49 protein-coding genes, 1 tRNA gene, 1 other RNA gene and 1 pseudogene are annotated in these 57,671 nt (G+C 39.0%); 14 read left to right on the forward strand and 38 right to left on the reverse strand.

Translation table 11 applies throughout. The annotated features are described in order from the left end of the window. The 5 genes from PTI45_RS24365 to PTI45_RS01565 all read right to left on the reverse strand — a co-directional run. Nucleotides 1–221: hypothetical protein (locus PTI45_RS24365; RefSeq protein ID WP_069325787.1), on the reverse strand; the 221-nt coding region annotated here is incomplete at its 3' end. Between the two features lie 96 nt (nucleotides 222–317). Then, nucleotides 318–749 carry a hypothetical protein gene (locus tag PTI45_RS01550; protein WP_069325788.1) on the reverse strand — a complete coding sequence of 144 codons (432 nt, stop codon included), beginning with the start codon at nucleotides 747–749 and terminating at the stop codon, nucleotides 318–320. A gap of 71 nt (nucleotides 750–820) precedes the next feature. After that, entirely contained in the window at nucleotides 821–1,468 is a 648-nt protein-coding gene (locus PTI45_RS01555) for a hypothetical protein (RefSeq protein ID WP_069325789.1), read from the reverse strand. Nucleotides 1,469–1,564: 96 nt separating this feature from the next. Continuing rightward, nucleotides 1,565–2,074 (reverse strand): hypothetical protein, encoded by a 510-nt coding sequence (locus PTI45_RS01560; RefSeq protein WP_069325790.1) that lies wholly within the window; start codon nucleotides 2,072–2,074, stop codon nucleotides 1,565–1,567. 236 nt (nucleotides 2,075–2,310) lie between these two features. Continuing rightward, nucleotides 2,311–3,537 carry a Zn-dependent hydrolase gene (locus PTI45_RS01565; RefSeq protein WP_069325791.1) on the reverse strand — a complete coding sequence of 409 codons (1,227 nt, stop codon included), beginning with the start codon at nucleotides 3,535–3,537 and terminating at the stop codon, nucleotides 2,311–2,313. A 356-nt stretch (nucleotides 3,538–3,893) separates the two neighbouring features. Here PTI45_RS01565 and udk point away from each other — a divergent pair, with 356 nt between their 5' ends. The 3 genes from udk to PTI45_RS01580 all read left to right on the forward strand — a co-directional run bounded on the left by udk (nucleotide 3,894) and on the right by PTI45_RS01580 (nucleotide 5,236). Next, nucleotides 3,894–4,529: a uridine kinase gene (gene udk / locus PTI45_RS01570; RefSeq protein WP_069325792.1), complete on the forward strand. Its 636-nt coding sequence runs from the start codon at nucleotides 3,894–3,896 to the stop codon at nucleotides 4,527–4,529. Nucleotides 4,530–4,695: 166 nt separating this feature from the next. After that, nucleotides 4,696–4,947, forward strand: a complete 252-nt coding sequence (locus tag PTI45_RS01575; RefSeq protein ID WP_069325793.1) for a hypothetical protein — start codon at nucleotides 4,696–4,698, stop codon at nucleotides 4,945–4,947. Between the two features lie 7 nt (nucleotides 4,948–4,954). Then, a complete protein-coding gene (locus tag PTI45_RS01580) occupies nucleotides 4,955–5,236 on the forward strand; it encodes a hypothetical protein (RefSeq protein WP_069325794.1) in 282 nt (93 codons plus the stop codon). Nucleotides 5,237–5,324: 88 nt separating this feature from the next. Here the strand turns inward: PTI45_RS01580 and PTI45_RS01585 are convergent, their stop codons facing one another. Continuing rightward, nucleotides 5,325–5,894 (reverse strand): helix-turn-helix domain-containing protein, encoded by a 570-nt coding sequence (locus tag PTI45_RS01585; RefSeq protein ID WP_069325795.1) that lies wholly within the window; start codon nucleotides 5,892–5,894, stop codon nucleotides 5,325–5,327. 189 nt (nucleotides 5,895–6,083) lie between these two features. On the opposite strand from PTI45_RS01585, the gene PTI45_RS01590 reads away from it, so the two are divergent. Together PTI45_RS01590 and PTI45_RS01595 are read left to right on the forward strand one after the other, a co-directional pair. Next, the gene (locus PTI45_RS01590) at nucleotides 6,084–6,776 is read left to right on the forward strand and encodes an AzlC family ABC transporter permease (RefSeq protein ID WP_069325796.1); all 693 of its coding nucleotides are present in this window, start codon (nucleotides 6,084–6,086) and stop codon (nucleotides 6,774–6,776) included. Beyond that, nucleotides 6,769–7,089, forward strand: a complete 321-nt coding sequence (locus PTI45_RS01595; protein ID WP_069325797.1) for an AzlD domain-containing protein — start codon at nucleotides 6,769–6,771, stop codon at nucleotides 7,087–7,089. The genes PTI45_RS01590 and PTI45_RS01595 overlap by 8 nt, the downstream gene beginning before the upstream one ends. A 21-nt stretch (nucleotides 7,090–7,110) precedes the next feature. Here the strand turns inward: PTI45_RS01595 and PTI45_RS01600 are convergent, their stop codons facing one another. The 4 genes from PTI45_RS01600 to PTI45_RS01615 form a co-directional block, all read right to left on the reverse strand. After that, complete coding sequence (locus PTI45_RS01600) at nucleotides 7,111–8,655, reverse strand: polysaccharide lyase domain-containing protein (protein WP_083243289.1); 1,545 nt, start codon at nucleotides 8,653–8,655, stop codon at nucleotides 7,111–7,113. A 175-nt stretch (nucleotides 8,656–8,830) separates the two neighbouring features. Further along, on the reverse strand, nucleotides 8,831–10,222 hold the full coding sequence (locus PTI45_RS01605; RefSeq protein ID WP_069325798.1) for an MATE family efflux transporter: 1,392 nt from the start codon (nucleotides 10,220–10,222) through the stop codon (nucleotides 8,831–8,833). A 257-nt stretch (nucleotides 10,223–10,479) separates the two neighbouring features. Continuing rightward, a complete protein-coding gene (locus PTI45_RS01610) occupies nucleotides 10,480–13,011 on the reverse strand; it encodes a LamG-like jellyroll fold domain-containing protein (RefSeq protein ID WP_069325799.1) in 2,532 nt (843 codons plus the stop codon). A gap of 87 nt (nucleotides 13,012–13,098) precedes the next feature. Further along, complete coding sequence (locus PTI45_RS01615) at nucleotides 13,099–16,839, reverse strand: alpha-L-arabinofuranosidase C-terminal domain-containing protein (RefSeq protein ID WP_069325800.1); 3,741 nt, start codon at nucleotides 16,837–16,839, stop codon at nucleotides 13,099–13,101. Nucleotides 16,840–17,065: 226 nt separating this feature from the next. On the opposite strand from PTI45_RS01615, the gene PTI45_RS01620 reads away from it, so the two are divergent. Further along, nucleotides 17,066–17,329: an AbrB/MazE/SpoVT family DNA-binding domain-containing protein gene (locus tag PTI45_RS01620; protein WP_069325801.1), complete on the forward strand. Its 264-nt coding sequence runs from the start codon at nucleotides 17,066–17,068 to the stop codon at nucleotides 17,327–17,329. Then, entirely contained in the window at nucleotides 17,329–17,721 is a 393-nt protein-coding gene (locus tag PTI45_RS01625; RefSeq protein WP_069325802.1) for a type II toxin-antitoxin system death-on-curing family toxin, read from the forward strand. The genes PTI45_RS01620 and PTI45_RS01625 overlap by 1 nt, the downstream gene beginning before the upstream one ends. A gap of 154 nt (nucleotides 17,722–17,875) precedes the next feature. Here the strand turns inward: PTI45_RS01625 and PTI45_RS01630 are convergent, their stop codons facing one another. From PTI45_RS01630 to PTI45_RS01665, 8 genes and pseudogenes are all read right to left on the reverse strand, one after another. Continuing rightward, nucleotides 17,876–18,787 carry an Abi family protein gene (locus tag PTI45_RS01630; protein ID WP_069325803.1) on the reverse strand — a complete coding sequence of 304 codons (912 nt, stop codon included), beginning with the start codon at nucleotides 18,785–18,787 and terminating at the stop codon, nucleotides 17,876–17,878. A 221-nt stretch (nucleotides 18,788–19,008) separates the two neighbouring features. Beyond that, nucleotides 19,009–21,795: a glycoside hydrolase family 3 C-terminal domain-containing protein gene (locus tag PTI45_RS01635; protein WP_069325804.1), complete on the reverse strand. Its 2,787-nt coding sequence runs from the start codon at nucleotides 21,793–21,795 to the stop codon at nucleotides 19,009–19,011. Nucleotides 21,796–21,957: 162 nt separating this feature from the next. Beyond that, nucleotides 21,958–22,749 (reverse strand): carbohydrate-binding protein, encoded by a 792-nt coding sequence (locus PTI45_RS01640; protein WP_069325805.1) that lies wholly within the window; start codon nucleotides 22,747–22,749, stop codon nucleotides 21,958–21,960. Between the two features lie 219 nt (nucleotides 22,750–22,968). Beyond that, nucleotides 22,969–23,223, reverse strand: a complete 255-nt coding sequence (locus PTI45_RS24430) for a type II toxin-antitoxin system death-on-curing family toxin (protein ID WP_342672103.1) — start codon at nucleotides 23,221–23,223, stop codon at nucleotides 22,969–22,971. A 106-nt stretch (nucleotides 23,224–23,329) separates the two neighbouring features. Then, nucleotides 23,330–23,650, reverse strand: coding sequence for an AbrB/MazE/SpoVT family DNA-binding domain-containing protein (locus PTI45_RS01650; RefSeq protein ID WP_069325806.1), 321 nt, complete (start codon nucleotides 23,648–23,650; stop codon nucleotides 23,330–23,332). 141 nt (nucleotides 23,651–23,791) lie between these two features. Further along, nucleotides 23,792–24,952 (reverse strand): annotated as a pseudogene (locus tag PTI45_RS01655) (cobalamin-independent methionine synthase II family protein). A gap of 613 nt (nucleotides 24,953–25,565) precedes the next feature. Continuing rightward, complete coding sequence (locus tag PTI45_RS01660; RefSeq protein WP_069325807.1) at nucleotides 25,566–26,303, reverse strand: hypothetical protein; 738 nt, start codon at nucleotides 26,301–26,303, stop codon at nucleotides 25,566–25,568. Between the two features lie 695 nt (nucleotides 26,304–26,998). Continuing rightward, on the reverse strand, nucleotides 26,999–27,724 hold the full coding sequence (locus PTI45_RS01665) for a hypothetical protein (RefSeq protein WP_069325808.1): 726 nt from the start codon (nucleotides 27,722–27,724) through the stop codon (nucleotides 26,999–27,001). A gap of 500 nt (nucleotides 27,725–28,224) precedes the next feature. Between PTI45_RS01665 and PTI45_RS01670 the strand changes: the two genes are divergently transcribed. Further along, nucleotides 28,225–28,914: a hypothetical protein gene (locus PTI45_RS01670; protein ID WP_069325809.1), complete on the forward strand. Its 690-nt coding sequence runs from the start codon at nucleotides 28,225–28,227 to the stop codon at nucleotides 28,912–28,914. Between the two features lie 324 nt (nucleotides 28,915–29,238). On the opposite strand, the gene ssrA is transcribed toward PTI45_RS01670, so the two are convergent. The 10 genes from ssrA to PTI45_RS01720 form a co-directional block, all read right to left on the reverse strand. After that, nucleotides 29,239–29,603, reverse strand: a transfer-messenger RNA (tmRNA) gene (gene ssrA / locus PTI45_RS01675). A gap of 385 nt (nucleotides 29,604–29,988) precedes the next feature. Continuing rightward, nucleotides 29,989–30,471, reverse strand: a complete 483-nt coding sequence (smpB, locus tag PTI45_RS01680) for an SsrA-binding protein SmpB (RefSeq protein ID WP_069325810.1) — start codon at nucleotides 30,469–30,471, stop codon at nucleotides 29,989–29,991. A 127-nt stretch (nucleotides 30,472–30,598) separates the two neighbouring features. Continuing rightward, complete coding sequence (rnr, locus tag PTI45_RS01685) at nucleotides 30,599–33,367, reverse strand: ribonuclease R (protein WP_069325811.1); 2,769 nt, start codon at nucleotides 33,365–33,367, stop codon at nucleotides 30,599–30,601. A gap of 431 nt (nucleotides 33,368–33,798) precedes the next feature. After that, entirely contained in the window at nucleotides 33,799–34,029 is a 231-nt protein-coding gene (gene secG, locus PTI45_RS01690; RefSeq protein WP_069325812.1) for a preprotein translocase subunit SecG, read from the reverse strand. Nucleotides 34,030–34,335: 306 nt separating this feature from the next. Continuing rightward, nucleotides 34,336–35,640, reverse strand: coding sequence for a phosphopyruvate hydratase (gene eno, locus PTI45_RS01695; protein WP_069325813.1), 1,305 nt, complete (start codon nucleotides 35,638–35,640; stop codon nucleotides 34,336–34,338). Between the two features lie 82 nt (nucleotides 35,641–35,722). Beyond that, nucleotides 35,723–37,267 carry a 2,3-bisphosphoglycerate-independent phosphoglycerate mutase gene (gene gpmI / locus PTI45_RS01700; RefSeq protein ID WP_069325814.1) on the reverse strand — a complete coding sequence of 515 codons (1,545 nt, stop codon included), beginning with the start codon at nucleotides 37,265–37,267 and terminating at the stop codon, nucleotides 35,723–35,725. Further along, nucleotides 37,268–38,020, reverse strand: a complete 753-nt coding sequence (gene tpiA, locus PTI45_RS01705) for a triose-phosphate isomerase (RefSeq protein WP_069325815.1) — start codon at nucleotides 38,018–38,020, stop codon at nucleotides 37,268–37,270. A 104-nt stretch (nucleotides 38,021–38,124) separates the two neighbouring features. After that, nucleotides 38,125–39,306 (reverse strand): phosphoglycerate kinase, encoded by a 1,182-nt coding sequence (locus tag PTI45_RS01710; protein WP_069325816.1) that lies wholly within the window; start codon nucleotides 39,304–39,306, stop codon nucleotides 38,125–38,127. 134 nt (nucleotides 39,307–39,440) lie between these two features. After that, complete coding sequence (gene gap, locus PTI45_RS01715) at nucleotides 39,441–40,445, reverse strand: type I glyceraldehyde-3-phosphate dehydrogenase (protein WP_069325817.1); 1,005 nt, start codon at nucleotides 40,443–40,445, stop codon at nucleotides 39,441–39,443. A gap of 131 nt (nucleotides 40,446–40,576) precedes the next feature. After that, nucleotides 40,577–41,608, reverse strand: coding sequence for a sugar-binding transcriptional regulator (locus PTI45_RS01720; protein WP_069325818.1), 1,032 nt, complete (start codon nucleotides 41,606–41,608; stop codon nucleotides 40,577–40,579). Between the two features lie 252 nt (nucleotides 41,609–41,860). Here PTI45_RS01720 and PTI45_RS01725 point away from each other — a divergent pair. Then, nucleotides 41,861–41,935: transfer RNA gene (locus PTI45_RS01725), tRNA-Arg, on the forward strand. 354 nt (nucleotides 41,936–42,289) lie between these two features. After that, a complete protein-coding gene (gene clpP, locus PTI45_RS01730; RefSeq protein WP_069325819.1) occupies nucleotides 42,290–42,886 on the forward strand; it encodes an ATP-dependent Clp endopeptidase proteolytic subunit ClpP in 597 nt (198 codons plus the stop codon). Between the two features lie 79 nt (nucleotides 42,887–42,965). Here the strand turns inward: clpP and PTI45_RS01735 are convergent, their stop codons facing one another. Both PTI45_RS01735 and PTI45_RS01740 read right to left on the reverse strand, forming a co-directional pair. Then, entirely contained in the window at nucleotides 42,966–44,126 is a 1,161-nt protein-coding gene (locus tag PTI45_RS01735) for a stalk domain-containing protein (RefSeq protein ID WP_069325820.1), read from the reverse strand. 355 nt (nucleotides 44,127–44,481) lie between these two features. Then, nucleotides 44,482–45,246 carry an SIMPL domain-containing protein gene (locus tag PTI45_RS01740; RefSeq protein ID WP_069325821.1) on the reverse strand — a complete coding sequence of 255 codons (765 nt, stop codon included), beginning with the start codon at nucleotides 45,244–45,246 and terminating at the stop codon, nucleotides 44,482–44,484. A gap of 292 nt (nucleotides 45,247–45,538) precedes the next feature. Here PTI45_RS01740 and PTI45_RS01745 point away from each other — a divergent pair, with 292 nt between their 5' ends. Then, on the forward strand, nucleotides 45,539–46,000 hold the full coding sequence (locus PTI45_RS01745; protein ID WP_069325822.1) for a stalk domain-containing protein: 462 nt from the start codon (nucleotides 45,539–45,541) through the stop codon (nucleotides 45,998–46,000). A gap of 70 nt (nucleotides 46,001–46,070) precedes the next feature. On the opposite strand, the gene PTI45_RS01750 is transcribed toward PTI45_RS01745, so the two are convergent. From PTI45_RS01750 to PTI45_RS01785, 8 genes are all read right to left on the reverse strand, one after another. Further along, on the reverse strand, nucleotides 46,071–46,340 hold the full coding sequence (locus tag PTI45_RS01750; protein WP_069325823.1) for an HPr family phosphocarrier protein: 270 nt from the start codon (nucleotides 46,338–46,340) through the stop codon (nucleotides 46,071–46,073). Nucleotides 46,341–46,488: 148 nt separating this feature from the next. Then, a complete protein-coding gene (whiA, locus tag PTI45_RS01755) occupies nucleotides 46,489–47,427 on the reverse strand; it encodes a DNA-binding protein WhiA (RefSeq protein ID WP_069325824.1) in 939 nt (312 codons plus the stop codon). Between the two features lie 5 nt (nucleotides 47,428–47,432). Then, the gene (locus tag PTI45_RS01760; protein ID WP_069325825.1) at nucleotides 47,433–48,425 is read right to left on the reverse strand and encodes a gluconeogenesis factor YvcK family protein; all 993 of its coding nucleotides are present in this window, start codon (nucleotides 48,423–48,425) and stop codon (nucleotides 47,433–47,435) included. A gap of 12 nt (nucleotides 48,426–48,437) precedes the next feature. Further along, nucleotides 48,438–49,331, reverse strand: coding sequence for an RNase adapter RapZ (rapZ, locus tag PTI45_RS01765; RefSeq protein ID WP_069325826.1), 894 nt, complete (start codon nucleotides 49,329–49,331; stop codon nucleotides 48,438–48,440). Between the two features lie 52 nt (nucleotides 49,332–49,383). Then, nucleotides 49,384–50,331 carry an ROK family glucokinase gene (locus PTI45_RS01770; protein WP_069325827.1) on the reverse strand — a complete coding sequence of 316 codons (948 nt, stop codon included), beginning with the start codon at nucleotides 50,329–50,331 and terminating at the stop codon, nucleotides 49,384–49,386. A 302-nt stretch (nucleotides 50,332–50,633) separates the two neighbouring features. After that, nucleotides 50,634–51,587 carry a thioredoxin-disulfide reductase gene (gene trxB / locus PTI45_RS01775; protein WP_069325828.1) on the reverse strand — a complete coding sequence of 318 codons (954 nt, stop codon included), beginning with the start codon at nucleotides 51,585–51,587 and terminating at the stop codon, nucleotides 50,634–50,636. A 49-nt stretch (nucleotides 51,588–51,636) separates the two neighbouring features. After that, nucleotides 51,637–53,016 carry a tetratricopeptide repeat protein gene (locus tag PTI45_RS01780; protein WP_069325829.1) on the reverse strand — a complete coding sequence of 460 codons (1,380 nt, stop codon included), beginning with the start codon at nucleotides 53,014–53,016 and terminating at the stop codon, nucleotides 51,637–51,639. A 168-nt stretch (nucleotides 53,017–53,184) separates the two neighbouring features. Next, nucleotides 53,185–54,132 carry a ribose-phosphate diphosphokinase gene (locus PTI45_RS01785; RefSeq protein WP_069325830.1) on the reverse strand — a complete coding sequence of 316 codons (948 nt, stop codon included), beginning with the start codon at nucleotides 54,130–54,132 and terminating at the stop codon, nucleotides 53,185–53,187. Nucleotides 54,133–54,372: 240 nt separating this feature from the next. Between PTI45_RS01785 and PTI45_RS01790 the strand changes: the two genes are divergently transcribed. The 3 genes from PTI45_RS01790 (at nucleotide 54,373) to PTI45_RS01800 (ending at nucleotide 57,595) form a co-directional block, all read left to right on the forward strand. Further along, entirely contained in the window at nucleotides 54,373–54,894 is a 522-nt protein-coding gene (locus PTI45_RS01790; RefSeq protein ID WP_069325831.1) for a MarR family winged helix-turn-helix transcriptional regulator, read from the forward strand. Nucleotides 54,895–55,032: 138 nt separating this feature from the next. Beyond that, nucleotides 55,033–56,343: an HlyD family secretion protein gene (locus PTI45_RS01795; protein ID WP_241669441.1), complete on the forward strand. Its 1,311-nt coding sequence runs from the start codon at nucleotides 55,033–55,035 to the stop codon at nucleotides 56,341–56,343. Beyond that, entirely contained in the window at nucleotides 56,327–57,595 is a 1,269-nt protein-coding gene (locus tag PTI45_RS01800) for an ABC transporter permease (RefSeq protein WP_069325832.1), read from the forward strand. Before PTI45_RS01795 ends, PTI45_RS01800 begins: the two co-directional genes overlap by 17 nt. Nucleotides 57,596–57,671: the final 76 nt, after the last annotated feature.

A 57,671-nucleotide genomic window follows, 5' to 3' on the forward strand; every position in this document is an offset into this window, starting at 1 on the left:
TACTCTATAAATTGTACTAATAATGTAAATAAAGTTTTTGCCGCGTGTAAGTTAAGATCTTGTAGTTTAATTATGATATTATACTGACCCTCAGCATATTTAATAGAAAAGTCTGTGATATTATCCTGTCTTTCAAGTAAGTCCCTTGTCTCTGACCAAATTCCTATCTCATATTCAGTATCTAGATTTTTGGATAATTCTAATAAGTTATCTTTATTCATTCTATCACCTTTTCAATAACGTAATGGATACCTCAAATGTTTATTTTAAGGAGTGAACTTCAATTTTTCTCTAAGGTTGTAACATCGAAATATCTATTATTTTATTTGCTTTTTCAACTCTTCTATATCATCAGTCATCCATTGTTTAGCATCTACTTCTCCCATCACTTTTTTTGAAGCCTTTGTAATTGATTTTTTTAAAGAAATAATCTCTGTATCTAACGATGCAATCACTTCCAAGCCAATTTGTTTTCTTCTTATAAAATTTAATGTGATATGTGAGCTATCTTTTTTTACTCCATGCACATAGAACGGACCATCCATAAAATCAAAATTTTGTGATGTTCCAACAGACGAAGTTTCAAGTAATTTTATAGATTTATTCCACCATGTCAAAATAACTATAATAAAATCATTCCAATGGCAATCAGGGAAAAATGTATCTCCTATTTGAAAATAAACTCCACCCGTAATTGATTTGTGACTGCTAAGTTCAAGTGTATATTCTTCAATGACTACACCTACCAATTTGCACCCTCCTACTTTATAACAAGATATGATGTTTTAATCGTTTATAATTTTGTTACGTTTTACTATTTTTATTGAGAAAAAATCGAATCAGCACTTCCTTCATATGTATTCATTTTAAATGATTGGATAGGAACACCTAACTCACTAGTGGTTGTTAAAATATACTCATTTATATGATCTGTATTTTTCAGACGTGCCCAAGCCCAATCACCTGTACCTAAAGAATAGCCATAAGAAGGCTCCATTTTAATTGGAATATCAATATACTTTTCTTGTTTTGTAGCTAACTCTTTAACATATAACTGTTGGCGTACATTTTTTTGTCCTCTATTAATAATTTTCAGACGATAATCATATTTCCCATCTGTTGTAGACTTAATAGGATCTTTATTTACAGAGTCACGAAACCATTCTTTATCGACCACACCCTCTTGATTCATGGAGGAGCAACCCAGTAAGAATAACGAGAAAACAAGAGCTACAGCACAACCTGCAATCCCTATATTTTGTTTTTTTGTTTTTATCAAATAAAAGATAGATAGAGAGATCAGAATAATGGAGAAAATGCCGACAGAAAATAATGTGTATCTAGCTACGATATCCATGGAACTTTGAAAATTAGCTGTTGAACCTACTACTAACCATAGAAGCGATAATACATTTATGGTTATAGCTATTATCCAGATTCCTTTAAATACAACTGTAAGTATTCTCAATGTGTGCTCCTATTCTAATTTGTTATTTAATATAGAAAATTTATGTACTCTTTATATACGTTATATATTAAACAAATTCTTTTTTTATTATTTTGATCAGTTAGAAATAATTAAAACCTTTCCAGATACCATTAATTTCAATGTATTATTATCTTTCTTAAATTCTAATTCTTGAGATAGTCGCTTTACTTTTTCGTTTAATATCGTTATATCAGGCATTTCGTATAAAATAAGTTCAAATGTTTGAATATATTCTGTATCTGGATCAAGTGTCATCTGAATTTCTTTAATTTTAGGAACTTCTATTTTATTTTTATAACTAGCTTTTACAAATATATTCTCTTTATAGACTTTTTTTGCCAAGTTCATTTGCAATACGACACTCAATAATCTGTAATCAGGCTCTACGCTCCAAAAAAGTTCTACAAACTCTAGAATAGTATCTTCAATTGAGCCTTCATTGATTCGATTTTCAGCTATGATATAAGGATTATCTCCCATCCATACATCCATATCCTCTACAGTTTCAATAATATTTCCAGGTTGAAAAGGTTTTTTATCTAAAAACCCCCATTTTTTTTGATACATGTTTTTATTTTTTTCCATAATATCCCCCTATTTTCAAAGCTATTCTACTGAACAATATATCCTATAGCTAGATCATATACTATGTATTAAGTGATACAGTTCTCTCCCACTATCTTAATCTTATCCTACATATTTGAATACATTTAACATTTTTCTATATTTATTGTTAGATGATCAGTTGAATATTATAAAAAAACCACCTAACGATATTCATCGAAAGGCGGTACGTATTATTTATAAAGATAGAATCCCACTCAACTTTCCAACATCCCTAATACCGTATCCAACAACACATTAATCCCTTTCTCACAATCTTCATACGAAGTCAGTTCTTCCTCACAGTGACTTTTTCCATTCACACTAGGTACAAATACCATCGCAGATGGTAAAAAATGAGCAACAAATTGGGCATCGTGTCCGGCTCCGCTTGCCATTTTTTTATAAGAATATCCCAATGCCTGTACCGAAGTTTCCAACTTTTCGCAAATGGTGAGATCGAACCAGACGGTATCGCGTCCCCATAATAGTGTGCTCTTTACTTCACAATCTCCTTGCATCGCAGGTAACCTTTGGATGATATGCTCCACTTCACGTACAATCTCTTCATTCTTGTGTCTAGCTTCTAATGTAAAAGTCACTTTATTGGGAATGACCGTATGAATATTTGGAAATACATTCGCTCGTCCCATCGTATACACTAACTCCGAATCCAACGTACTTAATTGCGTGCGCAACATCGTCACTAGATCATTCATAGCAAAAAAAGCATCTTTCCTCATATCCATAGGGGTCGTGCCAGCATGATCCGATTCACCCATGACTTCAATCTCGTAACAGACCATACCGACCACACAATCGACTAATCCAATCTGTAATTCTTCTCGTTCTAATACAGGTCCTTGCTCAATATGTAATTCTAAATAAGCTGTAGCTTCTTGAATTCGGTGACTGACTTCTCCAGCATAACCGCTTTGAGCTAATGCATCGCCAAATGTAATGCCGTCGCTATCTTTTTTGTTTAACATATCGGCTTTGGCAAATTTCCCAGATAATACACCAGAAGCCATCATCGAAGGTTCAAAACGTGCACCTTCTTCGTTCGTAAAATTCACGATAGTAATCGGAATACGCGGCTTAATTCCATGATCGACTAGAGTACGGACAATTTCTAGCCCGGCGATGACACCTAATATACCATCAAAGCGACCTCCTTTTTTTACAGTATCCATATGAGAACCTATGACAATCGGAGGTACATCTTCTACACCTGCTAGTGTTGCATACATACATCCCATATCATCCACAACAACCGTCATTCCTAATGATTCACAACAGGAGCGAAAATATCCACGTACAGCGATATCCTGTTCACTCAATGCCAATCGTGTCACACCATTATTGTCTGTGCGTCCAAAATCGGCAAAGTGTTCGATCGTTTCTGCTAACCTCTGACCATTAATAAATAGTTTTTGTTGTTGCATCTCGATCTCTCCATTCTGTTAGGCGTTATTTGAGTGACACTTATATTTTAAATGCATATTAAAAATTAGTTCATATTTCTCCATACTAAATAAAATAAATAAGATCATCTATCTTACATCTTACCGTAATTTGAAGAAAAGTCATTTGACATTGTGTCATATTTTATCTAATTTCAAAGTTACTTTATGCTACATTTTGGTTTGAATACTTCCTTTTGTCTATTTTCCTTTACACACCGTTAATATCATCATGGATTTGTCACTGTATTTTGATGAAATATAATGAAAAAACGTTGCTGCTATGCTACAATATTAGAATTGTATTGGGAACATTTAGGGAGGGTAAAGTAATCACTATGCTGATTATTGGTATTGCCGGAGGAACCGGATCAGGAAAAACAACTGTTGCTCGTTCAGTGATTGAACGTCTTGGCACAGACAAAGTCACTTTTATATCTCAGGATAATTATTATAAAGAGCACTCCCGACTGACTGCGGAAGAACGCCGATTGATTAATTATGATCATCCGTTTGCCTTTGATAATGAACTAATGATCGAACATCTCAATTTACTCAAACAAGGACAGGCGGCTTTTGCTCCTGTATACGATTTTACAACCGACTCACGATTTGTGGATCAGACGCTCGAATTGCATCCCAATCATATTGCGATTGTGGAAGGGTTACATGTATTATCTGATGAGAAATTGCGTGCAGAACTCGATATCAAAGTATTTGTCGATACCGACCCAGATGTGCGGATTTTACGTCGTGTATTGCGAGATATCGAAGAGCGTGGACGTAGTATTCAATCGATTCACCAGCAGTATTTAACAACAGTCAAACCGATGCATGAAGCTTTTATTGAACCTTCCAAAAAATATGCAGACCTGATTATTCCTGAAGGCGGACAAAATGAAGTGGGCATTCAACTGCTTTCCATTTTGACGGAAAAGTATTTAACCGGTGATCGTGCATGGGGCGAAGCGTAAATTTAACCCCCTATATATGTAGATAAAAAGAACAGGATACGAACCCTTTTATGGTGTTATTCTGCGACTGTGTTACTATAAAAGCTGTTGGATAATTAATCCAACAGCTTTATTTTTTGTATACACTTATTTTATTGATGCTATAGATAAGGAGGTAAAGACAGTAATGAACTATTCTCGGTTAATCATTGGATCTGTTTTCTTGATTGCAGGTACTCTTTTGTTTGGATTTGTACATGTAGCCGTAGCCAATATGTTTACCCATACTAGAGGACCTATTGATATGCCTGAACAATTCAATAATTTTTTAGACGTTCTTAGATTAAAAACACCTTATATTATTAGTATTATCTTCATGTGTATAGGTCTAATCTTATTGATTACTACTTTAATTCAAAGTCATTTTAGAAAGGAATAGTATAATTATGAGCAAATTAATTGTCTTTATAGGAGCTATCATGTTCATTTCAGGGACTCTATTGCTAGGCATGACACAAATCGCGGTTGCTAATTTTGTCCCTAATGTACCCGGTTGGTCTACACCACCAGGAAGATTTTTTACTGCAATGGAAGAACTTTCATTACAGACTCCTTATAGAATCAGTATATTATTTATGATTGTTGGCTTGTTATTCTTTGCAGTGGTTTTAATAAAAATCTTTAGAGAAAAGTATAATAACAAATTAAAAAGTCAGGAAGAACAATAATTCTCATATTACATATTAATAGGGTGGATTCACATAACCGATGAATCCATTTTTCTTTACTATTAGCTTTAAAATAGAACTCGCAATCTTAATGATAGGTAATCACAAAATGTAAAATAGCCATAGATTCAGATGAATTACTATACGTATGCTGACGATCAGCTTTGAAACGAATACACTCTTCTTCCACCAGATCATACTGTTCTTGATTCACTTCTACTGTAAGTTGACCTGACATTACGGTTACAAATTCAGTCACTCCAGCTTGATGCGCTTCAGATGTGTATGAACGATTGGGCTGTAAATATCCTCGATATAACTCAAATCCATTCGAGCGAAATAAAGGTTCGACTACAAAAGCATCGTCTGAACTTTTTAACTGCATCCCTGCTTGTTTGCGAATAATAGACACATCTGACTCTCCAGATAACAATGCTGCAATCGGAATATGTAAACCATCTGCAATTTTCCACATCACAGATAACGTAGGGTTCGCTTCTCCCTGTTCAATCTTAATCAATGTTAATTTACTCACTCCTATTTGCTTAGCAAAGGCTTCGATTGTGATCCCTTTAGCTGTTCGAAATTGTCGTAAGTTAATTCCGATCTGCTTACCCACTTCTTCTTCTTTTCCTTGAAATTCAGTAGTTGTATCCATAATATGCTCCTTCTATATTCAGTTCTTTCTTATTTATTCTACACGAAAGTATATTTTATTTTATAAAAAGTTAATTTTATTTTACTTTTAATTATAATCTATACTATAATCATACAAAAGTTAATTATAATATACTAATTAGTTATTACTTTATACTTTCACAAAATAGAATACAAGGAGAATTGGTATATGCTCACTAACCAGCAAACTGTTAGAACCGCTTTGCTTGAAGCTTTACCTTTAGCATTAGCGATAGCCGCTTATGGATTATCTTATGGAGTACTGGCTACACAAGCACATTGGAGTCTGTGGAGTACGATACTTATGTCTTTGCTCGTCTTTTCCGGTTCTGTGCAATTGGTGATCGTGGCTATGTTTATATCAGGGGCTGCTTTGCCAAGTATGCTGATCACTGCGGTATTGCTTAATTTGCGTAACTTGTTATATGGAGCTGCACTGGCAGATAATCTAGCACCTGCTTCTCGAAAATATCGCTGGTTATTAGCATTTGGTGTATCGGATGAATCATTTGTTCTGGGAAATATACGTTATCAGAAGTATGGAGCAGATCCTTTGTATTTTGGAGTGGTGGCAGGAACATTTTATAGTGCATGGGTTGTTGCTTCTTATATCGGTGCCTACCTTGGTGATCTTATTGATCCTGTGCGTTGGGGATTGGACTTGGCTTTTCCAATTACATTTGTAGCCTTACTTATTCCTGCTCTGACTCAAAAACCGATTATTGCTACTGCTATCACAGCGCTAGGTATGGCTAGTCTATTACATCATATGATGCCAAATAGTGAATTTAATCTTATTTTAACAGGTATTATCGCTCCATTGGTTGGACTCTATATTGCAAGGAGGTCACATCATGGCTGAACCGTGGGTTTTGATTATTGTTCTATGTATCGTGACTTTTCTGTCACGTCTGATCGGCGTCGAAATGATGGCAGGGCGAGTATTGAATCCCACCCTGCGCTTGTATTTCAACTTTGTTCCGATTGCGATCATGGTGGCGCTTATTGTAGATCAAATATTTATAACTGACAATGGATCATCTTCTATCTCATTGCCTATTCTCGGTGGCTCTATAGTAGCTGCATTAATGATTAAAGTCACCCGTTCATTTCTGCTTACTGTTGTGATCGGCATACTGGTTGGACTTGGAATACGGTACTGGCTCCATATTTAAAATGTAACTGCATTATGATTGTTATTGATCAGCACCTATAGTAATCGGCGAATGGCTTTTGCGAAGTTGTCCATCGATATCCAGTGTACCTACTATAGATGGATCAGCAATCCCTTGATGAATGGCTGGTGAGCTTTGTTGTACATGGAAATTTTGCTTCGCAGGATCTATTAATTTGGGATTAGCAAATAGTGAATGGGCATCGTTACCACTACGTTTACGATAATCTGGAAAGCCTGCATACTCTTTATTTTTCCAAATCCATGTGGCTTCTGCGCTACCATCCGGTGCATCGTACAGATTGTAATCAATAATATTGCCACTATTTTTGGTGTATTCATTGTAGATAAGCACATTGGATGCACCAGCGACCATAATATTATTTTTGATCACATTGTTGCGTGTATCGTATTGCACATACAACTGTCCGTTACCACGATTGAGGGTATCGTTCTTATACAGCGTATTGTTCATAATATGACTATTGATCGTTGAACCCCGCTCGGTATCATATCCGCCCATCGCTATGCCTGTAAGTCGATTGCTGAAAATAATATTGCTACGCACTGTAATATTGTCGGTTGATTTGCCGGCATGTTCTGAAGCGATCTCAATCCCAATATCGTTGTTATACACTTTATTTTGTTCGATCACGGTATCTTTGCCACCATCCACATAGATAGCCCCTGCCGAGTTGCTGTTATTGGGTATCTTTTTCCCGTAAAAAGGATTGCGATTAGATGAGATATTGTAGATGGTATTGCCTTTGATCACGCCTTGACGAGCAACATCGTACTTCACATTAGGCGCTATTCCTTCATATCCGATCACATCAATCCCTATATTATCGTTATCATGTAAACGATTATGACTGATCGTAAATTTCTCTACATTCCCATTGACGACTAGCGATTCGCTTGAACCCAATACGAGATTGTACAGTTCATTATGATCGATCGTAATATCATGTAGCGACTCTGGTGCTTTGTTGCCATACACTGCTATACCATGTGCATCTCGACCTGTTGCATGATTACCTGATAATGAGACCGTACTTTTAATATCATGAATTTTATTTCCTGTAATTTGAATATGACTACCTGCTCCTTGTATACTGATGCCTGTCGGTACTTCATCCGCATGAGTAGTCGTATAATTACGAATTTCTAATCCTTTGATCGTAATATAACTAGCATTTTGAATATCGATCATTCCTTGCAGTCCATCAACGGCTTGACCTGTTCCATCTAAGACTGCTTTTTCCGAAGAATAAGGAGTAAAAGTAATATTGCCTTTGCTTGCTGATCCTGAGCGAGTAATCGCTAGCTGTTGCTTATAGACACCTTCTCGCAGATAGACCGTACTGCCTGCGGGCACTGTATCTGCCGCATGTTGGAGCGTTTTCCAGGGAGAAGTGATTGTTCCTTTCTGACTATCTTTACCTGTAGGCGAGACATAATATGTGTTCGTTGCTGCTTCTGCTGAAGGTTGGCTACAAGAAATCAATAATCCGATACATAATACACAACCCAGACGAAGCAGACGATATATTTGAGACTTTTGCAATTCATACTCATCCTTTCTTGATTAAAGATCTGAACATGTCCCATTATAAACGTAATCTGATGACTGTCTAGCATTCTATTCGTAATGCCCCTATTTCACTACACTTTAAAATAACGCAAAAAAAGCCCTGACTACAGACATCTTGCATCTGCAATCAAGGCTTATTGATATTTGTCTAAATGACTCGATGTTGAAGCCATTTATTTCCTCGGAATCGTTTCATAAAGATCAATCCTCTGACGGCCCATTCACAATCCATCGCGATCCAGATCCCGAGAATACCCCAACCTAGCGTAATTCCAAGGATATAACCCAGTACAACTCGGAATAACCACATGGATAACATTGACACCAGTGAAGTAAACTTGGAATCTCCTGCTGCACGTAACGAAGAAGGAGTAATAAACGCAATCGCCCACAAAGGAACTTGAGCAATCGTATTAATTAAAAGAACTAAGAAAATATCGTCTACAATCTCTGCTGGCGGATTAAAGATCGAGATTAATGGATAGAAGAACGGGAAGATCAATAATCCCATCACGACAAATGAGAGCGACGATAAAATGAGAAATGACTTGGTAAATTTGCGAGCATCTTGGATATGTCCGCTACCAATACACTGACCAACTACTGTAATAATCGTAAGCGCTAGTGCATTGGCTGGAATCTGCATCACACCTGCTAATGAAGAACAGATCGCATTCGTAGCGATGGCATACGTTCCCATACCTACAATAAAGATCTGGGTTAAAATTTTACCCCCATTGAAAAACATTTGTTCAGCGGCAAAAGGAAGACCGATAAAGAGTACTCTTTTCAACATCGAGAACTTGATAATCAGAATCTCACGCAATTGAACTTTCAGGTTAACATCCATTTTGAACAGATAATAGATTGCACAAGCAGCGCCCAAATATCTTGCAATATTCACCGACAATGTCATTCCGAATACGCCCATATGTAACCCGTTAATAAAGACAAAATTCAACAACACATAAATTAAATTCATAATCAGCGATAACATCAATGAAGCTCGTGTACTACCTACCCCACGTAATGCTCCACATACGGCTTCCACGATCGCTATGCCCAGAAAAGAAGTACAACTTCCGATTAAATACGTTCGTGCTAGATTCATCACATCCGCTTCAGCCGATCCAAAAAGGATATTCAAAATCGGTGCATGAAAAATAATCCCGAATAAAGCTACGGCTATCGCCAGTAAAGAGACCGAAGAAACGGCTCCTGCACTCGCTTCAGAGACTCCACGCTCATCTTCGCGTCCTTTGTACTGAGCAACAACTACGGTTCCGCCTGTCGCAACAGCAATAAATACACTCAGTAGAAAAATATTGATCGAATCGATCATATTGACAGCACTGACTGCGGCTACACCTGCTGAACTGATCATTGCGGTATTGATTAAGTTCAATCCCATAATAAAAATCTGATCGATCAAAATCGGTACAAACAGCGCAATCATCTGACGATAATGAATCGTTGATCCTGAAAAGTACTTATCCAGTAGTCGATGACTTCGCTTAAACTTAAGTTCAAATGGTTGCATCATAGTTCACTTCTTTTACATTAGAATGGGCATACCTGAGGAATAGACCGACATTAGTGTATCAAACGGGCTTTATTACAAGATAATTAGAAAAAAATAGTATAAAAAAAGCTCTTCAGGTCAAAAGCAACTGAAGAGCATGATTGATAGTGTCAATATAATAAGCTTGTTGTCCAAGCTCATGTTCGTCGATTGCGTACATGAATATATCATTCTTTACATGAAAGAACAATACTTTGGCGCAATCTTGGATGTTTTTATGATTTCGCTAATTGAGAAAGCTGAGCAGGCGTTAGACTGCCTTTGTAAATACGTAACTCATCCATCTGCCCTTTAAAAGGAGTATCCCAGTAGTTCACACCTAGACCGAAGCTAGCGTTACCACCTGTAAAAATATCCGGGAAGTTCGTCCCGCTAAACTGCTGGACGCCATTCACATAGATCGTTAAGCTACCTTCATCGACAGAGAAAGCCAGATGCGTCCATTGATTCGCTGGAATCGTCACGCCTGTCACTCCGTCATACCACGCTGTGCCCGACCAGACCATCGCCTTGTCTGCGGTCGCACCACGCGGAATTAAGCTTACCCAGTGATCGGTATCTTTCGCTCCGAAAAAGGCAGGTGAATAGGTTGTCAATTGATCTGGCTTCACCCATACCGCAACCGAATACGAATTGTTAGAGATCAATCCTTGTGGCAAACGAATACCAGATGTCCCGTTGAAAACAGCCGATTGTCCACTGACTCCAGTACCATACGTAATCGTTCCTACTGTAGAGTCTAAGCGATCTCCAGTCACTGTTCCTTGTCCAAATGTTGCTGTTGTATCTTTTAAATTATGTTCAAAACTATATTGCGCTGTTAATGTAGCTTCTACAAAAGGTTGTACGGTTACCTGAAATACTTTGGTTTGTTTGATGTTACCTTTGCTAATAGAAGCAGTCAGTGTAACATTTGCTGGTGCTTGTCCTGCTTGCGGACGAGTAACTACACCTGTATTACTAACAACTGCTGGATTGGAACTTGTCCAGACTACCGATGTGCCACGACTTGCTACAGTCGGCAATTGTACATTGCTGATTACATTGGATACATCACCTAGACTTAGATCACTATACACATCTGCGACCACTTGCTTATCCGATTCCTCAACGAGACGACTACCCCAACCCATTGTTCCATTGGTCGATAAGGCTGTGAATGTCATATTATACTGCTTGGTCACTGGATTCCAATCTTTCACAAATACACCTGTATACTTCACACCATCAATCGTGAGTATAGCATCTGCTGTACCTTTTTTCTGCCATGTTCCTTGCAGTTCGCCCGAGATCGTACGATCTTTGTTGAGACGAATATATTGTGTATTTTTGATCGCCGCAGAAGAATCATTCCCATGATCGATAAATTGATAATCGCCTACAACCATCTCTTCACTTACTTTAGCTAACGTCTCACCTGCATACCGATAAGGAGATACAACAGGCCACCCTTCTTTATTGATATACATCTGGTGAATACGAAGTTCATGCTCTTCACCTCTCGCTGGGAAGCGAGTATGGAAGACAAGGAATGTCTGCCCTGTTTTATCATCGGTGTAGACCGAGTTGTGACCTGGAGAAACATAGCCGAAGTTTTCTCCATACCCGGGATCGCCTACTTTGCTATCCCATAAATAATTACCGATTAGCTTATTACCATAGGTCACATTAGACGTTTGCGCAGGCCATGTGGCTTGTTGCCCTTTCGCATCTTGATAGGGACCATCTGGCTTGGTCGCGCGGAAGACACGCATATTATATCCACCATTTGCAGCCAATCCGCCATACGTCATATACAGATAGTAGTATCCACTTTCTTTGTTGTATTGAATATAAGGCCCTTCACCAGACTGACCGTAACCGCCAGCAACTTTGGTGCCGAAATAACGATCAATCAAGCGTCCATCTTTGGTTTGACCATCTTTGCCCGGATAGATGGGTTTGCCTGTTTTGGCATCGATTTCTAAAACAAAAATACCGCCAGACCATGAACCATAAGTCATCCATAGCTTACCTTTCGTATCCGAAAATATCGTTGGATCTATCGCATTAGGATAATTCTGATTCGCATAAGTTCCGTCTGCATTGAACCATGCTGAACTTTCACCACTTAATTTTTTCTGATTGATCAACGTCTGTATATTGGTGTTCGTCCATTTTTTATCAACTGTACTGTTGTTGTCGAATGCTTTATCTTTGGTAAATCCAGAATAGATCATTGTATCGACATACGTATAAGGTCCTTCTATTTTTTGAGATACCGCCATACCGATGGCAGAGCGAATATAGGTAGAAGATGTGCAGTAATAGATAGTATATGCACCTTTGGTGCCATCCGCATTCACATATTTAGGATTCCAGATCACATCTGGCGCCCAGACCGAGAATCCGCCTTTGCTATCTGCATCATTTTCACCTGCCCATTTGAATGAACCGGCTAGATTTTTGGAAAGATCGCCATAGATCGTATTTCCCGGAGTAGTGTAACCGTTTGCAAATGAAGTCCAATTCATTAGGTCTTGTGATTTAGCAGCCGAAATATGGGAACCGAATACATAGAACGTTCCACCTGCTTTGATAATCGAAGGATCATGTACCGATACATTGGAAAATGTAGGGCTGGTGACGGCTTGCTTCAACTCATATTCTTCTGCATGAGATGTAGCTCCTCCAAAACCAATCGCAGGAATCGTTAATGAGATCATCAATGTCAGTGCAGTTGCTTTTTGAATCCAACTTTTATTCATTACTTGTGCCCCTTCCACATAATAAAGATGAGAGCGGACTATAGTCATCCGCTCTTTGTGACTAAAATAAAAAGAGAAATTGAATAATTACGACTGTATATCCAACACCAGCACATTCACAGAATTTGCAGACAATGGAACGACTAACGATTGATCCTCGATCTGTAGCTGTTGTTCTTGAGGTACCACTTTTTCGTCGTTCTTTTTGTTTACATTGGGAACATGTACAAGTTCAGCATCACCAGTTAATGTGATGAATTGGGCTGTTGGTGAGACGTTTAATGCTTGCAGGTTGATGCGTGTAGCTTTGTCAGCATCATCGGCATTTACTAATTTGATATAGATATGCTTCTCGTCTTTGGTAACGGAGTGGAATACTTCACGGTTGTAGGCTTCTAGCTTGTAATCGTGTACTTTACTTGTTGTCTGACCGTCTGTATAGAAGCAAATTAAGCGATTGCCTGTATCCCCACCATAATTAACTGTAATCGTATACGGTGTATGGTTAGTGATCGGTTCATAGCTAGCTGCTCTTAGATTACCTGCTGCTGTACTGGTCGAATAATCACCTAATGTATAGCTTTCTACGCCTTGCTTATGCACTTTAACACCTGTGGCTTGACCGCCATAACCAATCGCATACTCGATCACATCTTTGTTCTCCGCAGAGATATCAGTCAGACCTGCACCAATGTAAAATCCATCTGTACCGGATACTCTAGAAGCCACCACCTCCACTGTGTAATCTGTCCACTCTTCATTGATAATATAAAGACCATTAAGCCCACTTGCTTGTGCTTTCAAAATTAATCCTTGTGCTGGATCGATCGTGTAGCCTACAGAACCCGGAATGTCTTGCCAGATCGGTTGTAACTCTTGTGTGAAATCTTGTTCCAGCAGTACAGAATGATCTTTATTCGATATCACTTTGACACGGCTAACGATCATCTCAGCATTTCCAGTCGCAATCTCGATCCCACCACGCGGAATCCATTCGATCGCTTTTCCATTTTTATAAGTTGAAAAGGAAGTTCCCAGTACTTTCGTTCCCAGATATTTCGCATACAAATGCTGTACATAATAGTTCGGAGTGAACCAGACACTTTCATCATCGAACCAGATACAATCCGGTGTCCAGCGGTATGTTCCATCGGTTAATACTTTGTTAAATAGTGGTGCATAAGCGGCTAGACGAACCACATCTGCATTATTTTCAAAACCAGTGATCACGGCGGCTTCGGCTACAGCGCCTGCAAGTGTGTTTTTATCGGTAGATGCATATTCACCGACAAATACTTTGGACGATTGTTGCCAGTCGATACTGCCATCTGGATGATATGCTCGATAATAATAGTTGTACCGATCTGCATTACTCAGTAAATATTCATTGGAACGGTAATAATGCTCATCGGCAATCGTATCCATATAATTGGATTGATCTTTATACCATGTGACGGTTTCTTCGGTTACTTTCTCCCCATCGGCAAAAGCCACTTCTGCTGACCCTTCCATATTGCCACTCAAAAATTTCCAGCCTTGTTGGTAGGCATCATCATCTGCTTGCGCTCCAACGGTTGAGATAATATGCAGTTCATGATTCGGATAATGCTTATCCATGTACTGATCAATCGCGACCTTAAACACTTCAAAGTTAACAAAAAACTCTACACCCCAGTTTTCATTACCAACGCCTAGATAACGAAGATCGAATGGTGCTTCATGTCCCATATGGCGACGCATGGCTGCCCATTCATTATTTTCAAAATCCATACTAATCGCAAAGTCGATCAGATCGGTAAAGTTCTTAATAAAGTAATCCCGTAATTCCCCACCTGCTGGATGCGCATAATCGGAGCGTGCCTGACACAATACACCACATGCCATTACTGGAAGAGGAACTGCATTCAAGTCTTCAGCTAATTGGAAATATTCCATATAACCCAGACCCATCGTCATCATATAGCCCCAGACGTTAAAATTTTCTTTGCGTAATTCGATATCGCCGATCGAGTCTTTCCAGTCGTATACATTTTCCCAGATAAACGAACCTTCTGAGATACAACCACCCGGAAAACGTAAAAACTTGGGATGCATTTCAACCAGTGCATTGACTAGGTCTTTACGCAAACGATAATTCGCATTGCCTGTATAGTTAGCATGAGCAGAAGACGATGAGACTTCTTCTGTCGCTCCCCATACATCACGCGGCATTAACGACACCATATCAATAGAGATGTCTCCGTCAAATGTAAGTGCTAACTGTCCAAGTGTAGTCGCTGTCCCTGTTAATACGATCGGAGCATGCACTCCATATTTGCTCCATGTATTGTTGCCTTCGATCGGTATCGTGATCGGTTCACTAATACTGTCATGTTCAGCAGATTGTAGTTGGATCGTGATACTGCCTGCTGATTGGGCTTTCGCCCAGATTGTAAAATCATACTGCGCTCCTGTACGAATATACATTGCACAGTTATGGTTGGTGTCGCCAAACCCGCGATTATAAATCGTTGCTTCATCAGCCACAGTCACATAATAAGAGTTCACTTCTGGATCTTGTACACCAAAGTGTTCATTTAACCCCCCGCTGGATTGTGGAGTCATCTGTTCCGTATCTCCAAACCATGCAAATAACGGTTCACGGTTACGTCCAGTCGAACATCCACATTCACCAGAAGCATGAGAATAAGTATCAAAAGCGAACGATTCAAAAGAACGGTTTTGCACCAATTCCGCATAGATTCCGCCATCAGCGGCGTTATTAATATCTTCATAAAATAAGCCGTACATCACCTCGCTCACATCCACCACTTCCTGATCGCCATGAATCGTCAGCGTATAAGGTGGTAGATGCGCAGGCAGAACAGAAACGTTATAACTTTTGGCTAAAGTCGTTTCTCCTCTCGTTAATACTGCCGTCAATGTTACTGCTTGCGGCTCTGTCACTTCTCCTATTTGCCCATTATTAGATAACCATTTCGGTTGATCCGAATGCCAAGACACATTCACACGTCCACCCATAAGTTCCTGTGGTAGTGAGATATCTTTGGTAATAATCGTTGTGGGAAAAGACAAATATTTATCTCGTGCTAGTCCAATAATTTCTTCATCGGTTAACGAATCGCACATCACTTCTATAATCTCATCGGCAGATAATCCTGCTGCATAGACACGGAAATCAGATAACGAACCGACAAAATCATCATCCGCAACAAACTGAGAACGTCCGATATAATTCGCATGTTTGGTGGTCTGTTCTGCGAATACTTGGAAAAAGTGACGTAGGCGTGCATAGTTACCGCTAGACGTCTGGCTAATTGATCCATCGGCAAGTACTTCACCGTTTACATAGACAACAGGTCCAGCGCTACTGAGCGTTCCGCCTTCTGTTCCTTTGACAGATAAAGCCACATGCATCCATTCGTCTCGTACAAATCCTTTACCAGGATCTATCGCTAGATCGCCATCCGCTGTCAGTGTTCCACGCATCTGACGCGTCATAAATAAAGACGGACTACCTTCTCCATTACCAAAATCAAAAAGGCGCTCCCATATACTTACACCCATGCCCAAATTCACCCATGTTGTAACTGTTATTCCATTGTTATCGCTTACATTTTGAAGTGCATCAACAGGAAGCTGGATAAATGAACTACCATTTCGTCCACCTGCAAACGTAACTGCATGTCTACCAAAAACTTCAGAGATTACAGGTTTGGTCGTGCCTGCAACGATCCCATCATTTCCTTTGCCAGAAGAATCTTGCTCAATATGTTCGGTGTTATCAAACTTATAATGTACAATCAGCTGATCTTGTAGTTGAGTCATGATTATTCTCCTATCGTCAATCTATAGTTAATATAAATATTAATAAATTAATATAATTGCATATTATATAGCCATATTACTCTACTATGGCTATACTTTTCAATGCCTAATTTTGAAATTGGTGGAAAATAGGTAGAAAAAGATAGGATTTATCAGTTAACAAACACTTTCCTATAATGTATAATTGTTATAACAGTATAATTATTTTACGGAAGGAATTGAGGATATGAGTAAAGCATTACACTTAGAACGCAAAGTTTCTAAGTTCGGCAACAGCTTAGGACTAACTATGACAGAAGCTTTTAAGCAAATTGGATTAGAAGCAGGAGATAAAGTAGAAGTGAGTATTAAAGAGAATAGCGAGGAAATTGTGATCAAAAAAGTTAAAAAAGTAGATTTACCCGCTGGAATAAGCCCTGATTTTTTAGATACCCTTTCCCAAGTCATGGGCCAATACGATACCACTCTCAAAGAATTGAAAGATAGGTAATGGATGCTATTCGTTATCTTTCTGTAGCAGAAGTTGTCGCGATCCATATCGCAGTTATCCAAAAGTATAGTCCAGAGGAACAAATTGGTATTAAAAGTAATCTTCTTTTAGAATCTGCTCTTCTTGCTCAATCTTCAGCCTTCAAAGAAAAATCATATCCTTCTATTTTTGAAAAAGCTGCTGCTCTATTTCAATCTCTTGGAGAAAATCATGCTTTTCAACACGCGAATAAAAGAACAGCTTTTACAGCGCTCGTTATTTTTCTACGTTATAATGGCTACTATTTTAAAATGGAACCCAAACAAGCTACAGATTTTGCGGTAGATATGGTTAATCGTATGTATACTTTTGAAAAAATTGTTGAGACGATTGCAGATCATTCGTTTTCTTAAATCTCTATATGCCTATACTTTATAGTATTTAATTTCTGAATTTGTAGAAAAACAAAATACGAGCCAACCGCTTCATTCTTATTGCGGTTGGCTCGTATTTGTTTATATCAGTATATAAAGATTATTTTAATTTATAAAAAGAAATAGATACAATTTAAATAATATCTGTTGGAGTCGATAATAAATGTTGCTTCCAATTCAGAGGGAACCCTATAATTTTTAAATCAATATCCTGAGCGTATTTATTGATTAAAAGTTCTAAATCGGTTACCCATGCATCCCAAAACTGCTGATCTTTAACCAAATATTTTGTAGAAAAGATGATGGCAAATAACTTTTTAGGATGTATATTCAGCTGTTGAGCATTAATTGAAAGATCTACAGCTTTAAGAAAGGTATAATAAAGTCTACTAAAATGAGCGCATTTATTTCGTAATACAGATAATACATGAAGCCAATTTTCTAATAAATCTGGTGTTTTTAAGTTGAACTCTCTAGCAATAATACGTTTATCATTAGGAAATAAATTAGAATACAAAATAGATATAGAAGAGAATGTCAATACTTCAACAGCTACCCATACTGGAAATTGACTACTATAATTTTTACGATGATGTTTAATGAATATCTCATTGCTTCTTTTTAAATTCTTGTCCCAATCGTTTTTAAAATCTTCAAATTTAATTCGCCCATCTTTTTTATCAAATGCAAAATTATCCTCCTTTTGATAACAAAGAGAATCAGTTGGATATTTCATAGCTAGAAAATAAGACAAACTAGCTCGCATTTGGATTTCTATGTGTTCGCATAATTTCAATAAATGCACTCGTAGTTCAGAATCAAAGTTATATAGATTCACAATCGTTTCAAAACGTGTACCGATATGATATGTAAATTGTCTTGTTCTAAATGGTAATAAATAACCTGTAAAACGGTAGTAACTAATTCGTTTTAATACTTCTTTAGCATAGACACGATCATCCACAATAAGATCACGAGATTCTAATAATTGGATCTGCTTATCAATAGATATCGCAGGTTTTAGAGGCGGAACATTAGAATTCATCATAAAGCCCCCATATAATAAAATGGCCCACCCTTTTTTGCATCAAACTAAAATAAACTAGTTTGCTAGGCCGGGTGGGAACTGTTAGCTTTATCTTATCATTCTTATTATATTTTTTCAATCATGTGGGTATAGTCATCAAAAAATAGTATGACATAACAAAAAGCCACTAGTCTACATACAACTAGTGGCTTTCTTCCTTTTGAAATTAAAAGAAATCATTACACTTTTCTTAATTCTAAATGCTTCACTTCAATCCCTGGCTTCACAAATTCAAACTTCAATTCATATACTCCAGCTTCTAATTCCACCTTAACTAGCTTCTGTGTGACCCATTTACCTTCTGTACCATTGGTCTGGATCGTGGTGACCAGCTGATCATTAAACGTTAAGTTACAAGCACTTTGCGCCAGATCATTATCAGGTGACATGACATAAGCGAACAATCGGTACATTCCGCTTTCTTTGACTTCGATAAATGTAGATTCATCGGTATCCAGTGGAATCGGTTGGTTAGGTGTTACTTTTTGTGCCTGTTCTGCGGATAAGCCTGCATTGCCTTTAAATAGATCAATACTTTCAACAAAGGCTTCTTTACGGGCAAACACAGGCGCTTGCATAATAAATTCACAAATATTAATCGCACAACGTTGTAACTCGCCTACGGTTAAAGATCCATTCGCTAATGATTCGATCGTGTTATCGCCCCAAGCGTTCGTCTCTGCTCCATAGTTAGGCACAACCATATACAGATCATTTTGCGCACGTACCATAGCGTTCATGTTTTTGCGATCAGCAGGACCGGCTTCTGCCGTATCATTCATAATCGCCCACCAGTCGGTCATCACGATACCGTTAAAGCCCCATTCACCACGTAGAATCGTTGTATTTAGATCATAATTGGAAGCCGCCCAATGGCTGTTAATCGGATTGTATGAAGTCATGACCGAGTTCGCTCCACCTTGCTTCACAGCAATCTCGAATCCTTTTAAATAAATCTGGCGCAGCGCACGTTCAGAGACGACAGCATCGACTTTACTACGATGTTTCTCCTGATTATTACAAGCAAAATGCTTCAGTGTCGCATTCGAACCGCCTTTCATAATTCCACGGGTACAAGCCGCTGCAAATACACCTGAGATCAACGGATCTTCTGAAAAATACTCAAAGTTACGTCCATTTAATGGACTACGACGAATATTAAGTCCCGGTCCAAGTAAAGCATCAATATGGTTAATCAGCATTTCCTGACCTTCCATCATATACAATTCTTCAACCAGTTCACTATTCCATGTTGCCGCAAGCAGTGTTCCAATCGACACCTGTGTAGATTGCTCTCCGCTATCCATACGAATCCCAGACGGGCCATCTGCTGTACATGCGACTGGAATACCATAGCCAAATAGATTGTCACTCACGCCGCCAAAAGCAGATGCTGTCCCTGATGTTACCAGAGGACTACTCATCCCTTCTCCGCGGACTAGAGCAGCCAAGTCTTCATTATTCAATTGAGCAACAAATTCTTCGATACTGACTTTGCCATCGGCTACATCTTTCAGCTTATGTCCTTTATCTCCTGTCTGCGCTAGGGTTTCAGGAAGGTTTTGCTGAATGCGTTCTTTGAGCGAAATCTGGCGTGTTGGAGCTTCGACAGAACTCAGTTCATACGTGCCATCCTCTTTGCGAGTGCCCGGTTTGACCCGATTAAAGCTTTCAACAGGAGCCATCGCTTCTGCACATTGCTCCACCACATGCAACTGTTCCAGTACATAACCACTTTGTCCATTTACCTGTACAGGTTGTACCTTTTTCACACTGGTTCCTACATGGAAAATATACGTACCACTTTCTAGAACATAAGCAGAACGATGCCCTGTTACTCCGCTATCATCGTAGGAAGCCAAAGAAGACATAGAGAACGTAATCGTTAATGTTTCTGCTTCTTCCGGTTGTAACAGCTTCGTTTTGCCGAACCCTGCTAACACTTTGACAGGTTGACCCAGTTCTCCTTGAGGTGCTTCTACATAGACTTGTACCACTTCTTTACCTGCAAATGTAGAACCGCTATTCTGCACATTGACCGTGAACTCAATATGTTCTTCTCCGTCTTTGGAGATCACTTTAGCTTCTTGAGCGTCGATCGTAAAGTCTGTATAAGATATGCCGTATCCAAATTCAAACTGTACTTTCTCCGGGCAAAACGTTTCAAAATAGCGATAACCTACATAAATATCTTCTTCATATACACTTTTAAATTCATTACCATAATTACGTGTAGATGGGTAATCTGCAATCGAATAAGCAATGGTATCGGTTAGCTTACCACTAGGTGTCACTTCACCGACAAGCACATCTGCAATCGCGTTACCGCCTTCCATTCCGCCATGCCATGCGTAGATGACACTGCTAATCGGGTGTATGTATCCTGTATCATTAATCCAGCTCATATCTACAATATTGGATACATTCAAGATCACAACCGTCTGGTCAAAATGAGCAGTTACATGTTGCAACATGGATTGTTCCTCAATCGTTAACTTATAACTTCCTGGCTCATCTGCATTATCCTGATCTTCACCAGCAGTACGCCCGATGATCATAATCGCTTTGTCCGAATGTTTGCGTGCTTCGGCGACCAATTCATCGGTTAACGGCATTTCTTTCTGGAACCAAGGCTCTGCTGCCCAGCCACCACCACCATTATCAAACGGATTTTCTTCGATCCACTTTTCATAGACAGATGCTAATTGTTCGTTGACTGTAATATCTGCTTTACTGCGTAATCCATCTAATAGATTAGTCGTATACGCTACATGTACACTACCACCAGAACCTGTACCACTGCGATAATAATTGACCTGCGTCCGACCAAATATTGAAACGCTTTCTTTTTTCTGAATTGGAAGAACCTGACCGTCATTTTTCAATAATACTGCACCTTCAGCAGCTACTTTACGACTAAATTCTGCAAATCCTTTCAATGGAACGCCTATCGTTGATGTACTCAAATGTATCGCCTCCTGATTAGTTGATCTATCTATATTATGTACTTCATCTTGTGCAAAAGCAAAACGTAGAGCAAGTGTACATAATGAAAAAAAACTAACTTTGCTGACTAAAATTAGTTCTTTACGATAAGTGGAACATGATATCAAAAAATCACATCGATCTCAAGCTTCCCGACCATATATTTCAAACTGTGTCAAAGCTGGAAAAGGAGAAGGATCATCAGATTGGATTAACTCGCTCAATGTAACCCATTCTACTGCTTTTTCTTGGATCGAAATGATTTGCGGTTGATGCGTCTTCACCAGAATCACTTGCTCTGAACTTCCATCCGAATACGTCAACGTCACTCGCTCCCAATAATTATCATGCGGAAAGTCTGCCCGTAACGTCAACACTACCTGATCAATCCATACGTTACGCCCAAAATGAATCGTAATCGCCGCATCGGGACGCTGATTAATTCCCCAAGATTCGTAAGGCCATTCTCCATGCGAATGATTGGCACGATTACCATTGATTGCATTCCGCGCTGCAAAAACAGCTTCCCCACGCGTCTCTACATTTGCTGAAGCATGTGGGTAGCAGACGTTATTAGTATGTTGATCGTACGGGTTGTAAGCTACGTTGCGATGAGCCTGAATCTCTTCCTTCGTTGCTAGACGTACAGTCAACAGATGCATCTCGCCTGTAAAAGACTTCGGTGAGTAGGAAGATCTTTTTTCAGCAAAAGGTATTGAGTATGGGTATTCTTCACCTGTCATATAGATAAAAGCTTCACCCATCGAGTCTTCCAGTTGGATCATGAGATATGTATTGGGTTTGGAGCATTTGAGGACAATGATATCTTCGGGTTGGTACGCTTGGGTGTACACGAGATGTACTTGGTTGGTGTCGGTATGAGAAGCTAAGACTTTGCCAGTGGCGCTTTGGATTTCAAGCGATAGGTTGGTCATGGGCTTTGGCTCCGTTCTATTGGTTTATTTATAGTACTTTAAAAGGTTATCGAAAGCATTTTCAACGACAGAGCTGATGTACTAATAATTAGAGAAAACGCTATCATAATTAAACCGAAATATCTATACTAGGTCGAGATACATTTGTTTTATATTTATTTTCACATTTTCAATAGAATACTATTTGGATGCAGAGTACTTACGAAGTATCTCTACAATTTATTCAAAAGAAGTATTCCCTGTAGCAATATCCACAATAAATTCAACAGCAAATACACGTTCCATTCTCAAATGGTAACCATTAATCATCAAAAAAGACTTCACCACTAAATAAGCTGTACGTTTATTTCCGTTATGAAAACAATAGTTTTTAACAAGAGATTCTAACAACGCCGCCGCTTTATCAAACAAGCTAGGATACGCATCTTCACCAAATAAGCTCTGCATCGGTCTATGTATAGCAGACAGAATCAAGCAAGGTATGATCCTTGATTCCTGCCTAATCTACACATCATTCATTTGTCGCATCATATAATAATGAGCAGCAATCACTTCTTCTTTGGTTAAAAATAGCGTCATATTATCTGTCCTTCAAATCATCAAATATCGCACGATCTTCCTCAAATACATCATAAAATGCTTCTAACACTTCAAGTCGAATATTTTTAGGAAGCTCTATCTGACGAGCCTTTCTTAATATAATCTCACCATCATTTTCAACAAATTCAATCTCATCACCTTGAGAAATATCCAACTTCTCAGCCAGTAACTTTGGAAAGCTAACTCCAAGACTATTACCCATCCGACCAATTTTACGAGAATATACGTTATGATCCGACTTTTTTTGATTTAGCTTTATCGTTTTGTTCACTCTAATCACCTCTATTATTTGTTTAATCATGTAAGTTATAAATGTTATAACTTTGAGTAGAAAATATCATAGTTAATAGTAAAAAGCCACCTATCAGTATCTAATAGATGGCTTCTTTATACTTTCATTCAAGAATCTAATCACATGTATATTCTTTCATCAATTGGAAAATCACTTCGCCCAATACTGCTCCGCAATCTTCTGCCCTTGATTGATTTTTTTCCATTGCTCTGCTTCGGTCAACTCATTACCACCATCGCAAGAAGCAAATCCGCATTGATGGGAAAGCAACAAACGATCTTTATCAATAATCGTAGATGCTTCATCCAACAAGCGAAGAACACGTTCTTCATCGTCTAACGTACTTGTTTTGGAGGATAGTAAGCCCAAAACAACCTCAGTGTTTGGTTTGTCTTTGAACACAGCAAGCGCTTCAAGCGAACCTGCACGCTCATCATCCCATTCCAAGAAGAAGCGATCATACTTGAGTTGCTTCAAGAACAAGTTCGCAATCTTCACATACGATCCGCCACCCATATTGCGAGAATCGTAGTTACCACGGCAGTTATGTGTCCACATTTTTAGACCCAGACTGTGACCATAGTCGATAACAGTATTGCTAATATCGATAAATTCAGTCGCCAGCGCCTGTACTTCTTCTTGGTTAATATGCTCGCCAGTATACGGAGAGTTCGGGTTATCATCTGCAAATAGTTCCCACAAGCAATCGTCGAATTGCAGGATTTTACCGCCCGCTTCTGCAAATTCTTTCACAAATTCAGTATAGGCTTTGACCAGACCTGCTTTGAGTTCTTTCGCATTTTGGTAGACCGCATCAGTACCACCGATATTATCCGACCATGATAATTCACCGAAAATATGGGATGGAGACGGTACACAAAGCTTCGTCTCACGATCGCCTGCATGATCTTTTAGCTTTTTGAATACTTCGATAAAATGATGATTTTTCCCGCCGAGTTCGCCTGTGATCCGTAGTCCGATATCTTTGCGTGTCTCGTATTTGGAATTTCCATCTGTATCGCGGAAAAAGTATCCATGATCTGCAATATAACGTTCAATTCCTTGGAAGCCCCAAACAAAGTCTAGGTGCCACATGGATTTGGAATATTCACCATCTGTAATGATCGACAGATCATTTTCGATTTCTTTTTCCACAACAGACTGGATCGCTTTCGCTTCTGTCTGCTCATATCCATCGAACTACTGATAAAACGGATAATTAATATCATCACGATGCTCGATTTGTGTTTTATATTCTAACAACTCAGCCGGTCGCAACAAGCTACCTACGATTTGAAATTTATCACTCATGTTAAAATCCCCCTTGGTGTTGTTCACGATTAATAATTATTTGTTTATTTTAACACGGGGAGACTTTCTTTACGTAAGCTGAAAAGGTATATCTGGCTATAGTTATTAGCTATAGGTGGAATTGAAAGACTCATTTGATCATCTTATTTTTCATTTGGTCTGTACCATGATAATGAATATCTATAATAAGTTTTAATGACGAGCATTATTTTCTATCTCAGAGTACAGTCTACTGATAATATATGAGGTGAAATATACTTAAAATCGTATCTTTTCTAGCTTGGTTATAGATAGATCAATCTTTTTCTTAGAAAAATTTCTATGGTCTTTGATTAAGAATAGAGGTTTATTTTTACAATAAAATAGCCAACATTCTCAGAATCATATATGAATGGGATAACCCCCTATGTAACTCATACGTAAAATCAATTTGCGAGATTTTCTTCATCCGCATTAGTAATGTAAATTTCTTTCTGAACGGATATTTTCTCTATTCCCCTAACGATTGCAAAAAGTATACTCTTCGCTACTTTATCAACTAAAGAAATTTGTAAGCTTCGTACCTTTTAACTTGTAGCTCATTTTATTCATATTCTTAAAAATAAAAGCTGCTCTATGATTGAGCAGCTTCCAAGCTTTTACTATAAAATTTAAAAAGTTCTAGCATCTTTTTCTTATGATCCTTTTCTTTATTTATTTCTCGTTGAAGTATTTCTATTTCATTTTTAAATTCTTCAGACTTCATGTATTCTTCCAGCCTAGTTGCTTCTTTTAACATTTCTTTTTCGTAAAAGTATCTTATAAGTTCATTACAATCATCTTTTTTCTTAATTACTGTCTCATGAAGCCAAGTATCTTTATAAATAAAACCGTTCTCTCTAATATCTCTAATCATTTCGCTATACTGATATCGGATCTTCCAGTTTATGGTTTCTAATCTTCCATACTTTTGGTGAAATAAATGAGTAGGGACATTAATATAATTCTTGAATTGATTTTCCATATATTCTACAGAAGTACCTCTTATAGCAGCTGCCTCTGATTTGGTCATTGCTTGGTTTGAATCATATTCAAAAGGCCCAACCACATGACCAATTTCATAACGAGATAAAAGAAAAGGCTCATGCCCTATTACGCGTACAACAATGAATTCATTTGCTATCAAGCTATCTTTTATTGAACTCTTATCATCTGCAAAAGTAAAAATTCCATTTTTATAAAGATAAATATTACAAGGATAAATATAATTATTAATAGTTGTAAATTTAGAATAATCAATCATTAAATTCCATTTTTTTCTTATTTTTAATTCAAAGGTTACTTTATTGTCGAACACATCTAATTTTACCATTCAATCCTCCTAAATTATTTACTGATTTGAATATATTAGAATCATGAAAGAAAAAATAGCATTTATTTGGGATAATTCAGTACAGATTGCATATTTACAATCTATTTATTACTTCCTGAAGGAATTGAACTGTCCTAATAGCTAATGCCGCCTCAGCCATCTTGATCAAAGAACAGGAAAAATACTGTTGAACGGACTCAACATTTATATGGATAATTAGAAAGAGACTATGTTCTTTAAATTTTTCTTCTACTTATTTCACATGAGCCGGAATATTCAGATTGAGCTTACCTCTTCAGTTATACAATAATCCAATGTTTATGTTCCTGACCTGCTAGAATCACTATTATAGCCTTATTATAGATACTATCCTATACCTAAAGCAGTTTGAACTGCTTTGTTCTAATTGCTGATAACGTATAATACATAATTTTTATGCAGAAATACAAATCCACCAATAATTACTATATTTTCTTCCGTTCCGATTACTTTACTACCTTTCTATTTATATATTTAGAAAAATCAGATTGTTGTCTCACCAAAATATAGAAGGCTTGCATTAGATGCTGACCAAAGCGCCAAGGTATTCATACCTTAATGTTTCTATTAGATTTTTAACGATATAAATTTATCATAGCAAAAGTTCAATAGAGTATCATAAAGTAGGAATTTTCTAAGTAAAAAATGTTCTCTTTTTAAGAATAGAATTCAATAGCTTTTTTTAATAGATCTGCTAATTTTGATACATTATTTCTCATTTCTCTTTTTGTATCTTCAAAATCTACTGTATCATCAGTATGTCCAATTTTATTTCTTAAGTAAGTGAATATGCATTCATTTCGCTTCTTTACAGTATTACGGTAACTTCTAGGATAAGAATTTTGCTGAGCAAATTTACAGATTCTAGATTGACCTGTACCAGATATTACAAAATCTAATACGCTATATAACATCATGAATCGTGCTACATCATCATTATTATTTAATGCAGATTTATACATTTCGAGAAAAATCACATTCAATGGTTTCTCAGCGATATTTTTTAAAGTTTCATCTATAGTATCTTGGTTCAAAGGACATGCGATCTTAAGTTTTACTATCATACTATTGTTTATAGACAAATTCTCTTCAAAATTATTGTAAGTAGATATTGATTTAGAGAAGCCAATTTTCATTGTATAACTTAAATAATTCAAAAATTCATCTACTACTCGGTCCCCAATATCTACTACATCATTATAATTCACATTATTTTTAAAATATACAAAAATAGAGACCTTACCGTATTCTGGATTTGTGATTGGTTCATTAATCACTTTAATATACAATTTTTCAATTTTATCGTTGGTGTACTCCACAAAAAACTCATTTATTTCTAATAAGTTCTCTGAAGTTGCATTATATAGAATATATTTTTCCATCTGCATCATACTCCTTTTTTCTAATATCAGATATACTACAGATATAAATTTGTTTAGCGAATAATGTCATATAGCCCCATTCCACTATAGCTGATATAATCGAACCCACCTTCATCATGCACGTATCTTCGATGAATAATCTCTTTTTATTAGCTATTCAAGCAATTCATAGCTTCGGTATCGACATTCTAAATAGCAACTCTTTCTATCTGTTTATTAATTTATTGATCAGTGCTCTCTCTGACTGTATACCTATATAATGATTGCTGTATGTTGGATCTCTTAAAGATCCTCTTCTATTTTGGCGAGTTTCACCTCATCCAGTGCTAGCATAAACATCTAAACTATATTTTTATACCTTTTTTCCATATTACGATCCCATACTCATGTCTTAATATCTAGTAAAGATCATGCAAATCAACTAATAATTGTGAGGAATTTTGAAACCATCATAAAAGTTATTCGTAAATAATATATGATTACTTATGTGGAGGTTATTGATGAACGATGCTGTATGGGAATTAAATCAACGTAGGCAAAAGCTTTTACACTTTTTATTTAAAGAAAGATCATTTTCAAAAATTGTTTCGAGTGTTGCAATTAATAGAACCTTTATTTTAGGTTTAATATTTATGGCTGTAGGCTATGGCTCAATAATATTCAATCTTGCAAACGATAATTCGCCTAATTCATATGCTTTGATAATTCCTATTCCTAGTTTGATTATTTCATTATTTTTGTTTCTGGTCTTATCAATTATATCGCGAAATAATATAAGAAAAAAATATAATCGAAATGAAGTTACTTTTGACTGGACAGGTAATTATTCTAGTTTTATTCATTCTTATAGAGCAGATGAATTAAAGAGTTCTTTATCTAATTTTAAAATTGATCTTTCTAATATTGATGATGAAATATTATATTACGAATCTCTTCATCAAAGTGGCGTATATAAAGTTTGGCGTAACATTGGTATTGCAGTAGTAATTATATCCCCTTTATGGAATGAACTTGTTGGGAAAGTGATTGACTTAGATCTAATTACACTTTTACTACTAGCTATCTCAGCAATATTATTATCAATCTTGGCAATGTCCGTAACTTACTTCATAGATAATATATTTTTAGCTAAAGTGGTAAAATATAAAAAAACTGCTGCTATCTTAAGAGACCTTAAACAAATTTTATAGTTATTTATGAATAGCTTAATATCCAACCTGCTGTCTGATTATTATTTAAGTTTCGCTATTGTTATCAAATATTTGACAAGTAACATTCTTCTTGTAAGTGACGTATATCTTACTGAAACGATACTTCCCTAAAATTTTGTTTAAACAAACTTAATCAAATGCTTTATAATCAACTACTTATCATAAATGAAAAGTTAGAAAAATGTCCTGATCCAAGACAAAGAAAAATAAATGGACGTTCAAAAAATTGCTCATAATTTAACAAAAAAGACACTAGCCTGATTTGGCTAGTGTCTTTTTTGTTTTGTAGCTTTGTGTAATACATAATGGAGGCGAGGGGAGTCGAACCCCTGTCCGAAGGCAACGTTACATAAGCTTCTACGGGTGTAGTGACAGATTTGATGTCACCCTAGGAACTCCCTGTCACCGGATTCCCTTTGGGTCAGCCTGGTTATCTTATTCAGCACACCTCAGGCGGAGATGTGACAGCGTAGCCCACTATTAGTTGGGCCCTCGTCCTGGCACATGGGCGATGCGAGGGGAGAGCACGCTCACAGGTTATTAAGCTGCGAAAGCGTAGTTAGTTTGTTGTTTGCCGTTTAATAGGCTTTAGCGTTGATAAAGCGGACGCGTCCCCACTACCCGCTACTCATGCTCGAACTACCCCCGTCGAATCCATAAACGCCCCCTTAATAAAAAGGGTGCTGGATTAGAACGGATCACATGAGTCTCGTTATCCGAATATACAGCAACAGTCTTTCCCTCCATAAGAAAGAACTGTAAAGTGTCGCCTGTATCAGCAATATGCTGTTTCTACTGAAAGAATATACAACGACCACAGACTATGAGTATACCACATTTTAGGCTCTGTGAACAGTTGTCCAAATACGCCAACGTTGTTCTGAGATCCATACAATGTTGTTCCTCTAGCCATTATCTGCTCTGTAAGCCAGAACGTACTAACCTATTCGCTGATTCACACCAGCTTCACTATCCATTTACCCATCTGCCTGTTAATTGTAACTAACTCACTACAAAATGATGATGACACTTCGCTTTTCAACGTTTACGAACTTAACGAGAAACCTTCTGATTATCCCGTAGTGCGCGTTGAATATCGCGATCTGCATCTTTTTTGGCAGCTGTCGCACGTTTATCATGCTGTTTCTTACCTTTACCCAGACCGATTAATAGCTTCGCATATCCATTACGGATATAGATTTTAAGCGGAACAATCGTATAACCATCTCGCTTAGAAGCACCGATCAACTTGCTGATCTGACCTTTATGCAATAGCAGTTTACGAGTACGTGTCGGATCAGTTGGATTGGCACGGTTACCTTCTTCAAATGGGCTAATATGCATATTGTGTAAAAACACTTCGCCATTACGAATCGTTGAAAACGCATCGCCGATATTGGCTCTTGCCCGGCGCAATGATTTGATCTCTGTTCCGGTTAAGACCATCCCTGCTTCATACGTATCTTCGATAAAATAATCATGTGATGCTTTTTTATTCTGCGCTAGAACTTTACTTTCACCCTTTTTAGGCGCCATAAGGGTTCACTCCTTTATTACCGAATTAGTGATCATACTCTACTTACAAATAAAGATCGGCGTTACTCCATCCTCTATCCTCATTCTAAGGTGTACAGAGAAAGAAGAAAGCCGATCGATATCTTATTTATTCAGGTTTTTGCTCTGTTGGTTTTGGTTTGCGTTTACGTGGACGACTCTTTTTCACTTCGCCACCTGTTTTGCTAGGATCTGCTTTGGCAGAAGACGTTTGGATATTGCCTGCTTCTGGATCGAATACAGGGCCTTCTATCTTTTTACGTCTTGGTGCTGGGCTGCCTTTACGCTTTTTGCTACTTTCGACAGGGCTATTATAGCCACCTTTACCTGAACCGAAGTTGAAGTTGCGAGAGTTGTCTTTACTCGAACTTTTCGGAGCATGAGTCGAAATGCCTTTCGCTTTTTTAGGCGCACCTTCACTATTACTGGTACTCGCAGATACCGTATTTTCTGTAGCACGCGGCTGTTGTGTATTCGGTACACTTACAGCACTCGTTTGACCAGAGACTGTAGATGGTTTACGTTTGCGTCTCGCCGGCTTTTTGCTACCACTATCTGCGGTTGGAGCTACAGATGCTGTAGGCGCTTTGCTCGCTTTTGCAGCCTTCGCTGCTTTACCGAACTTCGCCGCTTTACCAGCTGCTTTGTTTTTACCACGATCTCCGCCACGTCCGCCTTTACGATCGCTATCTCCACGTGGAGGACGAGCGCCACGATCTGTGCGTTCAGGACGGTTGCTTTTCGGCATATCTTTCAGCTCAAAGTCGATCGTATGATCTTCCATATTCACACGAGCTACACGTACGGTAATCGCATCACCGATACGATAGATTTTGGAAGTACGTTCACCAAGTAAGATCATTTGTTTATCGTCAAAATGATAATAATCGTCAGTCAGCATACCTAAACGGATCAGACCTTCTACTGTATTATCCAGTTCGATAAACATACCGAAGCTAGTAACACTGCTGATCATACCTTCGAATTCTTCGCCCACTTTATCCAGCATATATTCTGCTTTTTTCAGTTGATCGGTATCACGCTCTGCATCTACAGCAACACGTTCACGTTCTGACGATTGCTGTGCAATATCTGCCATACGTGAATTCAGATAATCTTGACGCTTCGGCTTAAGCTTACCACCATTTTCGATCACTTCACGAATCACGCGGTGAATAACCAGATCGGGATAACGACGAATCGGTGATGTAAAGTGACTATAGTAATCGGCGGCTAGTCCAAAGTGACCTGAACTGTCTGCGGAATATTTCGCTTGTTTCATCGAACGAAGCATCATTGTGCTGATTACTGTCTCTTCTTTTTCACCTTTGATATCTTGCAACAATTGTTGCAATGCACGCGGATGAATATGATCACCTGTTCCTTTGATCACATGACCAAAGTTCGAAGCGAATGCTAAGAAGTTCTGTAATTTTTCTTGATCTGGATTCTCATGAATACGATATAAGAAAGGCACTTGAAGTGTGCTGAAATGCTCGGCTACGGTCTCGTTCGCAGCTAGCATGAACTCTTCGATAATCTGTTCTGCAACAGAACGCTCACGCTTCACGATATCGATCGGTCTGCCTTTTTCATCTAAAATGATTTTCGCTTCGTCAAAATCAAAATCAACTGCGCCACGACGAGCACGCATCTCACGTAACTGCATCGCAAGTTCACGCATTAATTTGAAATCTTCGACAAGCGGAGCATAACGCTCTAACAATTCTGGATCTTCATCTTCCAAAATTTTGCGTACATTGGTATACGTCATACGCTCTTTGGTTTTGATTACACTGGTAAATACTTCGTGCTTCACGACTTTCATATGCTCATCGAATTCCATTTCGCATGAAAGAGTTAGACGATCTACCTGTGGATGAAGACTACAGATCCCGTTCGATAGACGATGTGGCAACATTGGAATCACGCGATCCACTAGATACACACTACATCCACGGTTGTAAGCTTCGATATCGAGCTTAGAGCCTTCTTTGACATAGTAACCTACGTCTGCAATATGCACGCCTAGACGGTAATGTCCGTTGTCTAGACGCTCTACATTAACAGCATCATCCAAGTCTTTGGCATCTTCGCCATCAATCGTGACGATATTTTTGTCACGTAGATCGCGTCTGCCTTGTTCGACGATCTCTGCATCTGTAATGGAATCAGGAGCCGCTTGCGCTTCATCCATAATTTCATCAGGGAAAGACTCTGGCAGTTGATGCTTACGAATAACAGACAAGATGTCTACGCCCGGATCATCTTTGTGACCCAACACTTCAACAATTCGTCCTTCTGCTGCTGCTCTGCCTTCTGGGTAGCTGACGATTTCAGCAACCACTTTTTCGCCTTCGACTGCACCACCGAATGCTTCTTTGGGCACAAAAATATCGCGGTTAATCCGCTTATCATCTGGAATAATAAATCCGTACGTATCCAACCCTTGGAATACACCAACCACACGTGTATTTTTGCGAGTGATGACACGAACGACTTCACCTTCCATACGACCACCTGTCGTACTGCGAGACGTCACTTTAACAAACACGATATCCCCGTTCATTGCGGTTCCCATATCATTGGCATTGATATAAACATCACCATGCTCTTTTTCCTCAGGAATTAGAAAAGCAAATCCTTTGGCATGAGCTTGAATACGTCCACGAACCAAATCCATATGTTCCGGTAGACCATAATGATGAGACTTGTTCTGTACGATGATTCCTGTACGCTCAAGTTCATTTAATATTTTGACCAATTCTTTAAAGTCTGAAGCCGCTTGAATCTCTAGCTGCTGCTCCAATTCTTGATAAGTCATTGGTTTATAGTCGATACTTTTTATTACATCTAATACTTGTTGTTCAGTAATCATATCATTTCACCTCGGACGACCTTCAGGGTAAGCTTATCTTCCCTTCTTGATCCGTATGTATAACTGCATGCATTGTAGCGTTTAGTATACTCATACCCTAGTATACACTAATTTAATCTCACCTATTCAATTCGACCGAAATATTCAGTTTCCTGTATCCTTCTGCATAAAAAAAGAGGGCAGTTCTATTATCCCCTCCTTGGTTGGGAATAACAAAACTGCCTTAAAGGTATTGCACATCATGCACTTCGGCCTTACTTGACTTACATGGGAATAATGGACAAGCTCGGGAACAATTCCAAGTATAGTTCCCTTATATGAATTCTCTATGAACAATCACTTACCAAAGAGCGTCTATTTACAATTGCTTACCATATAAAAATCGCCTGATGCAGTAAAGTTATCCTTTACCACTTCAGGCGATTCATGATTTAACTAAATACCGCTACAAGAATAGCTAGAACAAAAAATCCAATAGCCAGTCCTACTGTTGTACGTTCCAACACCAGTTCCATTCCGCGCGCTTTGGTTTTACCAAAAAGATGTTCCGCACCGCCGGAGATGGCACCAGAAAGTCCAGCACTTTTACCTTTTTGAAGTAGAACAATAACGATCAACCCAACGGAAAAAATCATGAGCAGTACTTTCAAAGTCAATAACATGAATTCCACCTCCTCAAACGAATACGCCGAACATCTATCGTTATCATATAAGAACAACAGTGATTGACCACCACTATCGTATGTAATAATCGTATAGAAAACAGCATTCTTATTTTAGCATATTTTTCAAGTGAAAAGCAATCTTTTTATTCCGATATGTATCGTGAAGTAAGGTTTTGACTCCAGCTCTTCTTTTAAGGTGTCAACATATACATAATCTTAAAAAGCACCTATAGATATAAAACACATATAAAAAAACAACCACCCGGCATGATACCAGATGGTTGTCTATCACTTAAAAGTGAATTATTTAGTTAAGCCTCTGTGTGCAGTCAAGTTGTAGAAAGATTTAAGACCATCGTATTTAGCAAGGTCACCCAATTGATCTTCGATGCGAAGCAATTGGTTGTATTTTGCAATACGGTCTGTACGTGAAGGAGCACCTGTTTTGATTTGTCCAGCATTTGTCGCTACAGCGATGTCAGCGATTGTGCTATCTTCGGATTCACCAGAGCGGTGAGAGATAACAGCTGTGTAACCAGCGCGTTTAGCCATTTCGATCGCATCAAATGTTTCAGAAAGCGTACCGATTTGGTTAACTTTAACAAGGATAGAGTTACCAATACCTTCTTCAATACCACGACCAAGACGCTCAGTGTTTGTTACGAACAAGTCGTCACCAACCAATTGAACTTTGTCTCCCAATTTCTCAGTTAACAATTTCCAACCTTCCCAGTCATCTTCAGAACAACCATCTTCGATTGTAATGATTGGGTATTTATCAACCCATGAAGCCATCAAGTCTACGAACTCAGCAGAAGTGTATGATTTACCTTCGCCAGCAAGTTCATATTTACCGTTTTTGTAGAATTCAGTAGAAGCAACGTCCATACCCAAGAATACGTCAACACCTGGTTTGTAACCCGCTTTTTCGATTGCTTCAACAATAGAAGTCAATGCTTCTTCGTTAGATGTAAAGTTAGGAGCGAATCCACCTTCATCACCTACAGAAGTGCTTAATCCTTTAGCTTTCAATACAGATTTAAGGCTGTGGAAAATCTCAGCACCTGTACGAAGAGCTTCTTTGAAGCTAGGAGCTCCAACTGGCAATACCATGAATTCTTGAACGTCAACGTTGTTATCAGCGTGCTCACCACCGTTGATGATGTTCATCATTGGTACTGGCAATTGTTTAGCGTTGAATCCGCCCAAGTATACATACAATGGAAGATCAAGAGCATCAGCAGCTGCGCGAGCAGTAGCCATAGATACTGCAAGAATAGCGTTAGCACCTAATTTAGCTTTGTTAGGAGTACCGTCCAATTTGATCATTGCTTTATCGATACCCAATTGATCAAGAGCATCCATACCAATGATTTCTGGAGCGATGATTTCGTTAACGTTCTCTACTGCTTTAAGAACGCCTTTACCCAAGTAACGAGATTTATCTTCGTCACGAAGTTCTACAGCTTCATGAGCACCAGTAGATGCGCCAGAAGGAACGATTGCGCGACCCAAAGCGCCTGATTCCAAGTATACTTCAACTTCAACTGTAGGGTTACCACGGGAGTCAAGAACTTCGCGTGCATAAACATCAGAAATAATAGTCATGGTTAAATGTTCTCCTTTTAAATCGTTATTTTAGATCATAAATGATCATTACATTTTAATGCATATCTTTTATAGCGAGCAATTACTTACGGCTGTTGACAATAGATGTACCTGTCATTTCTTCCGGTTTAGGTAATTGTGCAAAATCAAGAATGGTTGGTGCGATATCACCCAGAATACCACCTTCACGCAAAGTAACATTTTTATCTGTGACGATAAATGGTACAGGGTTCGTTGTATGTGCCGTCTGCGGACGACCCAATTCGTCGATCTCTGTCTCAGCGTTACCATGGTCAGCAGTAATTAGAGCTACGCCACCTTTAGCTAGAATCGCATCTACGACTCTACCTACACACTCATCGGTTGTTTCTACCGCTCTGATTGTAGGCTCTAGCTTACCAGAGTGACCTACCATATCAGGATTAGCAAAGTTCAAAATGATAACATCTTGACGCTCTGCTTCAATCTCAGCGATACAAGCATCTGCTACTTCACGCGCACTCATTTCCGGTTGTAGATCATACGTAGCAACTTTAGGAGAGTTAATCAAGATACGAGTCTCGCCTTCTAGTTCTACATCACGACCGCCACTGAAAAAGAAAGTAACGTGAGGATATTTTTCAGTCTCAGCAATACGCAATTGTTTTTTGCCATGCTGTACTAAAACTTCACCAAGCGTATTATTCAGATTCTTCGGTCCATAAGCTACCGTTCCACTTACTGTATTGCTGTATGTGGTTAAGCATACATAGTACAGGTTTTTAGGTTGTGCATGTCCACGATCGAATCCTTCAAATGCTTCTTGAGTAAAGGCTTGAGACAACTGAATTGCACGGTCAGGACGGAAGTTCAAGAAGATCACCGAATCGCCATCACTTACTGTGCCCACTGGTTTTTCTTCACTATCAACAATAACAGATGGTTCAACGAATTCGTCAAACACTGAATTTTGATAAGAAGAAGAAATAACGTTTTCTGGATCTTTGAATGCCGGACCTTCGCCGAAAGCGATAGCACGGTAAGCTTTTTCCACACGTTCCCAGCGTTTGTCACGATCCATTGCGTAATAGCGACCTTGAACCGTAGCAATTTTACCTACGCCAACTTCTGCTATTTGAGCAACCAATCGTTCCATATAACGTTTACCGCTATCTGGTGATACGTCGCGTCCATCCAAGAATACATGAATCAGTACATCATGGAAATCTTCGCGTTTAGCCATATCCAGTGTAGCGAATAAATGATCGATATGACTATGTACACCGCCATCGGATAACAGGGTGAACACATGCAATTTTTTACCGTTTGTTTTTGCATTTGTAAATGCGCCAACCAACGCTTCATTTTGGAAAAAGTCTCCGTCACGAATCGACTTGGAAATACGAGTCAAATCTTGATATACAATGCGACCTGCACCAATATTCAAGTGACCAACTTCCGAGTTACCCATTTGTCCTTCAGGCAGACCTACAGCTTCGCCGCAAGCCGTCAAAGTTGTATGTGGGTATTCGCTTAGATATCTATCATAATTCGGTTTTTTCGCTTGAGCAACACCGTTGCCTTCTACTTCTGCGCGTAGACCGAATCCATCCATAATGATTAATGCTACTGGTTTGGGTGCTGACATTTACTTCGCCCCCTCAACGAGCTGAATGTAAGAATCAGGTTGCAAGCTTGCGCCGCCGACAAGTGCGCCATCGATATCGCTTTGTCCCATATACTCCTTAACATTCTCAGGTTTCACGCTACCGCCGTATTGAATACGAACTGCGTTAGCCACTTCTTCGTTGTATAGACCTTTAACCAATTCACGAATATAAGCAATAACCTCATTCGCATCTTGGGATGTAGAAGATTTGCCTGTTCCGATTGCCCAGATTGGCTCATAAGCGATAACGGTTTCTTTCGCTTGTTCTGCGCTCAATCCTACAAAAGCACCTTCTGTTTGTACTTTGCATACTTCTTTAGTTTGATTAGCTTCACGTTCTTCAAGCTTTTCACCTACACATACGATAGGAGTCAAACCATGACGGAAAGCAGCATGTACTTTTTTATTAACGATTTCGTCTGTTTCAGCAAAATATTGACGACGCTCAGAGTGACCGATGATTACATAGTCCACACCAAGATCTTTCAACATTACGCCACTGATTTCGCCAGTGTAAGCGCCATTGTCTTCAAAATGAAGATTTTGTGCACCGATTTTGATCGAAGTTCCTTTTACTGCTTCAACTAAAGCAGGAAGATTAGTGAAAGGAGCGCAAATTACGCTTTCTACGCCATCTACTTCTGCTTTGCCTTTGATATCTTCAATAAACGCTTTTGCTTCAGGAACGGTTTTGAACATCTTCCAGTTCCCTGCAATAATTGGTGTTCTCACTGCGATATCACTCCTTCTGTTTGCATAACTACAGTATGCTAACCTAAGCCATACTGAAGTGCTTTGTATGACCCAAAGCACCCAAAGCTATATCTATTTTAAACTTATTTATCGTTCAATGCCACAACGCCTGGAAGAGCTTTACCTTCCATAAACTCTAGGGAAGCACCGCCACCTGTAGAGATATGGTCCATTTTATCAGCTAAGCCGAATTTCTCTGCTGCTGCTGCGGAATCACCGCCACCAATGATTGTGTAAGCTTCAGTTGTTGCACAAGCTTCTGCGACTGCTTTTGTACCACCAGAGAAAGGTGCGATTTCAAATACGCCCATTGGTCCGTTCCACACAACCAATTTAGAGTTTTTGATAACATCAGCATAAATTTCACGAGTTTTAGGACCGATGTCTACGCCTTCCCAAGCTGCTGGGATTTTGTCGATTGTTACGATATCTGTGTTTGCATCTGCACTGAAATCGTCAGAAACAACGATATCTACTGGAAGGTACAATTTTTTACCTAATTTTTTTGCTTTTTCTACGAATCCAAGTACAACATCCAATTTGCTTTCGTCTAGAAGAGATTGTCCTACTTCATGACCTTGAGCTTTGAAGAATGTGTAAGTCAATCCACCACCAATAATGATGTTGTCTGCAAGATTGATTAGGTTATCGATTACATCGATTTTATCTTTTACTTTAGATCCACCTACGATTGCTGTGAAAGGACGCTCAGGGCTAGTCAAAGCTTTACCCAATACATCTAATTCTTTCTCCATCAAAAGACCAGATACTGCTGGCAAGTGGTGTGCAATACCTTCTGTTGAAGCATGCGCACGGTGAGCTGCACCAAATGCGTCATTGACGAATAGATCAGCCAATTCTGCAAAAGATTTAGCTAAGTCTGCATCATTTTTCTCTTCGCCAGGGTAGAAACGTACGTTTTCAAGAACCAAAACGTCACCGTTTTTCAATTCAGCGATTTGTGATTTTACAGCATCGCCAATCGCTTCGTCAGCTTTGGCAACCGGTTGACCTAGCAATTCAGATAGACGCGTTGCTTGTGGAGTTAAGCGTAATGATTCAACCACTTCACCGTTAGGGCGACCCATATGACTTGCAAGTACAACTTTTGCACCTTTTTCAACAAGGTATTGAATAGTAGGTAATGTTTCACGGATCCGTTTGTCATCTGTGATTTTACCGTCTTCCATAGGTACGTTGAAATCTACACGTACAAATACCACTTTACCTGTTACTTCTATATCGCGAACACTTTTCTTATTCATTATATTGTTCCTCCATGCCCTGAATTTTGATTAACGAGCAATTTAAAACAGATATTCATTTAGAAAAAGCGGAAACACAAGAAACCTGTTTCCGCTTTATGGAATTAATATTTATTTCAGTTCACGAATGATTCTTACGCTTTGTTAGCGAAGTACTCAAGAGTACGAACCAATTGTGCTGTGTAGGACATTTCGTTATCGTACCAAGCTACAGTTTTAACCAATTGGTGGTCACCAACAGTTAGAACGCGAGTTTGAGTAGCATCGAATAGGGAACCGAAAGTCATACCTTTGATATCAGAAGAAACGATTTCGTCTTCAGTGTAACCATAAGTTTCAGCATCAGAAGCAGCTTTCATAGCAGCGTTAACTTCATCAACAGTAACTTTTTTCTCCAAAATAGTTACCAATTCAGTAAGGGAACCAGTTGCTACAGGAACACGTTGTGCTGCACCATCCAATTTACCTTTCAATTCAGGGATAACTAGACCGATTGCTTTAGCAGCACCAGTTGTGTTAGGAATGATGTTTTCAGCAGCTGCACGAGCACGACGGAAGTCACCTTTAGCATGTGGAGCATCCAAAGTGTTTTGGTCGCCAGTGTAAGCATGAATTGTAGTCATCAAGCCTTCTACTACTCCGAATTGATCTTGCAATGTTTTAGCCATTGGAGCAAGACAGTTCGTTGTGCAAGAAGCACCAGAAATTACAGTTTCAGTACCATCAAGAATTTCATGGTTTACGTTATAAACGATTGTTTTCATTTCGCCAGTAGCTGGAGCAGAGATAACAACTTTTTTAGCACCAGCTGTTAAATGTTTCTCAGCTGATTCTTTAGTTGTGAAGAATCCAGTACATTCAAGAACGATATCCACACCAAGATCTCCCCAAGGAAGTTCTTCTGGGTTACGGTTAGCTAGAACTTTTACTTCTTTTCCGTTTACTTTGAAGAATCCGTCATGAACTTCAACTTCGCCGTCAAATTTACCTTGAGTTGTATCATATTTCAACAAGTGAGCCAACATTTTAGCGTCAGTCAAATCGTTAATTGCTACCACTTCAATACCTGCTACATTTTGAATACGACGGAAAGCCAAGCGTCCGATACGTCCGAAACCATTAATACCAACTTTAACCATGAGTTAATTCCTCCTAGAGATAGTGTATTTAATTTATTTCAAGACACACCCGTTAAAGGCATGTCAAGACAACATTATAGAGTAAAACTTTTGTGCCGTACCGCTAGACGTGCGAAAATGAAGCAAAAGGACTAGTCTAGTTCTTTCACAATTTCTCTAGCGGCGGCTTCGTCAATGACCAGAATATCTTCCTGACCGAATTTGAGTACAGCATGAATCGATTTGGCCTTGCTACGGCCTCCAGCAATCCCGATAACCACTTCCGCTTTGGAAATATCATCGAGCTGAAGTCCCATCGTCAACATCTGGTGCACCGTCTCACCCTGTTCATTAAAATAATGACCGAATGATTCAGCAACAGCTCCAGCGGCATGAATTTCTTCCGCTGCCTCGGGTTCAAGTCTACGGCGACGCACCATCTCCATCGCATCTCCGATTCCGTGCATAATGATACGTGCTTTACGAATCAGACCCACAATTTCACGGATATTCTGATCCTGATAAAGCAATTCGTAAGCATCTTCACGTAACAAATCGGGAATATGCAATAACCGATACTGTGCGCCTACACGCTTTGCCATAGTGGAAGCAATCGAATTCGCCTGAAATTCCATACTCTCTCCAAGTCCGCCTCTTGCCGGTACAAACCAGGCATTCTTGAGAGGTGCCGGTATGGATGGACTGAGTTGCTCGGCGACTTCAGCTAATGTAAAGCCTCCTGTTACAGCAACGACATCGTCCTCACGGATTACACTGAGCAGCGCTTTGGCTCCTGCTCGTCCAAGCTCTTGCTTAGCCATAATAGATATGTCACTATCACCAGGAACGACAATGACTTGTCTCAGCTTATAGAAAGTGCGAATACGTTCTTCCAGATTGGATAATCCAAGCAGTTCCTGAATAATAGGCTCAAGTTCATCAAGCAATTGCTTGCCTGCTTCACTAACCTTCATTCCCGTACTTTCAATCTCAAGCAATCCTTGCGATTTGAGAAGATCGGTCTCTGCACGTAAGACGCGTTCAGTCATATTAAGCGATGTGGCAAGTGATCTTCTTCCAACCAGCCCTACCATCATAACCTGATGCAGAATCGTATATCTTTTTTTGAGTACTTCGGTGAGATCGGGCAGAAGCTGCTTTTGTATTTCTAATATTTTTCGCATGCATTCCACTCCTGCAACTTATCTCGCTCAGTGTCCATTATATCCGTTATTCAATAAATTGGACTTAAAACGTCCCGGCGTAACTTTTTAAGTCCCACGTCTATCTTAACCAATTTTCCATGCAGAAGCAAGTTTTTCATACAACTATTCTGTGAGAGGTTGATGTTATCGTTTTTCTTGATTATGGTATGAATCGTCAACTTGCTTTTTATAGGTAGATATCCTATAATCAATCGTACTGCTGTTTTACATGCGCCCGTGGTCCAATGGATATGACGTAGGCCTCCGAAGCCTGAGATCCAAGTTCGATTCTTGGCGGGCGCGCCATTTAATTAAGTTATAATGCAGTGTTGTTTTTATGATCAATACGATTATGTACGTACTTATATGTTCTATCATATCTTAGAAGTATTTGCGCAACATTAAGTGAATTACCTATAAACGCAGAATACCCTTCAACCAGCCGATGCTGGTTATTTTTATACCCAAAATTAGGTTGCTCTCTTCTTCATTAACCTATTTTGCAGGAGTTCCTTCACTTTTGGTCAGGATAGTTTGACTTTCTTTGACTTTTGGTTTGAATTATCCTATAATGTGGTAAGAACAATGAGTATCTTCTAATACAATATTTGATCTATAATTATTCTATTGATGATGTACAACTTTGAAGGAGGGTTTCTAGTGAGTTATATTCCAATGGTCGTTGAACAAAGCAGTCGTGGGGAACGTGCCTATGACATTTACTCTCGTCTGTTAAAAGACCGCATTATTTTTCTCGGTTCTGAAGTCAATGATGTTGTAGCCAATGCGATTATCGCACAATTGCTGTTTCTGGAAGCCGAAGACCCGGAGAAAGACATCCACCTATATGTTAACAGTCCAGGCGGTTCGATCACTGCGGGAATGGCTATTTACGATACAATGCAATTTATCAAAGCTGATGTATCTACCATCTGTGTAGGTATGGCGGCAAGTATGGGCGCATTTTTACTTAACGCTGGTGCTAAAGGTAAACGTTTTGCATTGCCTAACAGCGAGATTATGATTCACCAACCACTTGGTGGAGCACAAGGACAAGCGACAGATATCGAAATCCGTGCTCGTCGTATTCTTAAAATGCGTGATAAATTGAATAAAATTCTAGCAGAACGTACAGGTCAACCGTTGGAACGTATCGAAAAAGATACAGACCGCGATTACTTTATGACTGCTGCTGAAGCAAAAGATTACGGTATCGTTGATAAAGTGATTGAAAATACACCTCCACAAGGGGTATAATTTTACTCCAGCATGCTGGAACAACACGCGAAAAAGCCTCCGGGGTATAAACCGGAGGCTTTTTTGTATACTTTTTTATTTAAGCTTTGTATGCATCAAGTGGATTCACGCCTGATGGCAACACTTGTTTGAAAGTAATCGGGAATTCTGGCATACCTGCTGCATAAGGTGCGATATCATATTGTTGGAAAAACAGAGTGATTCCGCTATCTGTTAAATAGTATCCTTGATTAGCAGCAATTCCTTTAAAACTATCTTTAAAGTAAAGATCTCCATTTTTTTTCATTTGAGCATTGATAATTTTGTCGATATCTTTACGATAATTGCTATTGGATTTGAGTAAGTCGCCTAATTGAATTTGCTTGCCATCTTTTAATGAGAACGTCATGCCTGTTTGTATAGAACTACCATGCGCACCACCAAGATATTCATAATCAGTCACTAGGATACTTAATACACCATTACGATTGTAAGTTATTTTATAACCGCTATCGATTTCATAAGTGATGACTGAATCTTTAGGAGGTGCACCAAATTCTTTAGCTTGTTTTTGTACTTTTTCTAAATACGTTTGAGCATGTGCTGCAAAAGCTTTATTAATCGCTGCTTCAGCTTCTGCATTGTCTAGACCGGATACCACTGGATATTTAATATTGGTCTCTGTATAACTGTTCGTTTTGGTTGGTTTTAGAGTGGTTGTTGTTACTTCAATATTGTTTAAGCCCTCTTTGGTTATATTTACAGTACGTGTAGCACCATTCCATACTGCACGATATCCCAATTGATCTGTCACGGCTTTGATTGCTACATAAGAATTACCGTTGACTATTTTGGCATCATAACTATCCCCAATGGTACTACCATCCAATGTCACAAATACACCGTCATCTGAACCTGATCCTAGAGCAAAAGATGCTTTGTGTTTATCTTTTGTCACTGTTACTGTTTTCTCTTTCGCATTGAAAGTGACTGTAGCACCGATTGCTTTGGCTGTATCTTTCAAAGGAAGCAATGAGCTACCATTCGCACTTACAGTCCCTGTAGTTGCAATTGCTTTGCCTTCCACTTGTACATGAATAGCTGACTTCGCAGTAGAAGCTTTGGTTGTTGCAGCTTGCACCGTAGAAGAAGTACCTGGCAGAACCGCTACTGTTCCCACCGTTGCCAATGTGGTTGCTAACAAAAATGCAGATATTTTTTTCAAATGTGTTTTAGATGTATTATTTTGAGTTGTTTTCATAAATCATCTCTCCCTTATCATATGTATCATGTTATATTTGGTTTAACCTTTATCATTATACTTTGAACAACCATAGATAGATTTACAAATAACTAAATATCAATTTACAACATAGTCACGATTGCGATAGTAAAAGTAATGAAACTGTAAGACATTTTGCACCCAATTGGTTAAATATAGAAAAAACGCTTACCCTGATCGCATACACATTGAACAGGATAAACGTTTCTAATTTGAGGATAGTTCTACTTTAGTAAACTTCTACTATACTGAAACGATACGTGGATTTGCACGTATAATTAGTTACAAATCTGATTATTTTGTAAAAATTAGATTCAATTGCGTCCCCATACTATTAATTCATAGAGTACTGCACATTAAGTGTAGCATTTAATTCAATTGTACCTGGTTCGATAGCTGTACTCGCAGCAGCAGAATCTTCTGTTGCTTTAGCACTTTGTCTCTCCATATAGACTACAGGTGGTGCACTCACTCCTGGATCACTGACGGATAACAAGCTGCCTAGTGAAAGGTTAGCTGCTTTGGCAATCGATTGTGCTCTTGCTTTGGCATTAGCCATCGCTTTAGCAATAACTTGCTCTTGGTAGGTATCTTCATTTTCGATACCAAAACTCACAGATCCAACATTATTCGCTCCTGATTTAGCAGCAGCATCCAACAACGAACCTAGTTTGTCCAGATCACGGTAAGTCACTTGTACACTATGATATGCCGTATACCCTGTAACTTTTTGCTGGTCTTTACCGTTATAGTCATAGTTGGGTTGTACATAGAATTGAACACTCTCAATATCCGCAGCTGGAATCTTCCAGTCTCCTTTGAGTAAAGTATTCAACTTCGCCATTTTCTCAGCATTAGCCGATTGCGCTTTGGCTGCTGTTGTAGACGTTGTTTGTACTCCGATCGCTAGGTATGAAATATCGGGTTTGACGGTTAATTTACCTGTACCGCTTACGTTAATCACGCCTGTTGCTGTTGCAGGAGCAACTGTCTCAGCAGCATACATCGTCTGACTAGGCAGTGCTATAAGTGTTCCCATTCCTGTTAATAGTGTACCTGCGATCATCAATGAAGCTAAGGATTTACTTGTTTTCTTCATGCTACTCACTCCTTAAAGGTTATACCTACTAAACGATAAGGCGTGAATAAAAGTTGCATCGTTCATGATTTAACGCTCTGTTTGAAGAAGAATGATCGTTTATTTTGCTGAAGAATAACAAGAATAGAGAGAAGATATTGTCTATTTCACACAACAAGTTACACATTGTTCAAGTTCATCGTGACAAGTTAGATTATTTTTTTTATAATCTCATATAATCCCACCATTATGGACTTTAGAGCTATAATGAGTACACGAGATCGGGAACAATAAGAATGAGGGGAGAGTCACCATGTTAAAAAATAAATGTCTATGGGGTTCCATTCTGCTTATGATGGGTATTCTAATCTTTAATACAACAGCTGTTCAAGCTGCCACTCCAGCCAAGCCGCGTGAAGTGAAGTTAGAATGGAATGGAACCCGCCTTCCACAAAATGGACTTTTAATCGGCGGAAATACCATGATTCCAGTAGTCATGTTGCGTGACTCTATTGGAATGACGTTGCGATACGAATCCGGTGTCAAAACATATACATTATTGCAAAATGATGATCAGCTCGATATGATCATGAGCGGTTCTGGCGTTACTATGCGTCTGAACAATCATCAGTGGAACGGACCTGATGCGGAGGTTGTCAACGGACGTATGTATATTCCATTTGCTGTATTGCGAGATGGCTTTGGTTACCAGAGCTCCTGGAATGCTTTTCAGTTGAAATTGAATTTTGCCAAAAAAGGGATCTTCCTGAGTTAAACGAATATCTCTATACAAAAAACCGCCACAGAAATCTGTGACGGCATGCCCTCCATATCGTATGGGGGGCTTATTGGTTTTCTAATTCTTCTTTGCTTACTAGACTGACTAAAGCGTTTACAGCAGATTCTGAATCTGCGCCTTCTGCACTAATGTATACTTCAGTGCCCGAACTGATCGCAAGGCTCATAATGCCCATGATACTTTTAGCATTCACTTTTTTATCATCTTTTTCAACAAAAATCTCTGAAGAATATTTATTCGCTTCCTGTACAAACAATGCTGCAGGTCTTGCGTGTAATCCCGTTTTCAATCGAACAACAACCGGGTGTTTTGTCATGAGATCGTTACCCCCTATAATACATATTCATTACATCTATTGAGCATACCTAAGTAGCTCACAGTGTTTAATACCATGTTCATAACACTATACCATTATAGCACGCACCGTACTAGAAAAAAATAAAGCTTACGTGAGATTATTTTATTCAAGCATAGTGCTCATTACGCATTTTTTCAGCCATCTCGTCTAATTTACGTAGCCGATGATTGACTCCTGACTTGCTGACTCCACCTTTGAGCATTTCACCGACTTCTTTGAGGTTAATATCAGGATTTGCTAAACGGACTTCTGCCACTTCACGTAATTTATCAGGCAATTGTTCCAGTCCAATACGGCGTTGGATAAATTTGATGTTATCAATCTGACGAACCGCTGCACCGATCGTTTTGTTCAAGTTAGCAGTCTCGCAATTGACGATACGATTCACAGAATTACGCATATCTCGCATAATACGGACATCTTCGAATTTGAATAGCGCTTGATGCGCTCCGATAATACTCAAAAATTCAATAATTTTTTCGCCTTCTTTGATATATAAAATAAATCCTTTTTTACGCTCAATACAACGAGCATTCAATTCGAATTCATTCGCCAGATCGACGAGCGCCTGACACTGTTCTTCATACATCGAAGCAATCTCCAAGTGATACGATGATCCCTCAGGATTATTGACCGATCCGCCTGCCATAAAAGCACCCCGTAAATAAGCACGTTTACAGCAGTTTTTGCGTACCATTTCGGTATTGATTCCCGGTGTGAACATAAATCCTTCAGAAACAATTTTGAGCGTCGTCAAAATGCTCTGTACACCCATAGGAATACGAACAATATAGACATTATTTTTTTTGAGACGCATTTTTTTGCGCACTAATAATTCGGTATGCACAGCAAAATGCTTTTTGATCAGGGAATAGATCCGTCTTGCGATAGCGGCATTTTCAGTGGAGATATCCAGAATGACTTTTTTGTTGGAAATCTGCACTGAACCATTCATCCGTATAAGCGCAGACAGTTCTGCATGTTCACAACAGTCATCAGCCTCTACCATCGTTAATTCTTTTTTCGTCTGCGCCGCAAATGACAATGGACTCACCCTTTCGATAACATAGATTTTTTAACTTGCTCATAAATATGATGACTTAACTTATCCGCATCATGACGAAGATACGTACCATAAAGTACCAACTTATCCGCGATCACTTTATAACCCAGCGATTCCACTGTTTCTAGATCCAGAATCACTGGCTTGGCTCCTTGTTCGGCATAGCGCTTTTGCATTTTTAAAGGAATCGGATCGTTGTTCACAATCACATAATCAAATAATCGATGACCGACATGCTCATAGATCGCATTCAAATGATCACTCACCGTGTAGTGGTCTGTTTCTCCTGGCTGTGTCATCACATTGCAAATGAATAGCTTGAGGGCTTTGGAATTTAACATCGCTTCTGCAAGCTTATGCACGAGCAAATTGGGCAACAGACTGGTATACAGACTACCAGGTCCGATCAGAATCGCATCTGCCTGTTCGATCGCAAGTACCGCATCAGGCAAAGGTTCTACATGATCAGGTTCCAGAAAAATACGTTTGATTTTTTTACCGGCTTCGGGAATCTTAGACTCCCCAGTGACGATAGAGCCATCCTCCATCTCGGCGTGTAAAATAACAGCCTGTTCTGCTGCTGGAAGCACTTGTCCTCGCACAGCAAATACACGACTCAATTCTCGAACAGCAGTCACGAAATCACCCGATATGTCTGTCATTGCTGCCAGAATCAGGTTACCTAAGCTATGACCTGCAAGTCCTTCGCCTTTTTGAAAACGATATTTGAGCATGTCTGATAAAAGAGGTTCTACATCTGCTAAAGCGGTAAGTACATTACGAATATCACCGGGTGGCGGCATTTTTAGCTCATCTCGCAGAATCCCTGAACTTCCGCCATCGTCTGCAACAGTGACGATAGCGGTAATATCAAGCGGCTTTTCTTTGAGACCTCTAAGCATAACCGATAACCCTGTGCCACCACCCATAACCACGATTCGAGGACGAACCACAGGTAAAGTGGGTTGTGAAATAGACATATCTTTCACTCCTTAATGCCGATCACGATCAGCATCCCTATGACTAACACGTACTGTTTCTGTTTCACTTGCACCAAGCATACGGCCTAAGTACTCAGAAATCGCAACAGAACGATGTTTACCGCCTGTACAGCCAATTCCTATAATAACCTGGCTTTTACCTTCATTCCGGTAATGAGGAATTAAAAAGTGTAGCATATCTAATAATTTGGTCAGAAAAGCTTGTGTTTCCGGCCATTTCATTACATATTCGTAGACATCGCTATCTTGCCCAGTATGAGGTCTTAAGTTATCGATGTAATGAGGATTCGGCAAAAAGCGAACATCAAAAATTAGATCTGCATCGATTGGAATACCGTATTTGAACCCGAATGATGTGACGTTGATCGACAAGCGATTCGATTCCAAGTGAGAAAAGCTAGAAATGATTTTCTCTTTTAATTGAGCAGGTTTGATAATACTTGTATCTATAATTTGAGTCGCTGATGTTTTGAGATCATCTAACATCTGACGTTCTAAACGAATACCATCGAGCGGCATACCTTCAGGCGCTAACGGATGGCGACGTCTGCTTTCTTTATACCTTTGAACCAATACAGAGTCACTAGAATCCAGAAATAGGATTTCAGAATGAATCGTATAATGGTTTTTGATATAATTCAGGGATTCAGACAGAGCAGCAAAAAATTCACGTCCGCGTAAATCGATAACCAATGCAACTTTACCGATTTTACCATTGGATTGCTCTATTAATTCAGCGAACTTTGGAATCAGTACAGGGGGCAGATTATCTACGCAGAAAAACCCAAGATCTTCAAGGCTCTGTACAGCAATCGTTTTGCCCGCTCCAGACATTCCGGTAATAATAATCATTGTGGCTATCGATGAATTTTCGCTTTTGCTCATGCTCAAGTACCCTCCCTTTAACGAATCTAGACTTTGATATGATCTCTATACCTTAACGTAACAATAAACCAGCTGCTCCAACAATACCTGCATCATTACCAAGCTTCGCAGGAATAATTTCTACTCCACGTTGCAACGGTTCAGGAGTGAGTTCAGCAAATACTCTACGGATTTCATTGAACAAAATATCGCCTGCTTTGGATACACCGCCACCGATAATAAAGCGTTCTGGATTCAATGTTGCTGCAACAGCAGCCATCGATTTACCAAGATAAAAAGCAGCACGATTAATAATACGGATACTCACTTCATCGCCTGCTTTAGCTGCATCAAAAATATCTTTTGCAGATACTTTTTCGATGGCAGATAATGATGTATGATCGCCACGTTCTACAGCTTCAACGGCCATACGAACAATACCCGTTGCAGAAGATACTGTTTCTAGACAACCCATTTTGCCACAACCACATTTAATCGCTTCCAAATCAGGCACAACTGAAATATGACCAATTTCACCAGCTAAACCTGAGAATCCTTGATAAATATGACCATTGACAATAATACCGCCGCCTACACCTGTACCTAACGTATAACAGACACAATCCGTAATCCCTTTGCCTGCTCCACTCCAAGCTTCACCTAGAGCCGCTACGTTAGCATCATTATCGACACGAATTGTTTTGCCTAGACGTTCTTCCAAAATAGCACGGATCGGCACATTCTGAAAATTGATGTTAGGAGCCATCAAAATAACACCAGCACGAACATCAGTGAAGCCAGCGACACCAGCTCCAACACCTACCACTTGATCCCACTCATAAGGTGATTGCTCTACGATATGACGTACATATTTTTCAATATTACCGATAACCGCATCTGAGCTTTTTTCTTTTTCAGTCGGACCTTCGTACGTATGAAGCAATTCTCCTTCTTGATTACAGATACCTACTTTGATAGCTGTACCGCCAAGATCAACACCAATATAAATATTTTCAGACATATGACCGATCCACCTTTTCCATTCAAAGTTTAATAGTTCATGATTTATAAGATCTCTAACCACTACTATGATTATATGTCATTGTATCATCCTTCTAGACATAGAAAAGTATACAAAATGATGAATAAATATCATATATAGGATTAGGCTTGAAAATATATAAGATAGAACACGATTCAGTTGAATGTACGTATCCCACTATAAGCGAACCTTAGATTCTGGTCAAGCGAACCCACGGCTCTGTTGTCTTGTCTAATCTCACCAAAAAGGGAGCCATAATGGCTCCCTCTCCATCTATGTTCTTACTCGTTGAGTGATTCGCTCCAGTCGTGTACCATACTGCCTTCAAGATACTTCTCACAATCCATTGCAGCCATACAACCACTACCTGCTGCTGTAATCGCTTGACGGTAACGTGTATCTTGCACATCACCACAAGCGAATACGCCTGGGATATTGGTTTCTGTTGTGCCTGGAGTAACTGTGACATAACCGTGTCCATCCGTATGGATCTGTTCGCCCAAGAAACCAGTGTTCGGTGTATGACCGATCGCTACAAAGACACCGTCTGCTTCAATGACTTCTTCTTGTCCTGTTTCATTGTTCAGCACTTTTAGACCTTTAACACCCATACCGTCTGATACTACTTCAAGCGGCTTACGGTTTAACTGCCATTTGATCTTAGGATTGCCTTGTGCACGATCTTGCATGATTTTGGAAGCACGAAGCTCATCACGACGATTCACGACTGTTACTTCAGTTGCAAAACGAGTCAAGAAGCTTGCTTCTTCCATTGCTGAATCGCCGCCACCGACAACAATTAGCTTTTTACCACGGAAAAAGAATCCATCACAAGTCGCACATGTACTTACACCGCGACCGATATTGTCTTGCTCTCCAGGAATGCCTAGATATCTTGCAGAAGCACCTGTTGAAATAATCACGGATTCGGCTTCTAACTCGCCCATTCCTTCTACTTTTACTTTAAAAGGACGTTGAGATAGATCAACTTGTTCTACCCATCCTGATTTGAATTCTGCACCAAAACGTTCTGCTTGTTTGCGCATATTGTCCATTAATTCAGGTCCCATAATACCTTCTGTAAATCCCGGGAAATTTTCTACTTCTGTGGTTGTAGTCAATTGTCCACCTGGTTGTAGGCCTTCAATAATTAACGGTTTTAGATTTGCACGAGCCAAATAAATAGCTGCTGTTAATCCAGCAGGTCCTGTACCAATAACGATTGTTTTATACATAAATAGAAAACCTCCTTGATGTAGTTAAAAGATATATGTGACAAGCTTTCTAATCTACAATAGGTAGACTAGACTTTGCAAGTTCTGTATCCACTCTAAAATAGTCAGTCGGCAATGTCTGTGCTGTTGTCCATTGTCGTAATACCCGCTTGACTTCAGTACGTAATGTCTCTGAAATCTGTGGCTGGATCAACAATTGGCGTAAAGCTTGATACACTTCATCATTATCATCAAATACGTAAGATTGAAGCGCACGTAGCTGTTGTTGTTCATTTCCATGAGCTAACATATGGAGCAATTGAATATATGTAGGTTCTGCATACATATAATGTTCAATACTCACGCTGGGATACGCTGTACTTGTTGACGGAGATAACAACTGATACTGATAAGAAGGCATCAATTCACCAAGCTTAATCTGTTCCAAATGTTCCATATAAAATGCAGGCACTTCCGCTTCTGGCTCAAAGCGCAAAATCATCTGCCATAACTTCTGAGCTTCATCTACCTTTTGCAAATGACAGGCTGCTGTTGCCGTATAATGATAAATCGCCCATTGATGAACCGACTCTTGCTGTTTGATCAGCTTGCGAAAATACGTGTACGCTAATTGATGTTCACCCAGCATACCAAGTGTAGTCGCTAACTTTAACAAATGTTCTTGTTGAAAAGGAATCATTCGTTTCAGAATATTCATACGTTGCTTCACTTGTTCTGTCTGTCCGAGATGTTGCATCAAAATCACTTGATTACATAACCCATGCAAATGATAAGGATCTTGTAAAAGAACCTCTTCAATCTGTATAGCCGCTTCTGTAATCTTACCTTGATAGTACAGCGCAATCGCTAACTGATTACGTGCTTCATGCAGATCAGGTTGCACCGCTATGATCTGCTTTAGGCTTTCAGATGCTTCTGCAAAATGCCCTTGCTGCAATAAACGCTGAGCTGCATCATAATCACTCACAGGTAACTGCGTATGTGAATCGGTACTTGATGAACGCTTCAATTCTTTATTCAATAGCTCCATCATTTCGCCAGCCTCGTCTAGAAATTGACCTTCTTTATCTAAATCAAGGTAGGTTAACAATGAAGTCTCTGCTTGTTCAAATTGACTCATATTGGCATAATTATTCGCCATATAAAAATGACATTCAACCATTGCAGGGTCTACGCCGTCCAGAATATCAGCAAGTACTTGGTTCGATCCTTCATAATTACCCATCTCAGATAATATACCCGCTAGATTGCAATGATTCACAGGATTATTAGGTTCATATTCAACAGCTTTTTGAAAATATTTCAATGCCTTGTCATAATGATGACGGTCTAATGAACGGACAGCTCTTTCGAAAAAGAAGTTAGCATCCCAATGAAGAGAGATGACTTTACGCCCATCTTCTTCTACTTTTCGCTTATAATCATTCACCGGATCAAGGCACCTCCTTTGTTTCTATACCACATTTATCAATAGTTATATCATTTATTTAGAATTAGACGACTATGATTGTCATTTAAAAATCATTATCAAGTAAGTATATCATATCCCTCTGACACACTAAAGCTACGGTTCTATCACCCTACTACCAAAGTATAATTAGATCCCTGCATCACTGAATAAAGTAGCGATAGAGCCACCTTCCATAATGATGCGTACGGCATGAGCAAGCATCGGCGAAACCGATAATACAGTTAAGCGATCCAGATGTCCTGGAGGCAGGCTGATCGAATCCGTCACAACCAGTTCACGAATATACGGATGATCCAAACGTTGCAAAGCTGCTCCTGAGAATAGACCATGGGTAGCACAGACGATCACTTCTTTGGCTCCACGCTCTTTCAAACTTTCGACTACATTAATAATCGTTGTTCCTGTATCAATCAAGTCTTCTATAATAATAGGTGTTTTGCCTTCTACATTACCGATCACATGCGTAATAACCGATTCATTATGTGCCGGACGTTTTTTGATCATCATGGCAAAAGGAGAATCCAGACGATTAGCTAACTTCTCTGCCATAGAAGCTCGGCCAGCGTCAGGAGATACCACGACAGCGTCTTCTATTTTTTTCGTTTTAAGATAACCACTGATCAGATCCAGAGCTGTTAGGTGATCGACAGGAATATTGAAAAATCCTTGAATAGCCGATGCGTGCAGATCAATTGTAATCACACGATGAGCACCTACTGTTGTCAGTACATCAGCTACCATTTTGGCAGAAATCGGTTCACGTGGAGCGGACTTGCGTTCTTGTCTTGCATATCCATAATAAGGAACGATGATATTGATCGTACGCGCAGAAGCACGCTTCGCCGCATCAATCATCACTAATAATTGGACAAACATTTCATTGATCGGATGCGACAACGATTGCACCAAAAATACATCCATATTACGAATACTTTCTTCATAATGAACATAGGTTTCGCCACTTTTGAATTGAGATAATTTAATTTTGCCTAGCTGTACACCGAGTCGCTCGGCAATCTGAGCTGCTAACTCCGGGCAAGATGATCCTGAGAAAATACGTAATTTATCTTTCATAAGCGCCTCCTATTTCATATCCAGACTCCGTCAACCTAACATTATATTATCGGTAGTTACAGATAGATTAATTATTTCTATCATACCGGAAACCATTATAAAGCGTTAAAGAAAACCATATTCAGAAACTTTCATAAAATTTTCTTGACTAAATGTAGTACGGAACCGTACAATATGTTAATCAAGTCATAAGCCGTTATTATTGAAATGTTAGTTTTGCCCTAAAGAAAGGTGAAGAAAATGTCGATAATAGAATCATCTGATGAGCACACTCCATCGGAAGAGATGGACAAATTAAGCGAATTAAGTAAATTATACCCTGATTTCAATATCGATTGTATGCGTACTTCGATTTTATTAATTCGTACTTCGCATGAAATATTTAATGAAACATCCACTTTGCTTGCTAGACATGGACTATCACCAAGTAAAATGCGTATTTTGGTGCCATTATTGTTACGCAAAAAACCGCTACAACCTTCCGATCTTGCTGAATATTCAGGTGTAACTCGTTCAACAATGACTGGACTCATTAATGGTCTGGAAAAAGACGGATTAATTCGACGTGGTGCACATGAGGATCGCCGAATGACCTCTATTCATTTAACCGATGAAGGTAAGCAATTGATTCATGACACCCTTCCTATCTATATGGAACAGATTGATAGAATGATGTCTCAGCTAACCGATGATGAACAAAAAGTGCTACATCGTTTATTGTACAAGATTCAAGCAGGACTAGAAACATCTAAACAAGGTTAACTTTTTTTTTGGCAAAGTAATACGGAACCTTACTATCAGCCCCCGTACCATATCTTTTTAAGATAACGTCGAGGAGATAGTTTGAATTTTATATTAAAAAAATGATATTTAATTGATGAAGAACAGGAGCACAAACAAGTGAAAATCGTAAAACTAATCCCTATTGTTGTATTAATAGCTGCCCTAGGTATAGGTGGATACTTACTAACTATGCATGGTAAAGATGCTGTCTCTATGGCTGCTCTCAAAAAAGAAGGTGTCCTCACTATTGATACTGTGAACAGTTCATTTGAAGGACAAGCTGGTAAATTAAGCTCTGTTAAAGTTATCGAAGAGCAACGTGTGAAAAAAGGACAAGTTCTGATGACGTTAGATACCAATGATATTGATTTGCAAATCAAAGGAATCAAAGAACAAATGTCTCAAGTCGATGTCCAAATCAGTCAAGCTAGAAGCTCTTTAACCAGTCAAGCTAATAAATTAGCAGAACAAGAAGCCAATGCTAAATTAAATATTCAAGCGGCTCAACTAGCAGAGACTCAAGTCAATCAAGGCGCTCGTGCCGAAGATATTACCAGCCAAGAAATCGCTGTCGATTCGGCTAAAAAATCAGTCGAAATTGCGAATAATTCAGTGACTTCTGCACAAACGGCTGTATCAGCTGCTCAACAAGCTGCTGATTTCGCTCAAACTAGCTTTGATCGTAACAAATCTCTTTTTGATAATGGATTAGCTACACAAGCGAGTGTAGATAGTGCTCAAAATGCTGTAGATACCGCAAATAAACAATTACAAAGCGCACAAGATCAATTAGCGACTGCGCAAAAACAAGTAGAACTCACAGGTAATCAAGTAAAAGCACAAGAAACTGCACTTGAAAAAATGAAAAATGGAGCAACTGCTGAAGATCGTGAGCAAGCTAGTCTCAAAGTAGCACAAGCTCAACAAGCTTTAAAACAAATTCAACAAGGGCAAGAAGATATCGGTAACGGTAAATACAATATCGAATTATTACAAAAACAAAAAGATTCATTGCAAATCAACCTAGATACATTAAACGTTCAAAAAAATCGTCGTGTGCTAAAAGCAGCGGTAGACGGTAAAGTAACTCGTGTCGTACCCAAAGTAGGCGAAAACGTTTCTGCGGGTACACCGGTAGTCGTGATCGAAACAGGTAAATTGTATTATGACCTTTATGTTGGCGAAGAAAATATCAAAACGTTCAAAGCTGGCGCTAAAGTGAAAACAGATGTGATTTCACTTAATAAAGATGTACAAGGTACTGTTCGTTATATTACATCTGCACCACAGTATGCTGCTTTGCGGATGAGTCGTGAAAAAGGTCAAGCCGACACAACTTCTTTCATTGTGCGTGTCGATGTGAAACGCACATCTGAATTGCTGCCGGGAATGACGGTGGAGGTTCTAACCAATGAAAGCAATAATTGATGAATTCAAGCTCATTCTGAATGGTAAATTTATTTTTATTATCATTATTGCTCCATTGATTATTTCAGCCGCTTTTGGCTATGTTTTTAAAAACAATCAATTAAATGAAGCACCTGTTGCTGTGGTCGATATGGATCACAGCACATACAGTCAACATCTGATTGAACAGCTCGATGCGGATCAGTATATTGATATTAATTACATTACGTACAACTACACAGATCCAAATGATTTTTTATACAATGAAAAATATTTAGGTGTTATTTATTTGCCAGCCGGCTTAGAGAAAGCGCGTGCTCAAGGGAACCAAAGCAATATTGGATTCTACGTGGATACAGCTTTGTCGACAGCGACTGCTAGCTTGCGTACAGGGGCTACTGAAGTCATCACAGCAGAGAACTCTACTGCTTCTTCAGGAAAGCTTGTAGCGATGGGACTGAACGCTACACAGGCTACTAATTTATCTACAGGACTCAATTTGCAGACTCGATTATTGTATAACCCTACGAATAACATGTTAATGAGTTCAGTTATCGGATTTGTAAATACGGTGTTTCTATCGATTCTAGGTGGAGCCACACTGGGGATCGTACCGCGTCTACGTGAACAAGGTTTACTTGCAGGTATGGTGCAGAAACCACTTAGCATCGTTTTCCGGGTTATCCCTTACTCTTTAATTGCGACAGCTTCGATGTACTTGGTTATGGGTTGTCTCAAACAAGTAGGCGGATTACGATTTGAAGCGAATGTATTTCAGTTATTTATTCCATTCATTATGTATACTATCGCTTTATCGTTGCTATGTATGATGGTCGGTTGGAGTGCTTCCTCTCCTGCCAAAGCAGCAGGTCGAATTACGATGATCCTGTTACCATCCTTTATTTTAAGTGGTGCTCAGATTCCTGTAGCGTTGTTACCACCTATTTTGCAACAGGTCAGTCATGCATTACCTCTATCCTGGCATTTCAAATTTTTACGCGGACTTGGTTTCCGTGGTGGAGATCTAAAATACTTTTCACAAGAGCTAGGTGGATTCTTGATTCTTATCACTTGTATTCTGTTTGTGATCTTCTTACTGATCTTGAACGAGCGTCGTAAAGCACGCAAAGCTGAACGGGATGGTGTGAATACTCTACCTGAAGGACCTACAGATAGTGGTACAACTGTCGTTACATCTGATACTGGTGTGAATACAACATCTACTGATTCATCTGCTACTTTACCTTCTGGTGGTAAACCACAAAAAGTATAATCGTACTCGTAAGTACATTTCAAACAAGACCAATAATATAGCCTGATATACCATATAAATAACCCTTTAACTGAAT

It is taken from the genome of Paenibacillus nuruki (assembly GCF_001721045.1).
Taxonomy (GTDB): domain Bacteria; phylum Bacillota; class Bacilli; order Paenibacillales; family Paenibacillaceae; genus Saccharibacillus; species Saccharibacillus nuruki.

Coding starts and splice junctions, on each gene's coding strand:
- PTI45_RS01750 (WP_069325823.1), bottom strand. CDS start 46,340: ATGACAAAACACCCGGTTGTTGTTCGATTGAAAACGGGATTACACGCA.
- rnr (WP_069325811.1), bottom strand. CDS start 33,367: ATGATTACTGAACAACAAGTATTAGATGTAATAAAAAGTATCGACTAT.
- PTI45_RS01650 (WP_069325806.1), bottom strand. CDS start 23,650: ATGATTAAACAAATAATAGAGGTGATTAGAGTGAACAAAACGATAAAG.
- PTI45_RS01800 (WP_069325832.1), top strand. CDS start 56,327: ATGAAAGCAATAATTGATGAATTCAAGCTCATTCTGAATGGTAAATTT.
- PTI45_RS01660 (WP_069325807.1), bottom strand. CDS start 26,303: ATGGTAAAATTAGATGTGTTCGACAATAAAGTAACCTTTGAATTAAAA.
- PTI45_RS01735 (WP_069325820.1), bottom strand. CDS start 44,126: ATGAAAACAACTCAAAATAATACATCTAAAACACATTTGAAAAAAATA.
- PTI45_RS01745 (WP_069325822.1), top strand. CDS start 45,539: ATGTTAAAAAATAAATGTCTATGGGGTTCCATTCTGCTTATGATGGGT.
- gap (WP_069325817.1), bottom strand. CDS start 40,445: ATGGTTAAAGTTGGTATTAATGGTTTCGGACGTATCGGACGCTTGGCT.
- PTI45_RS01610 (WP_069325799.1), bottom strand. CDS start 13,011: ATGAATAAAAGTTGGATTCAAAAAGCAACTGCACTGACATTGATGATC.
- PTI45_RS01790 (WP_069325831.1), top strand. CDS start 54,373: ATGTCGATAATAGAATCATCTGATGAGCACACTCCATCGGAAGAGATG.
- gpmI (WP_069325814.1), bottom strand. CDS start 37,267: ATGTCAGCACCCAAACCAGTAGCATTAATCATTATGGATGGATTCGGT.
- PTI45_RS01575 (WP_069325793.1), top strand. CDS start 4,696: ATGAACTATTCTCGGTTAATCATTGGATCTGTTTTCTTGATTGCAGGT.
- PTI45_RS01605 (WP_069325798.1), bottom strand. CDS start 10,222: ATGCAACCATTTGAACTTAAGTTTAAGCGAAGTCATCGACTACTGGAT.
- PTI45_RS01590 (WP_069325796.1), top strand. CDS start 6,084: ATGCTCACTAACCAGCAAACTGTTAGAACCGCTTTGCTTGAAGCTTTA.
- PTI45_RS01565 (WP_069325791.1), bottom strand. CDS start 3,537: ATGCAACAACAAAAACTATTTATTAATGGTCAGAGGTTAGCAGAAACG.
- PTI45_RS01710 (WP_069325816.1), bottom strand. CDS start 39,306: ATGAATAAGAAAAGTGTTCGCGATATAGAAGTAACAGGTAAAGTGGTA.
- PTI45_RS01640 (WP_069325805.1), bottom strand. CDS start 22,749: ATGACCAACCTATCGCTTGAAATCCAAAGCGCCACTGGCAAAGTCTTA.
- PTI45_RS01585 (WP_069325795.1), bottom strand. CDS start 5,894: ATGGATACAACTACTGAATTTCAAGGAAAAGAAGAAGAAGTGGGTAAG.
- trxB (WP_069325828.1), bottom strand. CDS start 51,587: ATGTATAAAACAATCGTTATTGGTACAGGACCTGCTGGATTAACAGCA.
- udk (WP_069325792.1), top strand. CDS start 3,894: ATGCTGATTATTGGTATTGCCGGAGGAACCGGATCAGGAAAAACAACT.
- PTI45_RS01665 (WP_069325808.1), bottom strand. CDS start 27,724: ATGGAAAAATATATTCTATATAATGCAACTTCAGAGAACTTATTAGAA.
- PTI45_RS01785 (WP_069325830.1), bottom strand. CDS start 54,132: ATGAAAGATAAATTACGTATTTTCTCAGGATCATCTTGCCCGGAGTTA.
- PTI45_RS01620 (WP_069325801.1), top strand. CDS start 17,066: ATGAGTAAAGCATTACACTTAGAACGCAAAGTTTCTAAGTTCGGCAAC.
- eno (WP_069325813.1), bottom strand. CDS start 35,640: ATGACTATTATTTCTGATGTTTATGCACGCGAAGTTCTTGACTCCCGT.
- PTI45_RS01720 (WP_069325818.1), bottom strand. CDS start 41,608: ATGCGAAAAATATTAGAAATACAAAAGCAGCTTCTGCCCGATCTCACC.
- PTI45_RS01615 (WP_069325800.1), bottom strand. CDS start 16,839: ATGACTCAACTACAAGATCAGCTGATTGTACATTATAAGTTTGATAAC.
- PTI45_RS01760 (WP_069325825.1), bottom strand. CDS start 48,425: ATGTCTATTTCACAACCCACTTTACCTGTGGTTCGTCCTCGAATCGTG.
- PTI45_RS01630 (WP_069325803.1), bottom strand. CDS start 18,787: ATGAATTCTAATGTTCCGCCTCTAAAACCTGCGATATCTATTGATAAG.
- PTI45_RS01580 (WP_069325794.1), top strand. CDS start 4,955: ATGAGCAAATTAATTGTCTTTATAGGAGCTATCATGTTCATTTCAGGG.
- PTI45_RS01740 (WP_069325821.1), bottom strand. CDS start 45,246: ATGAAGAAAACAAGTAAATCCTTAGCTTCATTGATGATCGCAGGTACA.
- PTI45_RS01770 (WP_069325827.1), bottom strand. CDS start 50,331: ATGTCTGAAAATATTTATATTGGTGTTGATCTTGGCGGTACAGCTATC.
- PTI45_RS01670 (WP_069325809.1), top strand. CDS start 28,225: ATGAACGATGCTGTATGGGAATTAAATCAACGTAGGCAAAAGCTTTTA.
- PTI45_RS01595 (WP_069325797.1), top strand. CDS start 6,769: ATGGCTGAACCGTGGGTTTTGATTATTGTTCTATGTATCGTGACTTTT.
- rapZ (WP_069325826.1), bottom strand. CDS start 49,331: ATGAGCAAAAGCGAAAATTCATCGATAGCCACAATGATTATTATTACC.
- PTI45_RS01560 (WP_069325790.1), bottom strand. CDS start 2,074: ATGGAAAAAAATAAAAACATGTATCAAAAAAAATGGGGGTTTTTAGAT.
- secG (WP_069325812.1), bottom strand. CDS start 34,029: ATGTTATTGACTTTGAAAGTACTGCTCATGATTTTTTCCGTTGGGTTG.
- smpB (WP_069325810.1), bottom strand. CDS start 30,471: ATGGCGCCTAAAAAGGGTGAAAGTAAAGTTCTAGCGCAGAATAAAAAA.
- PTI45_RS01625 (WP_069325802.1), top strand. CDS start 17,329: ATGGATGCTATTCGTTATCTTTCTGTAGCAGAAGTTGTCGCGATCCAT.